The organism is Bifidobacterium dolichotidis (assembly GCF_003951975.1).
Classification (GTDB): Bacteria; Actinomycetota; Actinomycetes; order Actinomycetales; family Bifidobacteriaceae; genus Bifidobacterium; species Bifidobacterium dolichotidis.
This window is the reverse complement of the sequence record NZ_QXGM01000002.1, coordinates 1-57,671: the sequence shown is the minus strand read 5'-3', so window position 1 is coordinate 57,671 and position 57,671 is coordinate 1. Positions and strand designations below refer to the sequence as shown.

The 57,671-nt window shown below is 50.9% G+C and carries 43 protein-coding genes (1 of these 43 running past the window's edge); 24 read left to right on the top strand and 19 right to left on the bottom strand.

The features are described 5' to 3' along the window. The 3 genes from ilvD to rpoZ all read right to left on the bottom strand — a co-directional run. Nucleotides 1-394, bottom strand: partial view of a dihydroxy-acid dehydratase gene (gene ilvD / locus D2E26_RS04150; protein ID WP_125963460.1) — the beginning only. The gene continues 1,466 nt to the left of window position 1, outside the view; 394 of the gene's 1,860 nt are visible here — the first part of the coding sequence; it begins with the start codon at nt 392-394; the stop codon falls past the left edge of the window. 133 nt (nt 395-527) lie between these two features. After that, nucleotides 528-1,775, bottom strand: coding sequence for a methionine adenosyltransferase (metK, locus tag D2E26_RS04145; protein ID WP_125963459.1), 1,248 nt, complete (start codon nt 1,773-1,775; stop codon nt 528-530). Between the two features lie 162 nt (nt 1,776-1,937). Next, nucleotides 1,938-2,222 (bottom strand): DNA-directed RNA polymerase subunit omega, encoded by a 285-nt coding sequence (rpoZ, locus tag D2E26_RS04140; protein ID WP_125963458.1) that lies wholly within the window; start codon nt 2,220-2,222, stop codon nt 1,938-1,940. A 125-nt stretch (nt 2,223-2,347) separates the two neighbouring features. Between rpoZ and D2E26_RS04135 the strand changes: the two genes are divergently transcribed. Together D2E26_RS04135 and fmt are read left to right on the top strand one after the other, a co-directional pair. Continuing rightward, a complete protein-coding gene (locus D2E26_RS04135; RefSeq protein WP_125963457.1) occupies nt 2,348-4,741 on the top strand; it encodes a primosomal protein N' family DNA-binding protein in 2,394 nt (797 codons plus the stop codon). 136 nt (nt 4,742-4,877) lie between these two features. Further along, on the top strand, nt 4,878-5,861 hold the full coding sequence (gene fmt, locus D2E26_RS04130; RefSeq protein WP_125963903.1) for a methionyl-tRNA formyltransferase: 984 nt from the start codon (nt 4,878-4,880) through the stop codon (nt 5,859-5,861). Between the two features lie 102 nt (nt 5,862-5,963). Here the strand turns inward: fmt and serB are convergent, their stop codons facing one another. Then, entirely contained in the window at nt 5,964-6,638 is a 675-nt protein-coding gene (gene serB, locus D2E26_RS04125; protein ID WP_164515870.1) for a phosphoserine phosphatase SerB, read from the bottom strand. A gap of 63 nt (nt 6,639-6,701) precedes the next feature. Between serB and D2E26_RS04120 the strand changes: the two genes are divergently transcribed. The 7 genes from D2E26_RS04120 (at nt 6,702) to D2E26_RS04090 (ending at nt 14,769) form a co-directional block, all read left to right on the top strand. After that, entirely contained in the window at nt 6,702-7,430 is a 729-nt protein-coding gene (locus D2E26_RS04120) for a DedA family protein (protein ID WP_164515869.1), read from the top strand. Between the two features lie 86 nt (nt 7,431-7,516). Beyond that, complete coding sequence (gene arc / locus D2E26_RS04115) at nt 7,517-9,085, top strand: proteasome ATPase (protein ID WP_125963454.1); 1,569 nt, start codon at nt 7,517-7,519, stop codon at nt 9,083-9,085. Next, on the top strand, nt 9,082-10,716 hold the full coding sequence (dop, locus tag D2E26_RS04110; protein ID WP_125963453.1) for a depupylase/deamidase Dop: 1,635 nt from the start codon (nt 9,082-9,084) through the stop codon (nt 10,714-10,716). Before arc ends, dop begins: the two co-directional genes overlap by 4 nt. A gap of 194 nt (nt 10,717-10,910) precedes the next feature. Beyond that, nucleotides 10,911-11,750 carry an inositol monophosphatase family protein gene (locus D2E26_RS04105; RefSeq protein ID WP_125963452.1) on the top strand — a complete coding sequence of 280 codons (840 nt, stop codon included), beginning with the start codon at nt 10,911-10,913 and terminating at the stop codon, nt 11,748-11,750. A gap of 268 nt (nt 11,751-12,018) precedes the next feature. Next, entirely contained in the window at nt 12,019-12,228 is a 210-nt protein-coding gene (locus D2E26_RS04100) for a ubiquitin-like protein Pup (RefSeq protein WP_125963451.1), read from the top strand. 3 nt (nt 12,229-12,231) lie between these two features. Then, the gene (locus D2E26_RS04095; protein ID WP_125963450.1) at nt 12,232-13,857 is read left to right on the top strand and encodes a proteasome accessory factor PafA2 family protein; all 1,626 of its coding nucleotides are present in this window, start codon (nt 12,232-12,234) and stop codon (nt 13,855-13,857) included. A gap of 222 nt (nt 13,858-14,079) precedes the next feature. Continuing rightward, the gene (locus tag D2E26_RS04090; RefSeq protein WP_125963449.1) at nt 14,080-14,769 is read left to right on the top strand and encodes a hypothetical protein; all 690 of its coding nucleotides are present in this window, start codon (nt 14,080-14,082) and stop codon (nt 14,767-14,769) included. A gap of 165 nt (nt 14,770-14,934) precedes the next feature. On the opposite strand, the gene D2E26_RS04085 is transcribed toward D2E26_RS04090, so the two are convergent. From D2E26_RS04085 to D2E26_RS04030, 12 genes are all read right to left on the bottom strand, one after another. Further along, nucleotides 14,935-15,216, bottom strand: coding sequence for an HU family DNA-binding protein (locus tag D2E26_RS04085; protein ID WP_125963448.1), 282 nt, complete (start codon nt 15,214-15,216; stop codon nt 14,935-14,937). A 304-nt stretch (nt 15,217-15,520) separates the two neighbouring features. After that, complete coding sequence (locus tag D2E26_RS04080; protein WP_241218896.1) at nt 15,521-17,950, bottom strand: lysylphosphatidylglycerol synthase transmembrane domain-containing protein; 2,430 nt, start codon at nt 17,948-17,950, stop codon at nt 15,521-15,523. 312 nt (nt 17,951-18,262) lie between these two features. Beyond that, the gene (gene purB / locus D2E26_RS04075; protein WP_125963447.1) at nt 18,263-19,705 is read right to left on the bottom strand and encodes an adenylosuccinate lyase; all 1,443 of its coding nucleotides are present in this window, start codon (nt 19,703-19,705) and stop codon (nt 18,263-18,265) included. Between the two features lie 115 nt (nt 19,706-19,820). Beyond that, a complete protein-coding gene (locus tag D2E26_RS04070) occupies nt 19,821-21,392 on the bottom strand; it encodes an alpha/beta fold hydrolase (protein WP_125963446.1) in 1,572 nt (523 codons plus the stop codon). A gap of 152 nt (nt 21,393-21,544) precedes the next feature. Further along, entirely contained in the window at nt 21,545-21,850 is a 306-nt protein-coding gene (locus tag D2E26_RS04065; protein WP_125963445.1) for a hypothetical protein, read from the bottom strand. 279 nt (nt 21,851-22,129) lie between these two features. Continuing rightward, nucleotides 22,130-22,759 carry a DUF6466 family protein gene (locus D2E26_RS04060; RefSeq protein ID WP_125963444.1) on the bottom strand — a complete coding sequence of 210 codons (630 nt, stop codon included), beginning with the start codon at nt 22,757-22,759 and terminating at the stop codon, nt 22,130-22,132. Beyond that, nucleotides 22,756-23,766: a vWA domain-containing protein gene (locus D2E26_RS04055; RefSeq protein ID WP_125963443.1), complete on the bottom strand. Its 1,011-nt coding sequence runs from the start codon at nt 23,764-23,766 to the stop codon at nt 22,756-22,758. The genes D2E26_RS04060 and D2E26_RS04055 overlap by 4 nt, the downstream gene beginning before the upstream one ends. Further along, the gene (locus tag D2E26_RS04050; protein ID WP_125963442.1) at nt 23,763-24,818 is read right to left on the bottom strand and encodes a vWA domain-containing protein; all 1,056 of its coding nucleotides are present in this window, start codon (nt 24,816-24,818) and stop codon (nt 23,763-23,765) included. The genes D2E26_RS04055 and D2E26_RS04050 overlap by 4 nt, the downstream gene beginning before the upstream one ends. A 1-nt stretch (nt 24,819) precedes the next feature. Next, entirely contained in the window at nt 24,820-25,308 is a 489-nt protein-coding gene (locus tag D2E26_RS04045; protein ID WP_125963441.1) for a hypothetical protein, read from the bottom strand. After that, nucleotides 25,305-26,369 carry a DUF58 domain-containing protein gene (locus tag D2E26_RS04040; RefSeq protein ID WP_125963440.1) on the bottom strand — a complete coding sequence of 355 codons (1,065 nt, stop codon included), beginning with the start codon at nt 26,367-26,369 and terminating at the stop codon, nt 25,305-25,307. The genes D2E26_RS04045 and D2E26_RS04040 overlap by 4 nt, the downstream gene beginning before the upstream one ends. Continuing rightward, entirely contained in the window at nt 26,366-27,526 is a 1,161-nt protein-coding gene (locus D2E26_RS04035) for an AAA family ATPase (protein ID WP_420897203.1), read from the bottom strand. Before D2E26_RS04035 ends, D2E26_RS04040 begins: the two co-directional genes overlap by 4 nt. 132 nt (nt 27,527-27,658) lie before the next feature. Further along, nucleotides 27,659-28,378: a uracil-DNA glycosylase gene (locus tag D2E26_RS04030; protein WP_125963439.1), complete on the bottom strand. Its 720-nt coding sequence runs from the start codon at nt 28,376-28,378 to the stop codon at nt 27,659-27,661. A gap of 107 nt (nt 28,379-28,485) precedes the next feature. On the opposite strand from D2E26_RS04030, the gene D2E26_RS04025 reads away from it, so the two are divergent. Both D2E26_RS04025 and groL read left to right on the top strand, forming a co-directional pair. After that, nucleotides 28,486-29,124, top strand: coding sequence for a LytR C-terminal domain-containing protein (locus tag D2E26_RS04025; protein WP_125963438.1), 639 nt, complete (start codon nt 28,486-28,488; stop codon nt 29,122-29,124). Nucleotides 29,125-29,470: 346 nt separating this feature from the next. Beyond that, on the top strand, nt 29,471-31,081 hold the full coding sequence (gene groL, locus D2E26_RS04020; protein WP_125963437.1) for a chaperonin GroEL: 1,611 nt from the start codon (nt 29,471-29,473) through the stop codon (nt 31,079-31,081). 126 nt (nt 31,082-31,207) lie between these two features. On the opposite strand, the gene D2E26_RS04015 is transcribed toward groL, so the two are convergent. Continuing rightward, complete coding sequence (locus D2E26_RS04015) at nt 31,208-31,498, bottom strand: WXG100 family type VII secretion target (protein ID WP_125963436.1); 291 nt, start codon at nt 31,496-31,498, stop codon at nt 31,208-31,210. Nucleotides 31,499-31,579: 81 nt separating this feature from the next. Between D2E26_RS04015 and D2E26_RS04010 the strand changes: the two genes are divergently transcribed. The 10 genes from D2E26_RS04010 to D2E26_RS03965 all read left to right on the top strand — a co-directional run bounded on the left by D2E26_RS04010 (nt 31,580) and on the right by D2E26_RS03965 (nt 47,022). Further along, nucleotides 31,580-32,593 carry a TPM domain-containing protein gene (locus D2E26_RS04010; protein WP_125963435.1) on the top strand — a complete coding sequence of 338 codons (1,014 nt, stop codon included), beginning with the start codon at nt 31,580-31,582 and terminating at the stop codon, nt 32,591-32,593. Nucleotides 32,594-32,663: 70 nt separating this feature from the next. Beyond that, nucleotides 32,664-33,398 (top strand): response regulator transcription factor, encoded by a 735-nt coding sequence (locus tag D2E26_RS04005; protein ID WP_125963434.1) that lies wholly within the window; start codon nt 32,664-32,666, stop codon nt 33,396-33,398. Nucleotides 33,399-33,598: 200 nt separating this feature from the next. After that, nucleotides 33,599-35,485, top strand: a complete 1,887-nt coding sequence (locus D2E26_RS04000; protein ID WP_241218867.1) for a sensor histidine kinase — start codon at nt 33,599-33,601, stop codon at nt 35,483-35,485. A 145-nt stretch (nt 35,486-35,630) separates the two neighbouring features. Then, nucleotides 35,631-36,020, top strand: a complete 390-nt coding sequence (locus D2E26_RS03995) for a cold-shock protein (protein WP_125963432.1) — start codon at nt 35,631-35,633, stop codon at nt 36,018-36,020. A 5-nt stretch (nt 36,021-36,025) separates the two neighbouring features. Continuing rightward, complete coding sequence (locus D2E26_RS03990) at nt 36,026-37,453, top strand: DUF3027 domain-containing protein (RefSeq protein WP_125963431.1); 1,428 nt, start codon at nt 36,026-36,028, stop codon at nt 37,451-37,453. Between the two features lie 272 nt (nt 37,454-37,725). Further along, on the top strand, nt 37,726-39,330 hold the full coding sequence (locus D2E26_RS03985; protein WP_125963430.1) for a leucine-rich repeat domain-containing protein: 1,605 nt from the start codon (nt 37,726-37,728) through the stop codon (nt 39,328-39,330). A gap of 268 nt (nt 39,331-39,598) precedes the next feature. Further along, complete coding sequence (locus tag D2E26_RS03980; protein ID WP_125963429.1) at nt 39,599-40,795, top strand: leucine-rich repeat domain-containing protein; 1,197 nt, start codon at nt 39,599-39,601, stop codon at nt 40,793-40,795. 220 nt (nt 40,796-41,015) lie between these two features. Continuing rightward, complete coding sequence (locus D2E26_RS07555; protein ID WP_241218866.1) at nt 41,016-43,796, top strand: S-layer homology domain-containing protein; 2,781 nt, start codon at nt 41,016-41,018, stop codon at nt 43,794-43,796. A 241-nt stretch (nt 43,797-44,037) separates the two neighbouring features. Then, nucleotides 44,038-46,590 carry an S-layer homology domain-containing protein gene (locus tag D2E26_RS03970; RefSeq protein WP_125963427.1) on the top strand — a complete coding sequence of 851 codons (2,553 nt, stop codon included), beginning with the start codon at nt 44,038-44,040 and terminating at the stop codon, nt 46,588-46,590. A 249-nt stretch (nt 46,591-46,839) separates the two neighbouring features. Beyond that, on the top strand, nt 46,840-47,022 hold the full coding sequence (locus D2E26_RS03965; protein WP_125963426.1) for a hypothetical protein: 183 nt from the start codon (nt 46,840-46,842) through the stop codon (nt 47,020-47,022). A 63-nt stretch (nt 47,023-47,085) separates the two neighbouring features. On the opposite strand, the gene D2E26_RS03960 is transcribed toward D2E26_RS03965, so the two are convergent. After that, the gene (locus D2E26_RS03960; RefSeq protein WP_241218865.1) at nt 47,086-48,153 is read right to left on the bottom strand and encodes a universal stress protein; all 1,068 of its coding nucleotides are present in this window, start codon (nt 48,151-48,153) and stop codon (nt 47,086-47,088) included. A 151-nt stretch (nt 48,154-48,304) separates the two neighbouring features. On the opposite strand from D2E26_RS03960, the gene D2E26_RS03955 reads away from it, so the two are divergent. Continuing rightward, on the top strand, nt 48,305-50,917 hold the full coding sequence (locus tag D2E26_RS03955) for an ATP-dependent Clp protease ATP-binding subunit (protein WP_125963425.1): 2,613 nt from the start codon (nt 48,305-48,307) through the stop codon (nt 50,915-50,917). 880 nt (nt 50,918-51,797) lie between these two features. Here the strand turns inward: D2E26_RS03955 and D2E26_RS03950 are convergent. Beyond that, on the bottom strand, nt 51,798-53,186 hold the full coding sequence (locus D2E26_RS03950; RefSeq protein WP_125963424.1) for a DUF349 domain-containing protein: 1,389 nt from the start codon (nt 53,184-53,186) through the stop codon (nt 51,798-51,800). Nucleotides 53,187-53,488: 302 nt separating this feature from the next. Between D2E26_RS03950 and hisS the strand changes: the two genes are divergently transcribed. Beyond that, nucleotides 53,489-54,913 (top strand): histidine--tRNA ligase, encoded by a 1,425-nt coding sequence (gene hisS, locus D2E26_RS03945; protein ID WP_125963423.1) that lies wholly within the window; start codon nt 53,489-53,491, stop codon nt 54,911-54,913. A gap of 266 nt (nt 54,914-55,179) precedes the next feature. Then, entirely contained in the window at nt 55,180-56,976 is a 1,797-nt protein-coding gene (gene aspS, locus D2E26_RS03940; protein ID WP_125963422.1) for an aspartate--tRNA ligase, read from the top strand. The last annotated feature ends 695 nt before the right edge of the window (nt 56,977-57,671 follow it).

Here is a 57,671-nt window from a genome sequence, read left to right as displayed (position 1 = left end):
CAGCCATGAGCATGCCTGGCGTGATTTTGTCGCAATTAGAAATGCAAATGAGCGCATCAGCACAATGCGCATTGACCTGATATTCCACAGTATCGGCAATGATTTCACGGCTTGGCAGCGAGTAGAGCATACCCGTGTGACCCATGGCAATGCCATCGTCAACAGCCATCGTATTGAACTCGCGAGGAATACCGCCAGCTTGCTTAATGGCATCAGAAACCAAGCGACCAACTTTATTCAGATGCACGTGTCCTGGCACGAATTCATCAAACGAGTTGGCAACAGCAATAATTGGCTTACCGAAGTCTTTACCATCAACGCCAGCTGCACGATACAGTGCACGAGCACCAGCAAAGATTCGTCCGTTCATAATTGTGGCAGATCGCATTTTCATAGTGTTCATTCAACCCAATAATGGGGGTATTTCATAGAGCAGCGGCCACAATATGGAAAATCCCCACGTAAACGACTTACGTGGGGATTCATCAGTACAAATTCGTAGCCCTCACAAGAGACTGCGGAAAAGCTCAGCTCATGAGCACCGTGGTCAGACCCTTTACCTGATCAATGGCCTGCTGCAGTTCGCGCACGCGATCGGTGTGCTCCCAAGTCAGCTCTGGCAGATCACGGCCAAAGTGACCATAAGCAGCAGTCTTGGCATAAATAGGACGCAGCAGATCAAGCTCATCCACAATGGCAGCTGGACGCAAATCGAACACCTTGCGCACAGCAGCCTGAATCTGCTCACGTGTCAGTCCTGGCATCTCAGTGCCGAACGTATCAACGTTAATGCTGACAGGATCAGCCACACCAATAGCGTATGCCACCTGCACTTCGCAACGGTGGGCGAGGCCAGCAGCCACAATATTCTTAGCAACCCAGCGAGCAGCATAAGCAGCCGAACGGTCAACCTTGCTTGGATCCTTACCCGAGAAAGCGCCACCGCCATGGTGAGCAGCGCCACCATAGGTATCGACGATAATCTTGCGGCCAGTCAGACCTGCATCAGCAGCAGGGCCACCAAGCACGAACGAACCAGTTGGGTTCACGAGCAGGCGGTAATCAGACGTATCAACCGAATCTGGCAGCACTTCAGCGAGCACAGGCTTGACCACGTTCTCGTTGAGCTCGGTACGCAGCCAGTCCTGATCCACCTCTGGATCATGCTGCGTAGAAACGAGCACCGTATCCAAGCGAATAGCATTGCCAGCATCGTCATATTCAATCGTGACCTGCGTCTTGCCGTCTGGGCGCAGATGATCCACAATGCCCTCATGACGCACCAGTGCCAGGCGAGCAGCCAAACGATGTGCCAAGTGCACAGGCAATGGCATATATGCATCGGTCTCATCGCTAGCGTAACCAAACATCACGCCCTGATCGCCAGCGCCCTGAGCTTCGTAGCGCTGTTCACGAGAAGCAGCGGATTCGGCTTCACCCGTAAGTCTCGATACGCCTTGGTTAATCTCAGGGGACTGTTCACTGAGCGACACAACGACACCACAGGAATCAGCATCCAAACCAATATCAGAACTCGTGTAACCAATAGAACGCACGACGTTACGCACGATCGTCTGAATATCGGAGTAACCCTCGCTCGTTACCTCACCAAAAATAAAGAACTGACCCTTAGTTGCGGCCGTCTCAACAGCAACATGAGAGTGTGGATCTTGACTGAGCAGATCGTCAAGAATAGCGTCAGAAATTTGATCGCAAACCTTATCTGGATGGCCTTCGGTGACGGATTCAGCCGAGATGAGCGTGCGTTCAGCCATGGCATCCCTTTCTTGAAAACTTATGAGCGTAGTGGGGGTTACTTCAGGGGGTTCAAGTCGCGCCAAATACATGGCAAAGCCCCAGATCTGAAAGGGGTTATTCAGATCCGGGGCTCAAGAGCAGCGTCACGAAATCAGTTGCGACTTCGAGGCGCTATTCGATCAGTTGCCTTCAGTCAAATCGTCTTCGCCGAGCGTCTCTTCAAGCAGACCCTCGTTGATTTCACGGAACGCAATGGACAAAGGCTTCTCTTGGTTCTGATACTCCACGAGTGGGCCAACGTTCTGCAGCAGACCCTCGTTCAGCTGCGTGAAATACGAATTGATTTGGCGGGCACGCTTAGCAGCGAAAATAGCAAGTGCATACTTGGAGTCTGCGTGCTCCATGAGGTCGTCGATGGGTGGATCCGCAAGGCCGGTTGGAGTCGGTTCGGTACCGAATGCCATGGTTAAGCTCCCAATCATTGAAATCAAACTGTTTGCAAACACCCAATTGTACGGTCAACTCTTGACTTGGTCTAGAGTAAGTTGAAGAACAGCTTTGAGAATTCAACGATGCGTAAGGAGAGGTAATGAGTCAGCTAGAACAACCTGCATTGCCGGGACTTGCGCCTCGTAAGCGCCGCAGCCGCGCTCGTCAACGTGTCGCCGCCGAGCATTTGCCAATCGCTCGTGTGGTACTTGACGTACAGGCCACGCAATTAGGTCAGCTATTTGACTATCTCGTCGAGGAACGTTTTGCTGAGGCCGCGCAGCCAGGTACGCTCGTTCGTGTGCGATTCGGCGGTCAGCTGGTGAACGCTGTGGTTTGGGAGCGAACCCAGACGAGTCAAACAGATTTCACGTCGCTTCGATTTATTGAACGCGTGTTGAGCAGCGCGGTGCTTGTGCCCGCTCAGATGCGCCGCGATATTAACGCTATTGCCGACGCGTTTGGTGGTACGTGCGCCAATATTGTGCGCGTAGCCGTCGCCCCACGTGTGGCTTGGGTTGAGCAGCGTCTCGGTCCACTGATTCAGCGTTTGTCTCGTTTTGAGCAAGTTCACTCTTCTGATTTCTCGGATACTGCAGTAGCCGCTGCATCGTCGCTTGGTCCACGCGTCGCTACGGTACGCCGTGCAATAACAGCCTATGAAGAGCATCGTGAAGGTCGTTTCGACCATATGGACGAGCTCATGCACGTGCTTGCACATCCAGAAGAAGCGGCAGCAGAGCCGCACGAACATGCTTATATTGTTGACTGCGCTCCAGGACCATTTAATTGGGCGCAAGATATTGCCTCAATGGTGGCTCAGGCATGGCAAGCGGGCCGATCTGTTGTTGTGGTATTGCCAGGGCAGCGTGAAACCTTTGATGTGCTGCATGCCTGCGAACAATTCGGTTTGCAACCATTTACGCCTGATGCATTAATGCAACAAACGCCAGCAACCGAGCAAACAAGCGAACTCGATGATGCTGCAGCAGACGAAGCAGAAGCCGACGGAAGCACCGAGGCACAATCGAGTATTGCCTGTGTGGGTGAACTCGGCGATGTAGCCATGCTGACGGGTACTTTGTCGCCAGCACAACGATTTGCCTCATATCTTGCAGTTGCTTCAGGATTAACGCGTATTGCTATTGGTACGCGTGGCGCCATGTATGCGCCAGTTGCCGATGATGCGTTGTTCATTATGGTCGACGATATTGCCTATCAGAACGCTGATGGCTTTATGCCGTATGCCAATGCCCGTGGTGTACTACGTTTGCGTGCACATGAACATCATGGCGTATTCGTATGCGTGGCCATGGCTCGTAGTGCACTGAGCCAATATGAAACGACGGCCGATCATGCTGTTGCCGCAGGAGTTAGTGGTTTCTCGGAACCAATACATCCAACAGAACAAGCACGAGCTTTGGCACCACGCGTACATTGGCTGAGCCGTGAAGAATTAACCAAACTTGGCGATCCAAGTATTGGCGCTCGCGTGCCATATACGGCCATTGAAGTACTGCGCAAAGCTTTGGAAACCGGTCCAGTATTACTGTCAATTCCTCATGATGAGCTCACGGACACGTTGAGCTGCGCCACCTGTTTGCGTCAAGCTCGATGCAACCGTTGCCAAGGTCCGCTCGAAGCAGTACGCAATGAAGCACCACGATGCCGTTGGTGCGGTGAACCAGCATCAAATTGGCAATGCCCAGAATGCCATGGCACAAGGTTACGTGTGATTCGCGTTGGAGCAGCTGGCACCGTACAACAACTGCAAGGCCTGTTCCCAGGCGTGCCATTATTCGTATCCAATGCCAAAGCGCCACAAGGTGCTCTGCAATGGGTTGATAATGTGCCAGCAATTATTGTGGCCACCGTTGGATCCGAACCAATGGTACGAGGATCCCGATTAAGCCCCGGAACCTATGCGGCATCAGCAGTTTTAGATGCATGGACGAGCTTGTACAAGCTTGGTATTGATGCACGTATTGAAGTGCTTGGTCAATGGATGCGCGTGGCCTCATTAACCGCACCAGCCTCACAAGGCGGCACCATGTTTGTTATCGGTCAAACCGATGAAACAATTGCTGAGTCGCTTGAACACTGGGACTCAAGCCTGCTAGCCGCTGCAGAATGCGAGGAGCGCTCGCAAGCAATGCTGCCACCGGCAATTAGTGCAGCAACAGTATGGGGTAGGCGCGATGCCGTGCGTACCTGCTTAAGCAATATTGGCGTATTAACAGGGGATTGGTCAGTAATTCAATCTGCAGAAGGTGATATTCCTGCAGTGCTTGGCCCTGTTGGTATTGCGCCAGAACAAACAGTGAATGCGCGAGAACTCGAGAACATGGGAGACCGCGTTAAAGCTGTGGTGCGTGTGAGCCACGAACATCGTGCTGAACTCGCTATACGACTGCGTCAAGAAGTTGCAAGGCATATGGCTCGACGAGAACCAGGGGAGCTGCGCTTCCAGCTCGATCCTAAGGATCTGATCTAGTCGTTCACTATGCCTCGTGTGGTCATGCAGAAATAAATTCTTAACCGTAACGTTCGTTGGTCAGCTGAACCGCAGTAGGCAGTGGTATCAATGAGCGTAGAAATAACAATTGAACAAGCAAAGGAAGGTGACTGCCTTGCTCAAGATTCTGTTTGCTGGAACTCCAGAGACGGCCGTACCATCGCTGCGCAAGCTGGCGCAAGATAAGGAACATTTCGAGGTCGTGGCTGTGCTGACGCGACCAGACGCACCTACGGGTCGCGGTCGTAAGTTGCAGCCAAGCGCCGTTAAGCGTGCGGCACTGGAGCTGGGCCTGCCAGTCATCGAGTCGAATCCTAGGGAAGAGACGTTCGTCACTGAACTTGCCGCTACGGGTGCACAAATTGGTGTTGTGGTGGCCTACGGCAATATTCTGCGTCAAAACGTGCTCGACGCACTGCCAATGGGCTGGGTGAACCTGCACTTCTCACTGCTGCCAGAATGGCGAGGCGCTGCCCCTGTGCAGCGTGCTATTTGGGCTGGTGATAGCGTGACGGGAACGACGGTGTTCCAGCTGACGCGCGGTATGGATGAAGGCCCAATTCTGGCCCAGTCCACCGAAGAAATCGGCGCACACGAGACCTCAGGCGAGCTGCTGTCTCGTCTGGCTGATGATGGTTCGATGCTGCTGGCTGCAGCTTTGGAAGCACTGGCAGAAGGTCGTCTTTCTCCAGTTGAGCAGCCACAGGGCACGTTTAATATTGCACGCAAGATTACGACTGAAGATGCAGCAGTGCGCTTCGATGCTCCTGTGTTTGCTGTGGATCGTCAGATTCGTGCATGCACGCCAAACCCAGGCGCTTGGGCCATGCTCCACAACACGAGCGGTGAAGGCGACGATACTGAAGACAAGTCTGCTGTGCTGCACATTTTGAAGGCAGCTCCAGCAGATACTGAGGATACGCATGTGCCAAGCGATTTGAAGCCTGGTGAGCTTGCTGTTTCGAAGCATCACATTTGGGTTGGCACCATGACAAGTGCACTCGAATTGCTCGAAGTTAAGGCTCAGGGCAAGAAGGCTATGGTCGCTGCTGATTGGGCACGTGGTGCTCATTTAAGCGAAACGGCTCATCTCGGCTGAGTAATGCCTTTGACTGGGTCTTGCCTCAGATAGGTGCTCCTCAGAGAGGTGATGCCTCAGCTGAGATGCGGCTCGCCTGAGTGCTGCAAGACCCAAATTGAATTAGTCCAAAAAGTCGAGCACACGCATCAAATTGCGTTCTTCTATGCGATGTGGTGCTTGTGCTCGTACTGTTGGCTTCGCACAGAATGCAATGCCGCATCCTGCTGCATGAATCATTGGCAAATCATTGGCACCATCACCAACAGCAACAGTCTGCTGCATAGGAACACCACATTCCTGAGCCCATTCATGTAGGGAATTGAGTTTAATCTGCTTCGTTACAACTGGGCCTGTGGTTCGGCCAGTGAGCACGCCGTGCTCCTGCTCTAAACGATTCGCTAACGCAAAATCAAGGTGTGCATCGGCCACAAGCAGATCAACGACTTCGTGGAATCCGCCAGACACTACGCCAACTTTCCACCCATGCTCGTGCAGTGTTTGAATCAGCTCAAGTGCGCCATTCGTAAAATGCACGGATTGATGCACTTGATCGAAAATCGAAACGGGCAAACCTTTCAGCAGCGCTACGCGCTCAGCGAGAGCTTGTGCAAAATCAAGTTCACCATTCATGGCCTTGGCTGTGACTTCAGCAATACGCTGGCCAACACCTGCAGCAGTACCGAGCTCGTCAATAACTTCTTCATTAATTAGCGTGGAATCAACGTCCATAACGAGTAAACCCGGCTGCTTCAGCGTGGTCATACAGTCATCCTTCCAGAATGTGAGAAATGTCATGACTATGCAAAAATTTGTCGTACATGGTTTCGATTGTCAAAAAAGATTGCAACAATAACAGCCATGCCTATCTCGATGATACTTGCAGATGCATCAACTCAAATCCAATGTTCCACCGGATCTGACGGACTTATTGGAACTATGACCATGTGGCTTGTTTCTATGATGGAACATGTCGGTGCTGTGGGTGTGGCACTTGCCATTATGTTTGAGTCGGTGTTCCCACCAATTCCTAGCGAAATTGTGCTGCCGCTTGCAGGCTTCACCGCAGCTCATGGTGAACTTTCTTTGGTCGCTGCCATTATTTGGGCTTCGATTGGTTCTCTTGTTGGTGCTTGGGTGCTGTACGGCATTGCACGCTGGTTCGGCATTCACCGCATTCTGAAAGTTGCTGATCGCATGCCAGGCGTCGCTCGCGACGATGTGCACAAGGCTGACCGCTGGTTCTCTAAGTACGGCAAGTGGTCAGTGATGATCGGTCGACTGATTCCAGTAGTGCGTTCGCTGATTTCCATTCCTGCAGGCTTCAACCGCATGAACTTCATTACGTTCTCGGTGTTCACGTTTATCGGTTCTGCAGTCTGGAACACGATTCTTGTTGGCGCAGGTTACTTCCTCGGTGACGAATGGTGCTCGATTCTCGGTGTACTTAACGTCTTCGAAGATGTCATTATTGCTGTTTTCGCCATTGTGCTCATCATTGCAGTAACGCGTTGGATTCGTCGCATGGTTATTGCTCGAAAAATGAATGAATCGGACGATGATACGAAAACGTCTGAAATAATGGACTGACTAGGGTAACTCAATGATGCGATACCTGTAGTAGCGAAATCGTAGTGCCGTTGTGCACTACGATGGTCCAACGACGGGAGGTTTAGATGGCAGAAGCGCAACAAGCACAACAAGCCGTCACCGAACAGCAGTTGGCTGAACAGAATGACGCACTACAGCAGCGCAATCATGCTTTAGCTCAAGCATTAACACGTGCAACACAGGAGCTTTCCAAGGCCAAGGCGCAGATGGAAGTGTTCGCACAGGCTCCATTGACGTACGCCACAATGGTGCGTTTGATTTCCGATGTAACTGATCGAAATGGTGTACAGCATGCAACTGCCGAAGTTATTTTCGGCGGTCGCACGATGATTGTGGCCGTGGCTCCTCATGTGCAAGCAAGCCGTTTGCGCATGGGATCCACGGTTGTGCTTAATGAAACGATGGTAATCGTTGACCAGCGCACGGCTCCTGTGCATGGTGTGGTGCGCACCGTTATGCAAGTGCTTGACGATGGACGCTTACTTGTTCATGACGGTTCGGGGTCACTACTGGTTGTTGAACGTGCAGGCGAATTGATTCGCCGTACGATTCGTACCGAAGACCGCGTCATGCTTGATGCTTCGCAACGCTTTGCATTAGAACTCGTGCCTCATGAAGACGATGCTTCACTCGTGCTCGAAGAGATTCCTGATGTGTCGTTTAGCGACATTGGTGGTTTAGCCGAGCAAATTACGCGCGTTCGTGATGCTGTGGAGCTGCCATTTTTGCATCGTGAACTGTTCGATGCAGTGCATCTGCAGGCGCCAAAGGGCGTACTGCTCTATGGTCCTCCAGGCAATGGCAAAACGATGATTGCTAAGGCTGTGGCACGTGCGCTGTCGACACAGGCTGATCGGCCTGGTGTGTTCTTGTCAGTTAAGGGCCCTGAACTACTCAATAAGTATGTGGGTGAGTCCGAGCGCATGATTCGCATGATTTTCGATCGTGCACGCGAACGTGCTGCCGCCGGTAATGCCGTAGTCGTGTTTATTGACGAAATGGATTCGCTGCTGCGTACGCGTGGTTCAGGTGTTTCCTCTGATGTGGAAACGACGATTGTTCCACAATTCCTTACCGAGCTTGATGGTATGGAAGCACTTGATAATGTGTTAGTTATTGGTGCATCGAATCGTATTGACATGATTGATCCTGCTGTATTGCGACCGGGCAGGCTCGATGTGAAGATCCGTATTGATAGGCCACAGCAAGATGCTGCGTGCGCTATTGTGCGGCAGTATTTGACGGATGATTTACCACTTGATGAAAATACGACTGCTGAGCAATTAGCAGCCCTGTTGGTGGAGCAGGTCTATGCCACCGACGCGCATCGTCTGTTGGCTCGTTATATTGATGAACGTGGTATGTGGATACCGCTATATATGGCTGATGTGACTTCAGGTGCAAGCTTGAAGAATATTGTGGACCGTGCAAAGACGAAAGCCGTGAAGCAGGCCATAGCAACACAAACAGACGCACGCATTACTAGCGATATGCTGCTGGAAGCAGTGAATGACGAATGCCATGATTTGGCGAGAACATTGGCCGATGTAGACGCAGAACAGTGGGCTCGAACGAATGGTATTGGTGTCGGCACAGTATCGCGCATTCGTATGGTTCAGGAGGCGCAACAATGAGTGTGCAACGCGTAATGGGCACCGAAACTGAATATGGTGTTTTTGACGCTGATGCAGAGCATTACAACCCAATCGAATTGTCCTTCGATGTGGTAGATGCTGCTGCAGCAGATGAACGACGTCATATTCATTGGGATTATCGTCGCGAAGATCCAGTTAATGACGCCCGTGGTATGCGTATGCCTCGCGCATCTGCGCCAGCCGACATGTTAACTGATGCTCCGCAAACAACGGTGTTGAATACGATTGTGCGCAATGGTGGCCGTGTGTATGTGGATCATGCGCATCCTGAGTATTCGTCGCCAGAAACCACGAATCCATTTGATGCGGTGACTTACGCTCGCGCAGGCGATGAGATTATGAAGCGTGCTGCTTATACGGCATCGACGGAACACAATAAGCACATTGTGTTGATGCGCAGCAATGTGGATGGCAAGGGTGCAAGCTGGGGCATGCACGAAAGCTATGTTATGGACCGCAATGTGCCATTCGCTGTGGTTGCACAACTGTGTGCAACGCATTTCGTAACGCGTCAGATTTATACAGGTTCTGGCCGTGTTGGACTCGGGGAGAATAGTGAACGCCCTGGCTACCAGCTGAGTCAGCGTTCTGATTACTTCCATATGTTCCAAGCGCTACAGACCACATTTGATCGTCCAATTATTAATACGCGTGATGAGTCGCATGCTATGCGTGATCAGCGCCGTCTTCACGTTATTATTGGCGATGCCAATCGTATGGATGTGCCACGCGTGCTGCAGTTGGGCACAACGAGCATGCTGTTGTGGGTACTGGAAATGGATGTGCAACATCCAGAACTGGGTATTGGTGAACAGCTCGCATCGTTCGAACTGACTGATGCCGTGCATTCGCTGCATGTGGTCTCGCATGATTTGACGCTGCTTGAACCATTGCTGTTACGTTCCGGCCAGCAGCAGACGGCTTGGAATATTCAGGTGCGCCTGTATTCGCTTGTGTACGAAGTGGCTGCAGCTATTTATGATGTCACGTCAAATGGTGAGCCACTGTGGCCTGATCCAGAAACCCGTTCGGTTATGGTCATGTGGAGGCAGGCTCTGCTCGATACTGGTGCGATTATGCATGCTCGTACAGAACGTGAACGTATGAATCTGCATAATGAGGCTTCTCGCGTGGAGTGGCTGCTCAAGTGGCAGCTCGTGCGCAAGATGTGCAAGCGTGTAGATCCAGAAGGTGTGCTCGGCAATGATGTGTATGCCGATGCTCGTGTGCGTGCTATTGATCTGCAGTGGGCGCAGCTTGATGTGATGCAACCATCACTGTTCGACACGCTGAATGATCAAGGCATGCTTGAGCGTGTGTGCTCGAAATCCGATATTGAGCATGCAATGAGTTCGGCTCCTGCAGATACGCGCGCATGGGTGCGTGAAGAGTTCCTCCGTCGATTCGCAGATCAGATTATTGCAGTGTCGTGGACGCAAATTACGGCGCGTGATATTCAGGATTATGACCAAAATGTGGGGCGAATGATGACACTCACGATGGATAACCCTAGGATGTTTACGCAGGCTGAAGCCGGGCCAATTATGGCTCATGCAACATCGGCACCTGATGCAATTGCTGCGCTACTTGAGCAACAAGCTAGGGACTGAATGCTGTATTTGGTATCAGACCTACGTACACACAACTATGCCAAGAGACCGTATGAAGGGGGTTTCTGTTAGGTATACCAACTAAATTTAGTGGTATATCAATGAATCATCGAGTAGTGTGGGATACCTACTAAGGTGATGAACAGAAACATCGTTGACTACGGTTATCTCGGATAAGTCTCAAGGAGCATTACATGAGCGATCTGCGCGACTTAGCAATGCAGGCTGCCCAAATTGCACAAGACGCCGGTCGTCACGCACTGGCAGATCAGGTGACACCACGTAGTCTTTTGGTCGTTGACCCAAACCAGCACAACTATGACGAAGGTCTTGAGGTTGAGCAGCGCGTTCAGCACTATATGGGTACGCGACTGTGCGAAATTGCCCCGTTCAATGGTTTATGGGATGAACGTGCAGAAAATTGCCATCCGGGAGATCGTTTCTGGTGCCCAGGTGGTATTGACGGCATTATTAATTACTCCCGCTCTATGGCTGAGTGGACAGTAACGATTTCGCTGTTTGAGTTTAATGAGCATCTGAGTGCTCAGCCAATTATTGGCGTTGTTCATGCACCTGCATTGAATCTGACCTATGTTGCTGCTCGTCAGTCTGGTGCTATTCGTATTCGTAAAACGCCACTTGGTGAAAAGCGTGAGAAGACTGTTCCTTCCACAACGCCGCATATTGATGGTTCCGTTGTGAGTTTTGGTATGTCGCATAAGTCTGAAGAGTCCAAGCGTGCGCTCGACGTTGTGGCCGATATTGCAGGTCGTCCTGCAGATATTAAGCGTATGGGCCCAGCTTCATTGGATTTGTGCAAGGTTGCTGATGGCACGTATGACGCATACTTTGAGCCACATCTGCACACGTGGGATGTTCCTGCAGTGTCTGCTGGCGCAATTGTGATTTGGGAATCGCAAGGCCGTATCCGTAACTGGGGCGGCGATCCAATTCACTGGCGTAGCAATAATGATGTGGTCGCAACCAACGGCATTATTAACGAAGAGCTGCGTCCAATTTTGCTCAGGCATTAAGCCTTCTTCGCTGTTTGTTGTTTTCAGCTTGCGCAGTTCGACTGTATTAGGTCATATCAAGATGTTTTCAGCTTGCGTCGTTTGGCCGTATTAGGTCATGTCAAGTTGTATTCATCTGCATATAGTTGTGTGCTTCTGCATATAGCTGCATGCATCTGCATTAACCCGCGCTCTGCTCCATATTATTTTGAGCAGAAGCGCGGCAAAGCCTACTCCGTCGCGTACAGTGTGCAACAGAAACGCACATGGTGTGCAAGGAGGTTGACTGATGCCACAACAACGCATGCATGCTGCTTCGCAATCGAGCGATTCTCAGCAGAACCAAGAACAGCCACAAGCACAGGTATCGCAACAGCAGCAGAACACAACTGCTGAACAGGTTGATGCGCTTGACGCTATTCTTGACGATATTTCGACGGTACTCGAAACGAATGCACAAGAGTACGTTGATAGCTTCGTTCAGAAGGGCGGCCAGTGATCGATGCCGCAGCTGCATGATTCTACGAGTCGGTCCAACACCGATGCGCAACTTTCAGCGCATGAATATAGTTTCGATCGTATTTTTGGTCTCGAAACGGAATATGGCTTAAGCGTTACTGGCACTGACCATGCAATTGAAGCTGGTGCTGTTGCCGTAACGATGTTCCGCCCAGTCGTAGAGCATGCACGCAGCACCAATACCTATGAGCCCAACGGTGCGCGACTCTACCTTGATGTTGGCTCACATCCTGAGTATGCAACAGCCGAAGCTCGGTCACCGTTCGACGCGCTCGTCAACGACGCCGCAGGCGAGCAAATTATGCGTTCGATGGCGTTGACTGCTCAGCAGCAATTGCGTAAGCAAGAGCAACGTCACCAGGCGTCTACAGCACAGACGAACTCGAGCCAAGCGTTGATCCATTTGTTTAAAAACAATGCCGACAGTGCCGGCCACTCGTTTGGTTGCCATGAGAATTATTTGATTCGTCGCTTCGTACATTTGCAAGACATTACGAATCAGCTGCTGCCATTTTTGATTACGCGCCAAATTATGACTGGTGCAGGCCGTTTTGCCGATGGCCACTTCCGTATTACGCAGCGCGCCACATTCGTCGATGAGACGGTGTCAAGCGCAACCACGCGCAGCCGTCCTATGGTCAATACGCGTGACGAGCCACACGCTAATCCTGAGCAGTTCCGCCGTTTGCACGTTATTATTGGCGACTCGAATCGTTCGCAGTGGGCAACGCGCATGAAGCTCGCGATGACGCATCTTGTGCTTTGCGTGATCGAGCACTATGCGCGTCTCGAGCAGCAGCCTGCGTCTCCTACGTTTATTGAGTCGCAGCCGTCTTCGACGTCGCCGTTCGCTTCGTTCGCTCTTGCCGATCCAGTGGCCGCAAATCATGCGATTGATGAGTTCGGTGCACATGCCGTTATTACGCTCGCAACAGGGGAGCAGTTGACGGCGCTTGAGCTGCAGCAGCGCTACTTGGCTGGCTGCCAGCAGTTCCTTACCGAGTTCAGCACGCACGTTGACCGTTCGCTTGGTGAAGCTGGTGCAGCCCAGCACATTGCTGACGAATGGCAATCCTCGCTCGAGCTTCTCTCTCGTGATGATTTCGAGTCACTTGCGCATACGATGGATTGGGCTGCTAAGTTGCAGCTGTACAGCCGTCTGGTGTCGCGCATGCTGCAGATCAACCTTGAACAGGCTCAGCAGATGCTGCTCGGCCGAGAGAACGCCCAGCAGTTGCCGAATGCAGTATCAGCACGTCTGGCGCAGCTTGATCTTGACTACCACGATATTGCGAATGGCCAAGTATTCGAGTCACTCGTCCGTCACGGTTACGTGCGTCAAGAGGTGACGCAGCAGCAGGCTGAGCAGGCTGTGAGTACGCCGCCGTCTCATACGCGTGCGGTGTTGCGTGGCCAGTTTATTCAGGCTGCTGAGCAGGCGGGTGTGCGCTTTACGTGTGATTGGACGTCGCTGGAAGTGCTTGAGCCGCACAAGGTTTCGATTCAGCTGCTCGACCCATTCGTCTCGTCGGCTGCTGAAGTGCCGCAGCTCACGCAAGTGCTCGACGATTTGGTGCAGCGTGCCACGCAATTTCGAGCGTCTCACTAACGAGAGCTAGCTTGTTCATATTTTGATTTCTGTGATTGCCTCAGAGAGACCATAGCCAGCAATTGGCATGGTCTCTCTGTTTTTCTGTATGGATGGTGCTTCTCTGACTCAGCTGCAACGCATTACACTGATGTATACAGCTTCAAACTATGAAGACTGCAAACATGCTCGTTGAGGTACTCAGCATTGACGATGAGACCAGTCAGGAAGAAAGGGGATACCATGCGATCCCACACAGCCCGTGCTGCATTAGCTGTTGGTGTTGCGCTTATGTGCTTATTCGGAACTATTGCTGCTCCAGCACAAGCTGCAGATGCGGTGACGCAAAGCACATCGAATGGCGGAGAGTTTTTCGGAGATCCCGATGGTTGCGGCAAAAAGATCATATCCGAAACTGCTACGCCGAATATGAACCGTACGATTAATATCGACGAACCGTTCGGTAGATGGCAAGGTCAGTTGCGTACATGTATCGCTATAGGAACGCAGCGAGATACCACGCAATCGGTCTACGCCATTGATGCTGGGGCACAATTCACCGGATCTACTGCAGTGAAATCGTGGACGGCTACCGTCACGTATGAGACTCGGTTAGCGTCATATCTTTCGAATACGCAGGTCACAACGTTCTATGCCGACGCTGTGCCATGGAGCACACAAACCGGAGTGCGAACGAGCGGCTGCGAGCAGTGCAGAGTGTTTAAGGCGCAGAAATACGAATTCAAGCGTACCGACGTAGGGAATGCATTGCGATTGCCAGGTTCAATATCGTATGGAGTAACGCAGTTCCCTGAGTCAGTGCAATCGGTGCTGGGTAAAGGCATATTCCGGTTCACCGTCACCATGGAAATGCAGGACGGCAGAACAGTGTCCCAAACGCTTGATGCTGCTATTACGAATGAAGAAGAGTGATACGAGAAGAAGGGAAGGAGAAGGGAAGGATACGAGAAGAAGGAAGGGAAGGATACGGGAAGAAGGAAGGGAAGGATACGGGAAGAAGCAAGTGATACGATTCCCTATGCAAAAGCCCCAGCCATCGTCGGCCGGGGCTTTTGTTGTAAATGCATTACAATGCAATCACTCGGTGACAGCCTTCTTGAGCAGGGAGCCAGCGGAGATGCGCACACCGTAGGTTGCAGGGATCTGGATGGTCTCACCCGTACGTGGGTTGCGGCCCGTGCGAGCAGCACGCTTCACACGCTCAGCGGAGAACAGACCCGTAAGCTTGAGGCCCTCACCGGACTTCATTGCTTCGACGAACACTTCCTGGAAAGCGTTGACAGCAGCCTCAGCCTGTGCCTTGGTGAGGTTCGACTTCTGAGCGATCTTCGAAACGAGATCGGACTTGTTGTATGCCATACAATCATCCTTCTATGTAGGGGACGTCCCTTAACGGATCGTCCACTTGACAATGGCAATCATAGCGCACGATTCCGTCAAATGCCGCATTTTGTAAGGTTTTTCGTAGGATATTGACATTTTGTTCATGAATTACCCCTAAATTACCCGTCAAAATGCGACATATTTGCGCAAAAACCTAGTTTTTGAACGGCTTCGCCTTCAGCTGCAGCGAAAACTTACACCTGTTTGTGCAGAAATCAAATCTATTTCAACAAAACAGAAGCCGGTGCTGAAGTGTGATTCACCACGGGTAAGAAATGGGTTAAATCATGTCGTGACGATCGAGCCAGCGCATAGCCAGCGCACCCACAGGAATGCGCAGCCAGTAGAACGCAACTCGGTAGACGATGGTGGCCGAAAGTGCGATAGGGGATGGCACACCCACTGCAGTGAACGCGACGGACAGTGCAGCTTCAACAGCACCCAAGCCACCTGGCGTTGGTACAGCCGAGCCGAGCGTATTTGCAAGCAGGAAGATGAACGTCGTCTCAATTGGGTTCATATTGAAACCAAATGCACACAATGCTGCCCAGAATCCGAAACCAGTGGCCAAGTTGAGCACCACAGCGCCAATAACGCCGAGCGTGAGCTCCTTAGGCTGGGTCAACGTTTCAATCAGGCTACGTGCGTACGACTTGAGCAGTGGCAGATACTTCTGTGTGACCTTGCGACGAATTGGCGGAATAGCCATGGCGATGCAGACGATCAGCGACACAATGGCGATTGCAATAATCAGCGTATTCGTTGGTACCATGCCCGAAAGTGTGTTACGACCAGTGAAGATGCCGATAATAATCAGCAGTACCACGGTTGTGGCGGCCTGAACGGCCCACACGGCACTCATAATGGCTGTTGCAACCGTATTGCGGTAGCCATTCTTACGCAGGAACTGCAAGTTCACGAATGCTGGGCCAATACCCGCTGGCATCGAAACAGCCGTGAAACCAGCGGCCATCTGTGAACACATTAAGCCGATTGGATTGACCTTCTCGCGGTTCATAAAGCCGCCGAGCGTAATCGCAGAGCCGACCCAAGCGAGCAGGCTAAACAGAATAACCACAAGAGCCAGCCACAGGTTAGCGTGCGTGACTGCGTTGATCATCTCTTCTGGCTTGAGCTGCGTCACAATAACAGCCATAGCCACAACGAGCAGTGCGAAGCCAATAAACGAGCGGACCGAGAAACGAGATAGCGTTACCTGCTCAAGGTTCTCGGAAACCTCTTCAGGAGCAAGCTGGCTAATAGCTTTACGCAGATCCGACAGCAGATTCTTGTTCCAGCCTTCAAGCGAACGCGTCGAAGGAGCAACGGCCGCACGCTGGATAAATGGAATCAGCGAAATAAGCGTATCGACGTCCCAGACGCGGCGGGCAACACGAATTGTGCGCTCAATGCCGAATAATGCAGCGTAAAGGGCAAGAATCTGGACGTTATCGAGTTCCTCGTTCGTGAAGCTACTTGCAGCATCACCATTCTGCCAACCCGCAATAAACATACGTGGCGTGGAATTACCCGAATCATCACGCAGCTGAGCGAGCGTATCGAGCGTAATACGACGATGCGTGTAACCGCGATCGTGAGCATGCTGCACATACTGCAGCAGTTCTACGAGCTGATCATCACTGAGCTTTCGTGGATCGCAAGCGGTTGGCGTAGCCGTGCTGTGGAACACGAGCATTGAGGATTCACCATAATCAGCAACACCATATGGCTCGAGCGTCGTCAAACCAAGCTGGCGCAAACCGAGCAGCATCGACAGATGATGATGCATAGCGCTAATTGCTGAACGATCCTTACGTACAGCCACACTCTTGAGCTTGATAAGCTGCCAGATCTGGCTTAAATAGCCTGCGTAACGCAACTGGTTATCGAGCACCGACACAATGTAGTGCTGACCAGCGCGGTCGTACATATCGTAAATACGTGAGTTCTCAACGAGATCATCGTCAAGAGCTGTAAGCAGCACACCAGACTCAGTGTTGAGTCCCGCACGCCTTTCCAGACCAACAGGATGCAGACCAATAGAACGCAGTGCTGAAATAATCTGTGGGCCCCAAGCACCCGTGTTAATCGTGCCGAAAATGAAGCGAATCAAGAGACCCACGAAACGGCCAAGCAGAATCGAAACAATAACGCCAGTAACTGAGCTCCACGAAGTAATGACGAAAATAATTGCGGTGGCGATCAGAATCGACCAGCCCCATTTCACCGTGGTGCGTGCACGGCTTGGGCCAGCAACGGTCAGGAATGCACCAAGCGCTGCATAGAAGTCGGGGAGCAGTGTGGTGCCCACAATCGTGCCAGCAGACAGCAGCGTATTAATCAGCGTGGTATCGCCCCATGTGGTGAGTGCTGCTGAAGTACCCCAGGCGGCTGCAAAACCAAGCAGCAACGAGCCCACAGCAATTGCCGATTGATACCATTCGCGTTGCGTAATCGACTGGATGAGCACACTGACGACAATGTAAATAATAACGAGCTGACGCAGCAGCGAAGCTGGCACATCAAGCAGCCAATCTACGGACTTACCAACGTTCTGTGCATCAGCAGCAACGCCCATAGTCACACCGCGCAAATAGACGGCGAACAGCAGCATTAATGCTGCAATAATCAGGCAGGCGCCGGCATTGACGAGATCGCCGAACACGTGGGAGCGCTTTGGCTCAATATCGTCAATGTGCACATCGTGCATAGCATTGTTATCGGTTACCACAGCAGATGAAGAAACAGGCTTATCTTGGGTTGACCCGTCCGTATGCGGCTGCTGCGCCTGCATATTGGTGGACTTGTCGTGTTCTGATTGCCTGTTGGTCATCAGCACCTCGTCTAATACGTCAAAAAGTTATTGGAACACCTATGTGAGCAACGCTCAAATGGATGAGTGGGTTGGGTACACATAGCACAAAACGCCCACCGAAGTGAGCGTTTCGATTGTACTAGCTACCCTACATGAGTTCACGCGCAGCACACGGAATGTGTTGAAATATCAACACAACTCGGATGATTAGCGCATGTATTGCAGCAGCTGGGCAGCAATACCCACATACGTTGCAGGCGTTAGTACCTTCAAACGCGTTGCCGTCTGCTCATCGAAGTTCAACGAATCAATGAAGCGTTCCACATCGTCTTGGCTAATACGATGACCGCGCATCAGATCCTTGACCTTCTCGTATGGATGTTCCATACCTTCAACACCAGCCAATTCGCAAGCACGCATAACCGTTTGAATAGGTTCGCCGAGCACTTCCCAGTTCTCATCAAGCTCTGCGCGCATAGCAGCCTCATTTGGATGAATCGACTGCAAACCACCATGCAAGTTATTCAATGCCAGCAGTGAGTAGCCCAACGCCGAACCAGCATTACGCTGCGTCGTGGAATCAGTCAGATCACGCTGCCAACGCGACTCTACAAGCGTTGCTGACAACGAATCCAACAATGCGCACGACAATTCGAAATTCGCCTCAGCATTTTCAAAACGAATTGGATTGACCTTATGTGGCATTGTAGAAGAACCAGTAGCGCCCTTTACTGGCACCTGAGCAAAGACACCGCGCGAAATATACATCCATACATCCACGCACAGGTTATGCAAAATACGATTCGTATGGGCAACCGCGCCATACAGCTCAGCCTGCCAATCATGCGACTCAATTTGCGTCGTCAATGGATTCCACGTTAAGCCCATACGATTCTCAACGAATTCACGAGACACAGCCAACCAGTCGATGTGAGGGAATGCCGCTAAATGTGCGCCAAACGTACCCGTAGCACCATTAATCTTACCCAAATATTCCTGAGCTTCAATGTGGCGAAGCTGACGATTAATGCGATACACATAGACGGCAAACTCCTTGCCTAACGTTGTTGGAGTTGCCGGCTGGCCATGCGTCAGCGACAGCAATGGCAACGTCGCATAAGCCTCAGCCTTCTGCACTAAATGATCAGTGATTTCATGAACCGTAGGAAGCCACACCTGCTCCATAGCATTCTTAATGCAACGAGCATACGAGAGATTGTTAATGTCTTCCGACGTGCACGCAAAATGCACAAGCGTCTTCAACTTGCTGAGCTGCGTTTCATGGCCCAAAACTTCAGCAGCACAATCCAGCTCATCATCAATGTAATATTCAACGGCTTTCACATCATGATGTGTAATAGCCTCATGAGCGGCATGATGCTTAATACCTTCATCATCAAACGTCTCAGGAATAGCACGCAAATAGGCTTGCTCTTCTTCAGTTAATGGTTCAACACCATCAACAATTGGCTGGAAGCCATTGCCTTCAAAACCATTAGCAAGCAGAATCATCCATTCTACTTCAACACGCATGCGCTCGCGATTAAGTGCTGGCTCGCTCAAATACTCAACAAGAGGAGCCGTCTGCGACTTATAGCGACCGTCGAGTGGAGTTAATGCTGGAATAGGAGAGATATCAGTAAGCCTCATGGTTTCAACCCTACGTGAGATGGCAAACCAACGTTGGTTCTATCCATATTTTGTACGGAATTTCAACTGTTTTTGGCCGTTGTATAGTTCAACGTTTTGATGAAGTCAGCCATGGTTATTTCTGGACGCGACCTTGCCAATAGGTGGTTCCTTGATATTCGCCTTGTATTGTTTGCTGGAAATGTTGTTCATGGGCCTGTAATTCAGGGGAGCCTAAAGCGCTTGCATGCTCATAAGCCGCTTCATGATATTTGAGCCAGTGTGTTATTTCATAGGTATTTGGATCGCGATCAACGGGCACACCAGCACAGGGATCATCAGCATAAGGAATATCAGCACAAGACACATCAGCATATGGCATATCAACGCCAGGATCATCCGTACTTGTGGTGCGTTGTTCATTCAGTGAGCCTCGCACTGTGAGCCACTGTTCATTAGTAGGATTAGCCGCACCATCAAGCGCAGCAACTACTTCATCATCCATTTCAATGGCGGTAACCCAAGTTTGATTACCAACAGGATGCTGTGCAATAGGAGAACCAGCCGTCACAATATGCTCAATCGAAAATTCATCAGTGCAATCCGAGGCAATAGTGGCTGCCACAATGCCTCCTTGTGAGTGCCCAACAAGAGCCACAGGATCATTTGGCTGAATACCAGCTTCACGCATAGCTTGCTCAACCATGCGAGCACTTTCTGCCTGCATACGATGTTCAGCATCGTCGCTCATCAGTTCCACATTTTGCGGCCAAGCAAATGGAGAATCTGATTCACCATCAGTACCCGGAATCGTAACAAGCCAAGCAGTAGATCCATCAGCACGCTTATATTGCGAAATCGCTATGGTTGCATAGCTCAGTTCATCGGCTGTTCCCGAACGCAAACCTTGAGTACGTGTTTCGCCAAGCTGTCGCAAATCAGTTAATGCGCCACCCACGGATGACACTTCACCAACGGCTTGCACATGCTGACCGACTTGGCGCACCTCCACATCAGAACCTTGCATCCAATTATGCAAAGGCTGCCAAGCCCACGCTAAACCTGCAGCACCATGCTCAACGGTGCTACTGGTATCTCTTGCCACATGCAGTGTTTTCGTAGGATTCAACACGGCTGTGCCCGCCATAATCCAAGGACCGAGTCCGCGAAGCATGCCTTCTTGCATCCATGTTGTGCCATTGACCGTATGCATGACGCTGAATTTATGTTCCTTCGCAAAGCCATAGGCCATACCACCTGCAGCACTCGCACCCAGTGCTACTGCAGCTAATGGCGGTGACACGGAAGTCATCACTTGTAATGCAGTTATACCTGCACGGCGCGCACTCGATTCAGCATCGGCATAGAGGTTATAAGCGTGAGACAGCAGTGTAGCCAGGTTCTCACATTGCACAGCTATACGCTGCACCCGCGCAGCAGCATCATTGGCCTGAGCAAGTAGCGATGTAGTAGTAACAAACGGCTCATGAGGTTGCGCACACCATTGCAATTGCTGTGCAGCACCAGACGTATGCAAAGCAAGATTCGAACAAGCGGTAGCAACTTGATTCAGTGATGATCGTGCCTGCTGTAATCCGTTCACGACACGTTGCGCTTCATGATGCTCAGCAGTACGTGTTACACCGCCATACACACGCGACTGCACACAGACTTGACGACTGTCAGAGACAGAGGACTGTATCTGCATAATGCCTCCTCATGCTGTGTATGTATCTATCAAAACCAATCTGAAATGTTCTGTACCGAAGCACCCGTGCCAAATCGTTTCAAACCAAGGCGTCCCATACTGAGACGTCCTGAACTACAGAGTTAAGTACTGGAACGTTAAGCATTCGAATGTTATTGGAATGCCGCACGCATTTGTTCAACCCGCGTCATTACCGATTGAACATCACGTCGTATTACTGAACAACGATCGCGAAAAGCAGTTGCTGCAGAACTTTGCCAATCAGGAAGCACACCTGCAGGAATTGCGCGTGCCACATCATCGAGCGCACGCTTCATGTGCGTAATAGCTACGTTGACCTCGTCACGCAGCTGATTCGCAGTTTGCCTACATTGACAGTTCCCAGCACCAAACGGAGAAGCATCGCCAAACCTAGGGGAGCCTGATCCTCCGACTCCATCAAAACTTGTTGTATTCATAGCTCCATTGCACGGCACAGCATGTCATCGTGTCGAGCGCAATAGGACAATGTGGTGAAATGCTGGCTCGGGGCAAGTGAATGTGGATAGATCAAGCCAAAGTAGATTACAGCATTAGACCACAGCAATAGATCAAACAACTCGAGCAAGCAAAGCGACCAAACAATACATACCGAAAAACAGCAGCCACCACATATACAAACAAGGGACCGCGCTCGCCGAAGCGAATCACAGTCCCTTGTAGTGTAGGTAAGTTAACAGCTCAGTAGCAGTTAGCTATTACCATGGCTTGATCTCGTGGTTGGAATTCGTATTCTTGCCACTATCATTCGAAGAATTGCCACGATTCTGGTCTTGCGAACCATTGTTCTTGAGCATGTCTTCAATCTGCTTGCGCTGCTCATCAGTCAAAGCTGAATTCGTCTTGTTATCAGCATCGCCATCGGCAGCATCCTCATTAGCCTTTGCTGCAGCGTCAGCTGCGTGCTGCTGGTCAGCCAGAGCCTTCGAAATACGATCAGTGAGCTGTTCAGAAATCGCAGCATTCGCATGAATCGCATCTTTGACATTGTTGAACAGCACACCAGCATTGGCCTGAGCATCGCTGAACCTTGCATCAGTCTGTTCCTGACTGACCTTCAGCGCCTTCAAATCAGCCGACGCATTTGTAGCCTCTTTGAGATTCTGATTCAGCGTAGCCGTCGCCTGATTGTATTCAGTAATTGCCGCCACATTCATACCAGCGACCACAGTTGCTGCCGCAAACACAACAGCACCCGCAATACCAGCAATACGAACAGCAAGTGGAACACGATGCACACGCGTTTTCGCCGTACCTGCATCGTCAAGCGACTCCCATGTTACAGCAGGAGTCTGCTCAGTTGTGTTCTGCTGAACTTCATCACTCATAGCAGCCTCCTCGACGTCACGATCCAACTTGCAGCTTCCCAAACGAGCAGCACTGCCAACGCAATGGCAAATGGCCAGGTAATTGGCGAAATGCGCATCCTATCGTGCTCAGTTTCGGTTACGCGCCACTTATTGGCCTGCTGAGCAATCTGCGAGTTCGCAACTGTCGTCTGAGCGTTCAGGAACAGTGGTGAGCCGCTTAACTCATCAGCTAGTTCAGTGATCTGCGCTTTATCCATCTTGGAAATACCCGGTTCACCAGTGCTTGGGTCAATGACCCACTGATCAGCCGAAGTTGCGTTTGGCTGTGGAACCTTGCCGCCTTCTTCACTGCCAACGCCAATCACGCACGCATCGTTCACGTACTGCCTCAACGAAGAGAATGTACGTCGCGTTTGCGGCGTGGTCTGCTCACCATCCGTAATGATGTACAGCAACAGCTGATCTTCTGGATGTTGTTCATGAATTGATTTCAGCGTAACCAACAGTCGGTCAAGAGCCGTATCCAGTGAAGAACCGGCCGAACTGGACGTTTCCTCCGGATGCAGCGTACGAGCCCATTCATTTACAGACTGCGTATCTGGCGTCAGCGGCAAATCCAGTGTGCCCGTTGCACCAAAGCTCAATGCAGCAAAGCTTGAGTTTGGATACTGCTCAGTGATGTCATGAATTGCATTCTTTGCAGCATCAATACGGCTCATCTGAATGTCATTGCCGTACTTGGCATCATGCACGCCCATCGAACCAGTGACATCAGTTGCAATAACAACGTCCGTAGCGCTAATAGCACGGCTTGTTGTTGCCGTAGCAATCGATGGAGTTAACGCCACAATGGCCAACAGCACGCAAATAGCAGTGCGACGAATGCACGATGCCAACGTTTGATCGCTATCAGCACGGTTCCGGCGATACAACACTACTGATGCCACAGCGAAGCCGAGCATAAGTACAGCCAAAATAATGCCGACCGGCCAACCCAGAGAAGGGGAGAAGGTGAACTTACTCATCGCTTCAACCTCCAAGCCACAAGTAACCACGCACCAACAAGCATAACGAGCGCTAACGTCCACCAGCCAGGTGCGTCAACAACAGCGGCCTGAGCCTTGCGCTCTTCTTCGTGCATCTGCTGATCGTTAATACGACGGACGAGTGCATCAACAGAAGCGCCATCGGACTGCGCTAAGAACGTGCCACCGTGGTGCTCAATAAGCTCTTCCATCTGCTTTGTTGTTTCATTGTGCTCAGTGGATTGAGAACCCGAGTACAGGCCTTCCACAGCAATATCAGCCTGAGACGTCAGATCCAATGCCTGAGCCAGCGAATAGGTAGGCGTACCCGAAACGATGTTATCGGTGGCCAACACAATAGAAGCCTCACGCTGCTGACGCTGAGCGTGCGATGCGTCGTAGGTGAAACCTGGCAGCATAGCTGCGCAAGACACGAGGCCATCGCCGATCAGACTCGTAGCATTCGTTTTGTTCTGCGTGCCATCGAGCCAATCAGAAACATCCTGATACTGCTGATCAGACATAGCATCAATTGACTTCTGCGATTCCACGCGCTTCAAAATATTGCTGGCATGCTCAAGCTGCCGTTGCACCAGCTCGTAATCATCAGTCAATGGGAACACCGTGCGCGACGTCGAGTTGAAAATACTCATACCAATGCGCTCACCCTTGAAATGCTGCACCAGATCGCGATACGTATCAATAACTTCGTGATCGTAAGGCAGCGTTGAACCAGACACATCAAGGCACAGCACAATATCGCGGTTACCGTAGTGCTCATCAGCCTTATCAACCGTGCTAAAACGGCCCACAAACAGGCATGCCACAACGAGTAGCAGAGCCATAAGTGCCACAGCCACGCGATTCCACGTACGCCACGTGCGCATAGCATGTGAGGCCTGCTCACCATGCAAATCACTTTGTACGTCGTAGGCCACAGCAGCCTGCTGTGTATCGGCCTTACGTGCGGAGAGTACCCACACGAGGATTAAAACTGCGATAGTAACAACAGCAGCAATAAGAATGGCCCAAGGCCAGCGCCAACTGAACATTTCAGCGCCACCTTTCCACAAGACGAGCCACCCAAGCTGCAGCGTCATCAACAGTCACACCTTGTGGCTGCTCAGCGAACTCAGGAGGATACATACCGGCAATCGTTTGACGCAGCAAATTCCAGTTCGAGTCACCCGAGCGGCGATCATTCGAAAGATCAGCAAGCGTCTTCGAAGCCAACGAACGGCCCGAACTCTGAGCGGCGAAACTACGAGCGATCTGAGCCAGACGAGCAAACGCCTGATCCTCAGTAATTGTGCCCGCATGGAAACGCTCCACAACTTCAGAAATACGACGCTGCCAAATCTGCTTCGCACCTGCCGAATGTGAGCCAGTCTGCTGTTCGACAACGCGCACCACGCGCGGACGCCAGAACTTAATAACGAGCACGACCAAAACAACAGCAATAATCGCGCACACGCCACACGTAATGGCGAAACCCGTGCTGCTTAATGCACCCTGAGGATGTAAATCCTGCACAGAAATCAACGAGACACCCCCTGCTGCATACGGCTCACCGATGAACGTAGCATCGATGGATTCATGGCGGCATGCGACATTTGAGCACGAGCAATCATCGACACAAGCGTATGGAACATGCCCTCGCTCGAAGCACTATGCACGAGCGTGGCACCATACGACGTCAGCTGACGCTGCAATTCCTGCAACATAAACGTGCGATGCGTATGCACTTCCTTAGCAAGAGCCGCATTACGCAAAAATGCAGGAATACGACGACCTGTTATGCCATCGCGCACACCCACATCAGGGCGGCTTGGCACAGGATGTACATCAAACGGATTCACCGTGCCAACGCTGACAATAAACAGTGGATGCGTGCGTGCGATCGTACGCATAGTAGCAAGCTGCTGTTCAGTCAACGCATGATCATCAGTGGCCAACACAATCAGACAATTGCGATCGCGCAAACGCTTGGCATAATCAAGGAGCGCATCAATATTGCGACCATGCGACCAATCGCGGTCGAGTGCTTCATCAAGCGTGCGCTCGAACTGGGGAAGACCACCATGGAATGGCATACGCGTAATCGACTGTGCATCACCAAATACGAGCGACACCTCATCAGAACGACGCAACGACAGCGCAGCAATCATGCACAGGGCGTTAGCAGCAACTTCGTACGCAGGCTCGCCAGACGGGCAAGTAGCGCTCATAGGCTGACCAACATCCAACAGCAGTACGGCCTTGCCACTGACATTGCGCTCACGCTGCACGATCATAGGGCGGCCAGAACGCGCACTGATTTTCCAATCAATACTGCGTGCTTCGTCGCCAGCCTCATAGGCGCGCACATCCATAAGCTCATCAGTGCCACCGCGGCGCTGAGACAAATGCTCACCCTCAATAACGCCGAGCGCCTTACGCACTGTTGGCAAGCTCAGCGAAGAGCTCATCAACTCAATACGGCGTCGCACCTCTTGAGCGGTAACCTCAGCAGGAGTAAGCGCTACAGAATGCGGTGACTGATTGGCGCCGGCATCTGCAGTAGCTGTCTGCTCTGCTGAATGGAAGAACGGAAATTTGATCATGGAACAGGCACCACTTGCACAATCTGATCAATAATCTGATCGGTATCAATGCCATCGGCCATTGCCTCGAACGTCAGCAGAATACGGTGACGCAGCACTTCGTGAGCAAATTCCTTAATATCCTCAGGAATCACATAGTCACGGCCAGCCATCAGAGCAGCTGCCTGACCAATACGAATAAATGCAATAGAAGCACGAGGTGAAGCGCCCAGCCGCACGCGAGCAGCCAAGCCCTTAATTGGCTTAGGACCAGCACCACGTGTTGTCTCAACGAGATCAACGGCGTACTGCATAATCGCGTCCGAAACATGCACGCGCTTAGCAGCATTAATCAAGAAGCTGACGTCGCGAATAGAAATAACGTCTTCAGCATCCATTGTTGGATCCATAACATCGGAGCCGCGGCGAGCCAGCATCTGCAGCATAGCCACTTCCTGCTTCGACGTTGGATACGTCATAACAGCCTTCATCATGAAACGATCCATCTGAGCTTCGGGCAGCATAAACGTGCCCTCTTCCTCAATTGGATTCTGCGTTGCAATAACCATGAATGGCTTAGGGCAAGAAATACGCTCGCCACCAATAGTCGTAGCGCCTTCAGCCATAGCTTCAAGCATGGCCGACTGCGTCTTAGCGTTAGCGCGGTTGATCTCATCAAGCAGCACGAAGTTAGCGTGAATAGGACCAATCTGCGTTGTGAAACGCTGCGACGAGAAATCAAAGACCTGCGTACCAACGAGATCAGAAGGCATCAGATCAGGCGTGCACTGCACACGGCGGAACGAGCCAGAAACACTCGTAGCCAGCGTCTGAGCAGCAGTCGTCTTAGCCAAACCTGGCACCGACTCAATAAGAATGTGACCGCCAGCAACCATCGTCGTAATCAGCGATTCACGCAGCTCTTCCTGACCAATCAGAGCATGAGCAAAGCGGTTGCGAATACGCTCAGTCAGCTGACGAGCACGGACCAAGTCCTGCTGGGAGAGTGCGTTTGGGTTGGTGTTTGCATTTGGAGTGGCGTTTGGGCTCATGCCTGGCATTGAGGCGGTTGCGCCTGCAGCGGTTGCAGCAAGTGGTGATGCGGCTGGATTTGCAGGATCAACTGGGGGATTCTGAGAACCTGGGCGCAATGGATTAACGGGTGGAAACAGTGACATGCTGATTATCCTCGATGTTCATAGCTAATAACTGTGCAACCGGTATGGCACACAATTGCTGGTGTTCTAAGGCTAGGTGACTATCGGATTGCCGCCCATGCAGTCACAGCATTGTACTGGGCGGCGCTTAAATCACAGATTGGTTGGGTGCTCAAGGCGCCAATCAACAGGGGTTGCACCCATTTCAATGAGTGCTTCGTTCGTACGAGAGAACGGACGTGATCCAAAGAAGCCTCGCGATGCAGACAATGGTGACGGATGTGGTGACGCAATAATTTTGGCATTCGTCAGTAGCGGTGCCAAGGTCTGCGCGTTACGTCCCCACAAAATCGCAACAAGTGGCAGAGGCTTACCCTGAGCGTCAGTGCGAGCATTCAGTGCACGAATTGCAGCTTCAGTAATTGGCTCCCAGCCCTTGCCCTTATGACTATTCGTGACGCCAGACTGCACAGAAAGGCTTCTGTTGAGCAGCATGACGCCCTGCTTCGTCCAAGGTGTTAAATCACCCGTCTGTGCAGGTGGAATACCAAGGTCGGTTTGCATTTCTTTGTAAATATTGATCAGGCTCTTTGGCAAAGGCCTCACATTTGGTGCAACAGAAAACGCCAGTCCAATTGCGTGACCGGGTGTTGGATAAGGGTCTTGACCAACGATCAATACTTTGACAGATTCAAAAGGCGTAGAAAACGCACGTAAAAGATTTGGTGCTGCAGGCAGAAAATGACGTCCGTGTGCGACTTCTGAGCGCAAGAAATCACCCATCTTGTGCAGTTGTGGCTCAACAGGCGCTAAGGCTCGAGCCCAACCGGGATCTATGAGTTCGCTCATTGGTTTCACTGTGGAATAGCTCATGGCACAGTACTGTAGAACATGTCAAAGGCATCGACGATAGCGTAGTCTGGTGAATGGCCGCGCTACACTCGTGAAAGTATTCTGTACAGGCTCTATGGAGGAAAAGCATGGCACGTGGCGATAAGAATACCTACGACTCGTATGCGAAGGATGATTTCGATAATCCTCCAGCAGGTCCTGTAGGTGCGCATCGTGGCCAGCGTTCGTTCGCTTCGCGCTGGTTGCCATTTATTATCGTTATTGTCGCTGCAATTGCCGCAGCACTGGTGTTCTGGTCCATGTACTCGGGTGCATTCGAGATGCACAAGCCTGGCGTAGTTTCTAGCGAGACGACGTCGCAGGCTACAACCGAGCCAAAGCACGAAGAAACGCAGTCGGCTTCTCCAAGCACCACGGAGTCGGCATCGCCATCCGCTTCGCCATCAGAAACGCAGAGCGAATCGCCAAGCCCATCGCCATCGGAGTCCACGGATGCAGTGAACTACAACACTGGCGTTCGCGTAATTAACGGTACGGGCGTGACTGGTTACGCCGCAAACAGCGCATCGAAGCTCAACAACGCAGGCTTCACGAACGTTGCTGCTGCAAATCCAAACGCAGGTTCGATGCCAGCACAGTCGGTTGTGTGGTATCAGACCGAGGCTGATCTGGCAACGGCAAAGCAGGTTGCTTCCACGCTCGGCATCTCCAACGTGCAGCAAGTGAACGATATTGCTGCTCCAGTTGTTGCCGTGCTCATGCAGTGAGTCGCGTTAGTTAACTTTTGTTTGGTGGTCATCTCACGTGAGGTGGCCACCAATTTTTTATTCTTCTGGCCACCATTTTTCTGCCGTTCATCTTCTGTAGTTCCGTTGCAATGATTTGTATTTCTGTACACAGCAGCAGTGGCTTTTATGCCTTTGAAGGTTATTCCAAGCTTTAGCTATTACCAATATTTCTCGATTGGCTCATAAGTGTTTTGGCACTCGACCAAGGAGAGTGCTAATCTCACGAATTAGCACTCGGGACTTGAGAGTGATAAATCGGCAGCTGACGGCCGACATCAATCCAATCCCAAGTGGAACCTATCCGTGAAGCCAGTGTGGAGGAACAATGGCAAAGATCATTGAATATGACGAGGAAGCCCGCCAGGGTATGCTCGCCGGTCTGGATAAGCTCGCCGACACCGTCAAGGTCACGCTCGGACCTAAGGGCCGCAACGTAGTGCTCGACAAGACTTACGGCGCTCCAACCATCACGAACGATGGCGTGTCCATCGCAAAGGAAATCGACCTCGAAGATCCATTCGAGCGTATCGGTGCAGAGCTCGTCAAGGAAGTTGCTAAGAAGACGGACGACGTCGCAGGTGACGGCACCACGACCGCAACCGTGCTTGCTCAGGCTCTCGTGCACGAAGGCCTCAAGAACGTTGTCGCAGGTTCGAACCCAATCGCTCTGCGTCGCGGTATTGAGAAGGCTTCGGAAGCTATCGTCAACCAGCTTATCAAGTCCGCAAAGCCAGTCGAGACCAAGGAGCAGATCGCTGCTACGGCAACGATTTCCGCTGCTGATCCAGAGGTCGGCGAGAAGATCGCTGAGGCTCTCGACAAGGTTGGCCAGGACGGCGTTGTGACCGTTGAGGACAACAACCGCTTCGGCCTTGACCTCGAGTTCACCGAGGGTATGCGCTTCGATAAGGGCTACATTTCCCCTTACTTCGTGACGAACGCTGAGGATCAGACGGCTTCGCTCGACGATCCATACATTCTGCTGACCTCGAGCAAGGTCTCCTCGCAGCAGGACATCGTTCACATTGCTGAGCTCGTCATGAAGACGGGTAAGCCACTGCTGATCATCGCTGAGGACGTCGATGGCGAGGCTCTGCCTACGCTGATCCTCAACAACATCCGCGGCACGTTCAAGTCCTGCGCAGTCAAGGCTCCTGGCTTTGGCGATCGTCGTAAGGCAATGCTGCAGGATATGGCAGTGCTGACGGGCGCTCAGGTTGTGTCTGAGGAGCTGGGCCTCAAGCTCGACTCCATCGACCTGTCCGTGCTCGGCTCCGCTAAGAAGGTCATCGTTTCTAAGGATGAGACGACGATCGTGTCCGGCGCAGGCTCCGCTGAGGACGTGGCTGCTCGCGTTGCTCAGATCCGTGCTGAGCTCGAGAACACCGATTCCGATTACGATCGCGAGAAGCTCCAGGAGCGTCTTGCAAAGCTCGCCGGTGGCGTTGCTGTGATCAAGGTTGGCGCTGCAACTGAAGTTGAGGCTAAGGAACGTAAGCACCGCATTGAGGATGCTGTGCGTAACGCTAAGGCTGCAATTGAGGAAGGCCTCGTGCCAGGCGGCGGTGTTGCACTCGTGCAGGCAGCTGCTGAGGTCGAGAAGGACGTCAAGCTTGAGGGCGACGAAGCAACGGGCGCTGCAATTGTGTTCCGCGGCATCGGTGCTCCAATCAAGCAGATTGCTGACAACGCTGGTCTGTCCGGCGACGTGGTGATCGACAAGGTTCGTTCGCTGCCAGAAGGCCAGGGCCTCAACGCAGCAACCGATACCTACGAAGACCTCATGAAGGCCGGCGTCACCGATCCAGTCAAGGTTACGCGTTCCGCTCTGCAGAATGCTGCCTCGATCGCAGGTCTGTTCCTGACGACTGAAGCTGTTGTGGCTAACAAGCCAGAGCCACCAGCAGCTGCTCCAGCTCAGGACATGGGTTACTGATAGATAACCCAATCCATGGCTCACTGAACCACTTGCCAAATCGGTGAGCTTTGGAATTTCTTGCAACTCATGCATAGCCGTCATTGCACTTACGCAATGGCGGCTTTTGCATAGGTGAGCAAACACTCATGAGCTAAAGAGGCGAGCGGCTTGGCTTTCTGCATCGGCATAAACAATTGATGCTTGCGACAGTGACTGTTGAATCGCTTCCAAAGATTGCTCCATCTGTTGCTGAGCAGCTCTCCATTGCGACACAACAGAAGCAAACTGTGTAGAAGCGGCACCGCGCCATACATCTTGCAAAGCATTGAGATTCGTGACCATACCTTGTACGGCCTGTCGGATCTGACTTACCGAGGAATTGACTGCGGCGCTTGAGGATTGCATACGTTCGGAATCGACTTGAAACTGAGCCATGATGAGTACCACCTTGTACAACTAGAAACGGCATATACGTATGAACGGCGTAATCCCGCACCGTCCATTACTCTAGAAGGTATGGCATTGATCGCGCGCATTCCAGCTCAGCAGGCCAATGTGGTTAACTGCTCAGGTCGTCCACAAGGACATTTGTATAGTCGTCAACATTCTCTCGTTTTCAATGGTGCACACATGCTTCGTAATAGTTATGTTGTTCGTAAATGCATTGCTGTAGTGCTCAGCGTTGTGCTGTCACTTGCAATGATGATCGGCGCTTCGCTGATTCCTAGCAGCTCCAGTGCTGCATTCGCCGATGATCCACAGCCAGCACAGTCAAGCCAACCAGCACAGTCGGATCAGCCAGCACCAGCCAATGATCCAACGGCAACGCCTTCGCCACAGACCAATACCCACGAAGAGCAGAGCACAGCAAGCTACATCACCGATACGAACAATTTGTTAGGTGACCACTTAGGCGAAGTTTCCGATGCCATCGCCAAAACCAAGCAGAAGACCGGTGTTACGGTTCGCCTGCTGTACTTGGATTCGTTCAATACCAAGGACAGTCCAGAAAAGTGGGCTTCCATACTGCTTGCATCACTGAAGCCAGCACCAAACACGGTTATGCTGGCCGTGGCGGCAAACGACGGCAACCTCGTTGTTGTGGTTTCGCCAAACTCCGACGAATGGCTCCGTAGCCAGAAAACAGTCGACAAGCTTTCTGATGCTGCACTGAACCCAATTGTGGATGCCGATTCCAAGAATGGTCCTGACTGGGCCAAGTCTGCAATTGACATGATGGATGCCATTCAAACAGCAAAAGAGACGTCCACCGCACATAAGTCTGTTTCCGCCGGCATCATTGTGCTCATCGTCATTATTGTGCTGCTCATCGCGCTAGCCGTGGGCATGATTGTGTGGCGAAAGCACCATAAGCCGCGCCGCAGGAGTCGTCATTCTGCGAAGGCAGCAGAAGAACGCTGGTACCAGAGCGTTGCTGAATCAAAGAAGAAGGCTCACGCACACCGTGCGCGTCGTAAGAAGAAGGCCGAGCAGGAAGAAACTTCCGAAACACCTGTGAAACACGCCTAAAACCACGGGAATTCCGCCAATACAGCTGACTCTCAGGAAACATTCAGATAAGGCGACCAAACTGAGAACCATGAGCAAACCAATTGAAGCTACGATCGTCGTTGTAGACGACGAACCGTCCATCCGCGAACTGCTGGTCGCCTCTCTGCACTTCGCAGGTTATGAAGTAGAGACGGCAGGCTCTGGTTCTGAAGCTATTGAGGTTATTGAGCGCACGCAGCCAGACCTCATCATTCTTGACGTTATGCTGCCAGATATTGACGGCTTTACTGTGACGCGTCGTATTCGCCAGGAAGGCATTGATGCACCAGTGCTGTTCCTGACGGCTCGCGACGATACGCAAGACAAGGTCATGGGCCTGACCGTCGGCGGAGACGATTACGTGACGAAGCCATTCAGCCTTGAAGAGGTTGTGGCACGTATTCGCGCAATCCTGCGCCGTACGCGTGAACAGGTCGAAGACGATCCAATTATTCGTGTTGGTGACCTTGAGATTAACGAAGATTCGCACGATGTAACTCGCGCTGGCAAGTCGATTGACCTGAGCCCAACCGAGTACAAGCTGCTGTGCTACCTCATGGATAACGAGGGTCGTGTGCTGTCGAAGGCTCAGATTCTTGACCACGTGTGGCAGTACGACTGGGGCGGCGACGCAGCAATCGTCGAATCGTACATCTCGTACCTGCGTAAGAAGGTCGACGACATCACGGTTGAAGACGAGGACGGCACGAAGCACAAGGTGCAGCCTCTGATCGAGACGAAGCGTGGTATTGGCTACATGATTCGTGCACCAAAGGAAGCATGATTCAACGCTTAGTAGCAAGCTACGCAGCATCTGCTATCGATAGCTTTTCAACACACAACGCTCGCAAAATATTGGGCAGAATGTGACACAAAATCGCGGCGGGATGGTGAGTTTTCACTGTCCGGCCGCGCTCGTGTACGTACCGGTATGTTCGTGTGCGTACTGGCATGTACAACTCACCAAGGAGCTTGAACAGACGTATGGTCAACGCCAATGACCGCGGTTCACAGTCGGACCAGCATGAGTCTCCGCAACCAGCTTCCGTAACTGCAACAACTGCAGCCGCATCCGTTGCTGATGCCGCAGGTGCATCAACCGGTGCAGGCGCCACAAATGCATCAGCATCAGCCACAGCTGCATCGACTTCGCCAGCTATGCCTCTTACGCCAAGGAAGCGTTTAAAGAAGCTCGACAACTTCTCCCTGAATACGAAGCTGGTGTCGATTATTATTGTGCTGCTGACGATTGGCACCATTGGTATTACGGTGTCGCTGCGTCAGCTGCTGAGCAACTATCTGCTCGACAAAACGGATTCGCAGCTGCTGCAACAGTCGGAGCTCGTGTTCAAGAACACCGACATGATGAACAGCGACCTTAACTCGCACAATGGTTTAACCACGTATTACGTTGAGTCGTACAACAAGCTCGACAATACGTCGACGGTTCAGCTACAGCCTGTTTATAAGGGCGGCGTGGTGTCGCAGCCTGAAATTCCTGCCGATGGCGGTACCGATGGCCATAAGCTTGGCCAGCCTTGGACCGCTAAGGCTAAGGTCATGATGCAGAATCCAGTGAGCCAGCCGGATCATGCAACGCTCAAAATGGCAGAGGCACCATGGCGCGTTGTGGCTATGCGCTGGATGAATAAGACGAGTTCCGGTGCACTGCAAGATGTTGGTGTGGTGTACATCGCTCTGTCGCTGAGCTCGCAAATCGACATGGTTGATACGCTGACGAAGTTCTGCGTGCTCGTTGGCATTGCAGTCGTGCTGCTTGGCGGCGTGGTCAGTGCTTTGGCTGTGCAGCGTACGCTTGACCCAATTAAGCGCATTGAAAAGAAGGCTGCTCTGATTGCAGCTGGTGATTTAACGCAGCGTATTGCCTATGCTCCAACGAATACTGAAATCGGTTCGCTGTCTCGTTCGCTGAACATCATGCTGATGAAGGTGGAACGAGCGTTCATCCAACAGCAGCAAACGACTGAGAAGATGAAGCGCTTCGTTTCTGATGCAAGCCACGAGTTGCGTACGCCTTTGGCCGCAATTCATGGTTATGCAGAGCTTTACATGATGCAGCGCAATATGCCAGACGCTATTGAGCGTGCCGATATGGCAATTGATCATATTGAGAAGTCGTCGTCGCGTATGACTGTGCTCGTTGAAGATCTGCTGTCGTTGGCTCGTCTTGATGAAGGCCGCGGTATTTCGGTTGACGGCCAGGTCAAGCTGTCGAGCGTGCTGCATGATTCGCTTGACGATCTGCACGCGCTTGATCCTGAGCGCAAGGTCAGCACGGGCTTGCTGGAGCTCGGTCCTGTGACTGAAGATGGTCAGCTGCCTCAGATTGTTGAGCAGCGTGAAGATCTGCCAGACATGACGATTACGGGTGATCAGAACCGTCTGCGTCAGGTGATTACGAACATAGTTGGTAACATTCACCGTTACACGCCATCTGATTCGCCAGTTGAGTTCGCGCTGGGCACGATCGGCCTTGACATGAGCCCTAAGGAGCTCGTTAAGTTGCCGAATGAGCCTGCTTCTGTGGCTAAGGTGATGGAAGCTGCCGCTCAGTATCGTAACGATCACTTGGGTGTGCCATATGTGTTCGTGCGTATCAGCGATCACGGCCCGGGTGTGCCAGAGGAGTTGCAGCCGAAGATCTTCGAGCGCTTCTACACGGCCGATCCGTCGCGCGCTCGTCAGAAGGGCGGCACCGGTTTGGGTATGGCAATCGCTTACTCGGTTGTTCAAGCTCACTCTGGTTTCATCACCGCTCAGACGACGCCTGGTGGCGGCTTGACGTTCCTCATAATTTTGCCGGTTTCGCAAACGTTCCGTGAGGAGAACGCAGAAGATATTATGATTTAATTTCTGCTTCGCTGTACACGGACCATAATGAAATGACTCCGTGTACAGTGTTGCTGTGTATGTGTTGCTTCGGACTCGGTTCGAGTGATAGTTATGATGAGTTCGAGCAGTTGAAGATTGTGTAGAAAGTTAGGTGAAAACAATAATGCCAAGTGGAAAGGTCCGTTGGTTCGACCAGTCAAAGGGCTATGGCTTTATTGAAAACGAAGAGGGTAGGGATGTGTTCATGCCTGCCGCTGCGTTGCCTCTTGGCCATAAGACGCTGCGCAAGGGCACGAAGGTTGAATACTCGTTAATTGAAGGTCGTAGGGGACCACAGGCCATGAACGTTGAGATCCATGCGTCGGCCCCTTCGCTCGTGAAGGCTACGCGTCCAAAGCCAGATGATATGGCTGCTATTGTTGAGGACCTGATTAAGCTGTTGGATACTGCAGGTAATGGTTTAAGGCGTCACCATTATCCTTCTGCTGCAGAGAGCAGGAAGCTTGCCACGTTGCTGCGTGCCGTGGCTGACAATTTTGATGTACAGGAATGAGTACTATGGCAAATTCCGATCTTGATCCACAGTCTCTTGCAAAGGCTATGGCCATTGAGGCTGCGCAAAACCCTGATGAGGTCGGCGATTTTGTAACTAGCGCACAAGAGGGTCCTGTTACGGACTTCCGTTTTGTGTCGCTTGTTCCAGGTTACGAGGGCTGGCAGTGGTCGGTCACGATGTTCCATGACGAGGAACTCGATACATGGACTGTTGACGAATCCACGATGATTCCAACTGAGCAGGCTTTGCTGCCTCCTAAGTGGATTCCATGGAAGGACCGTCTCAAGCCAAGCGACCTGTCGGTTACCGATGCCATTGGTACTGAAGCTGATGATGAGCGTCTCGAAGCAGGCATGCCAGAGTCTGAAGTGCAGAAGGCTGAGCAGCAGGCAGAAGCCGAAGCTGATGTTGCCTCTAATGCGGCTGCAGTTCAAGATGCTGAGCAGTCTGAAAAGTCTGAGCAAGCCGAGCAGGCCGAAACCAATGATCAGGCTGAGGTTGACAAGCATGCTGCATCAGATCAACAGGACGAAGCATCCGAGCAAACTGCAACGGATGACCAGACTGAGATTTCTGATCAGACTCAGGATGAATCGGCCGAAGAAGCTGAAGCTTCGAAGAACTCTGCTGAAGATATTGCCGATGCTGTGCGCGAGTTCGATCTGTCACGTCGTCGCGTGATGAGCGAACGCGGTCGTTCGGAAACAGCAAAGCGTTGGTACGAAGGCCCGCATGGTCCTAAGTCGCTTTCGACGAAGACCGCTGAAGGCAATACGTGCTCTACGTGTGGCTTCTTCATTCCTTTGCAGGGTGAGCTCAATACGATGTTTGGCGTGTGCGCCAACCGTTGGAGCCCTGACGATGGTCGTGTAGTTTCGCTGGATCATGGTTGTGGCGAGCATTCCGAAATCGAGCCACCAGAGCCAAGCCGTTTGTGGATTCAGACGAAGCCAGCACTTGACGATTACCACATCGATATCATCACACCTAATCCACGTGATGAGCATGGTGAAGTTGAGCTGCTTGAAGGTTTAGCTGAGCGCACGGTTGACGACGCTGAACAAGCATCCAAGGATTCGCAGAAGTCAAAGAAAGAATCTCAGGAAGCTGTAGAAGAAGATCTCAAGGACATCGCACGTACGGCTGAAGAAGCAGTGCACGGTGCGGAAGAAGCTGAAGAGTCGGCGGAAGAGCTGGCCGAGCAGCAGGTTGAGATCGTGGCTGAGGAAGCCAAGGAAGCCGTCGAGCGCGCAGAAGAAGCTGCAAACGAAGCCAAGGAACTCGCAGCAGAAGTAGAAGAAACCGAAGCAGAAGCTGAGGAATCGGAAGCTACGACTGAGACAAAGACTGAGGAAGCTGAACCTGCTGAACAGTCTGCTGACGAAGATCAGGCCAATGATCAGGATGCTAAGGAGCAGTCCGAAAACTAGTGAAATCGCGTGAATGCGCGACATAGGAACCCGTAACTCGAACGTGAGTTGCGGGTTCTTTTTGTATTACGGGCCTTGCTGAGATGGATTCTAGGCAAAGGTAGTGGCCACGATTGCGCAGAGGCTCGAAGGTAAACAGTCAACTGAACTTTGCACGGACAGTCAGATGAGATCCGATTGAATGGTGAACGTTTCGTGAAGTATTCTTGAATAAGGTTCTTCATATTATCAGATGAAATTTCTCCCTACATTTTGAGGGAAGGTGACTTCATATGAAATGGAATAAGGCTGCTATTACGTGGACTGTTGCGCTGGCTGCTGCAATTATGCCGTTTGGTGCAGGAAATGCTGTGGCAGATACGGGTGCGTACCGTCCTAATGAGGATATTGTTATTGACTCGCACAGTTTTCCTGATCCAGCGTTTAGGGAGTATATAGCAACGCATTGGGATACGGATAAAGATGGAATCCTTAGTTGGCAAGAACGGCTTGATGCCAAAGAATTGCGGCATACACCGAGCTTTGGAATAGAGCAAATAAAAGATCTATCAGGTATTGAGTATTTCCCTAATGTGGAGACTATTGCTATTCGCGGTAATAAGTTTTATCGAGATGATGCCTGGATTCGTGATGATGGAAGATTCGATATTTCACAGCTGCATCATGTGAAGAATCTCGACGTGGCTTATACCGGATTGTTCGAATTACATTTGCAATCGGCATCTCAACTGCAGAGTTTGCACGATGAAGGTAATAATCTGCAGTCCATCGATTTGTCTCAGAATGCCCAGCTAACTTCGGTAAATCTTTCGAATAATCATCTCACTTCGCTTACATTGCCGAATCAATCACAACTGCAGGAACTGAATGCTGCGAATAATGCGATTGAACAATTGGAATTATCACCGTCCAGTACTATGCGGGAGATCTCGATTCAGAACAATAAGGTGTCCTCGCTTGATGTGACTTCATTGCCACAATTGGAACGCCTTAACGTCACGAATAATGCACTGACTTCGCTTAGTGTTAGTAAGAATCCTCGATTGCAGATGCTCAGTGCTGGCGGCAACCAGCTTGCTACTCTTGACGTCTCGAACAATACCGATTTGGAAACGTTGGATCTTACAGAAAATCAGTTAGCTGCTGTGGATTTATCGCACAATGCAGCATTGACGTATGTATCCCTTGCCAATAATCAGTTAGCTACTCTTGATTTGACAAACAATACCTTGCTGCAAAATGTCTATCTTTCTAATAATCAATTAACAGGACTTGATCTATCAAAGAATACAAACTTAGAGCGGCTCATAGCTGAGCACAATCGCATTGGTAAAGATGACATCAGGGTCAAATGGGATATTTCAGCAAATACGAAGTTAAAGGAGCTCAATGTCGCAGACAATGGGCTGTGGGGTGTGGACCTGTCTACGCTTACCAATCTCACTCAGGTCAATATCAGTAATAATCATCTCGATAAAGTAGGTATTGAGCATCTGACTAATCTGCAAAGTCTCGATCTCAGATATAACCGATTCAGGTATCTTAACCTTCCTTATCAGGGCTCAGACGGGCGGGGAATGCGAGAGCTACGAATAGCAAATAATCCATTACTCGCTGTTGATATTGCGGCAATACCTGAACGATACGATTTTGGCGGATGGGAAGACGAAGGACGCTTCTACCCAGCGGGTGATCTCACCATTAATCTCAGTACCGAGGCAAAAGGTATTGATCTTGACAAAATACATGATGTGCAGGGAGCAAGGCTTAAAGGGCGATATTTAACAGCTATCTGTGCACCGAGTAAAGCAAGCTATGAGTACGATATGGGTGCTGGCATGAAATGGCATGCAAGTATTAGATATCTTGGTGGATGAGCATCTATTGCTTTGCAGGAAGAGTACCTATTGCACTTATTTCTTAGGTGTTTACGTACTCTCTACTCAGGCGTTTGCGTACTGACTTGATGAGAAGAAGTGCGTCTAATCCTGGTCTCATTACGCACTGGTTCTTGTGAGACGATTTTCCTTTGTGTGCATTTTGTGAAGTACTGTTAAAGGAGGTCTGTTCAACAGACGAGATGAAGAAGATTGTCCTCCCAACCGCTGAGGGAAAGTTCCCTACATACGAGTGAAGGTGAATCTGTTGAAGAAAACGTGGAAAAACAAATTAGTGGCATGCTCGGCTGCATTGGTCACATTATTGGCTCCATTTGCTGCAGGATCTGCTGTTGCCAATGCCTATGACGGTGATATTCCAATTAACAAAGAGACATTCCCTTGTGATGCATTCCAGGAGTATGTCAAAGCAAAATGGGACACGGATAAAAACGGTATATTATCAGTTCATGAACGAATGACCGTAGGTATGATTCACTTTAATCTTTGGACCAACGAGCCAGAAGAATTAACTTCCTTTAAGGGCATTGAATATGCTCCCAATATCGGTATGATTATTGCCAGAAATGGGTCATTAGTATCGCTAGATATTTCTAAGAATCCTAATCTGCATACGCTTGATGTTACGAATAACCAGATTGATGCATTAGATATTTCGCATAATCCGAATCTTCGTGAAATTCACATTGGTCACAATAATGTGAAGCAACTTGATGTTAAAAACCATAAGTACCTAGAAAAACTGAATGCTGGTGACAATGAGTTGTCGTCAATTGATGTGACGCAGAATGCAGAATTAGATACGCTCGATGTGGCTCGTAATCATATTGCATCAGTTGATGTAACTAACAATAAGAAACTCTGGAGCCTTGATGTTTCAGGAAACGGATTGAGCGACGTCGATGTTCAACAGAATAAGGAATTGGGGAGGTTGTATGCATCCGACAATAACCTCACCAGTCTGGACTTGTCCCAGAACGAAGAGCTTCTAGCATTACAAGTGAGTAACAACCAACTGCCTAATATCGATCTGAGCAACAATCAGAAGATCGATCAGTTTGATGTATCACATAACAGGCTCAACTATGTGCGTTTGACACATGAGCGCGATATGCGTGGGGACATCCCTTATCTTTTCAACGTGGAAGTTCACGATAATCCGTTACTCGGTGCAGACATTGAAGGCCGATTAATTGGATTTGATACGCGCGCTCAAGATGAGCAGCAGCAAACATATGTGACTAAGGAACGGTCTCTTGATCTTCTTCAAATAAATAAATATTTGACTACTAAAAAGATAACGAAGATTGAAGGTGGCACCATAAAGAATGGTGTGATCGTTCCTAATACCTACCCAGGCACAGTGAAGTATGACTATTACGCAGGACACCTTGATTCTGATTGGGGAGTGACCTGGAAGACAACAGTCCGCTTCGAAAAGTAAATCTCATACACAAAAATCCGTAACCCAATGAGTACGTTGAATTGAACGGCTCATTCCAGTTACGGATTTTTGTTTTTATGAAGGCAACAACAGACCTCAGAAATGAGATTCTGTTATTTATCGCATGTGAAGGGGGTATGTTGTCCAATAAGTCTTCCTGCAGCGATCACAGTGCAGAGGACGAGAATTCTCCCGTTTAATGAGAGAAAGAGAGTGTCCAATGAAGGGCAAATTCAAAAAAATTGTAATTGCAGCATCGGCTGCTTTAGCAACGTCAGTTGTTCCATTAACTACTGGAACTGCGTTTGCTGTAGTTGTAGATGAAGAAAAGATTGCAATTAACGAAACCAATTTCCCTGATGCAGCGTTCCGTAGCTATGTAGAAACGTATTGGGATACCGAAAAAGATGGTTTGCTATCACGAAGCGAACTTGATGCAGTAACCGAAGTGAAATATAACGCCGCAAGCGTTGCAACGCCGCCATTCACATCTCTTAAAGGCATTGAATACGCTACAAATCTGCGCTACTTGGGCGTAGAAAATAATCAACTTGCAAGTCTTGACGTTTCCAAGAATACGCAATTGACTTCATTGCAGGCGCCTGACAACGCAATTGATTCTCTGGATTTGTCAAACAATCCAAATTTGACTGATGTCAATGTTGGTTCGAATAAATTGTCGTCGTTGAATGTCAAGGGTAATGCAGAGCTGCAGAACCTCATCGTCGATAACAATACGATTGACGTATTGGACGTGACAGCTAATCCAAAGTTGGAGTCACTGTCTGCTGTAAAAACCGAGATTCATGGCCTTGACGTGACGCAGAACCCAGAGTTGCAAACTTTAGTCGTTGATGAGCTGAAGCTCGGCGAATTGGATGTGACCTCGAATCCGAAGCTTTCATCATTGTCCGCCAACAATGTTGGGATCACGGCATTAGATGTGACTAAGAATCCAGAACTGCGATCGCTGAATGTTCCTCAGAATGAGTTGACATCGCTTGATTTGACGAACAATACTAATCTTGAGCGTCTTGATGCTTCCAACAATAATTTAGGAAGTTTGGATTTGAAAAACAATCCGAAACTGGACTCGGTAAAAGTCAATGAGAATGGTATTACCGAACTTGATGTGACGCAGAATCCAGATCTGCGTACGTTAATTGTCCAAGCCAATCCATTGGCATCGCTTGATGTGACGCAGAACCAGAAGCTGTTCTCGCTCAATGCTGCTATGACGCCAATCAAGTCTATTGATGTGACGCAGAATACGGAATTAGATACTCTGACACTTGCTGGGGAAGAGTTGGAACCAGTTGATCTGACTAAGAACTCCGCACTGCGTGAACTCGTTATGCTGTCGGACGTTATGCCGTCGATTGATGTGACGAAGAATGCTGAACTCTCTACCTTGCAAATCGGTGGACTTACAGCACTGAACTGGGATCTGACCTCGGTTGATGTTTCTCAGAATACAGAGCTGGATAGTCTCACCATTGCAGGTACTGGTTTGTCTTCGCTTGATGTGTCGCACAATACGGCAATGAGGACATTACAAATCAATCGAGCTCCTCTGCTTGCGCTTGATGTGACAAAGAATCAGGCTTTGGAAACACTGACCGTTTCTCATACCGATTTGTGGAGGCTTGATGTTTCTCAGAATTCACGCCTTAGTGCGCTTGATGTTTCGAGTAACAATCTGACTTCGATTGATGTTACGAACCAGCCGCTGCTGAAGAGTCTAGTTGTCGATGAGAATGAAATAGCGGCTCTGGATGTTACAAAGAATGAGTCTTTGCTCGCATTAACAGCTAGTCGTAATACTTTGTCTTCTCTGGATCTGACGAAAAATGAGAAGCTGACTAAGCTGATGCTTCGAGACAATAAGATCAGTACGTTGGACTTGTCTCATAACACGCTTTTGGAAGGTCTCAACCTTAACCACAATACGCTTACCTCGCTTGATGTATCGCATCTTTCTAATCTGAAAGAGCTGTTAGTTGAACATAATCTGTTGGCATCCCTTGATGTACCGCAAACCTATGCTTCGTCGGACAATAGCGAAAATGCAGTACAGGGTCTTGATGTACTCTCCGTAGGCCAAAATCCTTTGTTCGGTATTAACGTTGCGGCGACTCCAGTAGAGTATGACGCTGGTTCACCTGATGACCCAGAGCGTATGAACTATATTTCTGGTCGATCTATTGATTTAGCACAGGCCGCACCTACAGTCGATCCTTCGAAGATCAGCGATGTGCAGGGTGGCAAGTTGAGTGGTACGGTGCTGACTCCTGATGAGTATCCAGGCACAGTGACCTATAAGTATGATATGGGCGCTGGTTTGACTTGGGATGCTCAGGTTACGTTTATAACTCAGCCTGCGTTGCCATTCACTGATGCTGATGAATCGACGCCGCATTATGACGATATTACTTGGCTTGCTTCGAATAAGATTTCGGAGGGCTATAGCAATGGCGATGGTACGTATCGTTTTGAGCCAATGACTGCTGTATATCGTCAGGATATGGCAGCATTCTTGCGTCGTATTGCGATTAAGAATGGTATTGGCGATGCTGCATCGTGGAAGCCTTCTGATGCAGATTGGAAGCGTTTTACTGATGTGAATAAGAAGACGCCTCATGCTGAGGATATTCTATGGCTGGCTCATGCTGAGATTTCGACTGGCTATAAGAATACTGATCATAAGACGTATCGTTTTGAGCCGATGACTCCTGTATATCGTCAGGATATGGCTGCGTTCCTGCATCGTTTGGCTGGTAAGGCCAATATGTTGACGTTGGTCGACAAGCGTGAGTTCTCTGATGTGACTAATAAGACGCCTCATGCTGATGATATTCGTTGGTTGGGTACTGTTGGCATTGCTGAAGGTTACGATAACGGCGATGGTACGTGGCGATTTGAAGGTATGACGAGGACGTATCGTCAGGATATGGCTGCGTTCCTGCATCGTTTTGATGAATTCATTAATGCTCGTGGGTAAGAGCATGGTGTTGTAATGCACATGCTCAATACCGAACGAGGGAATTCGATAGATAAATAAAGAATAATACGGGTCCGTAACTCCTTACAAAACAGGAGATACGGACCCTTTTTATATTTCGGAATTGAAGCCGTACAGAATATGAAATTATTGTGAATTCAATGTTCTCGTTGAATAGTCTGAAGCTGGGTATTTAAACCCAATAAAAGTTTCTCCCGTTATATGAGAGAAAGAGAGTTCAATGAAGAACAATATGAAAAAAGTTGCAATTGCAGCATCTACTGCGCTCGCAACCGTAATAATTCCATTTTCAGTAGGTAGCGCTGTGGCTGAGACAGTTGATGGCAATATCCCTATTAATGAAACGACATTCCCTGATGAGGTTTTCCGTGAATACGTAGCAGGGGTATGGGATCTTGATGAAGATGGTTCATTGAGTGATGAAGAACGTTTGCAGGTTGGTGCAGTCGTCTGTAATTTCGGTGATTTTTCATGGGATCAAATACAATCCTTGCAAGGTATCGAGTATGCACCGAATCTTGAGATGATTACTGCAGTTGGTAATGCAATTTCATCAATAGATATCTCAAAAAATTTGAATCTTGAGTATCTGAGTTTAGATGAAAATCCGATTACGTCTATTGATATTTCTCAGAACCCTAATTTGAGTGGATTGCATATCAGTAGGAGCAATCTCAATGAGATAAATACGTCGCAGAACCCTGATCTTACCTTCTTAGATGTTTCTAATACCAATATCTCTTCTATTGATGTTGGTTCGAATAAGAATCTTCAAGGTCTGTATGTCTCCGGTAACCAAATCTCATCGATTAATACGTCGCAGAACCCTGAATTAACTGTTCTGGATGCCAGCGATTGCGATTTGTCTGATCTTGACGTGTCAGCAAATCCATTGTTAGAGAGTCTATTTGTTGCGGATAATAATCTCACTGCGCTGGATATTGCCGCTAATACAAAGCTCACTAAGATTAATGCAAGTTCCAATAACTTGAATGAGTTAGCTGTTTCGCAGGCTCCGGAACTCGTGACGATTCAGGTTAATGGCAATAATATTGTTGATCTTGATGTGACGAAGAACCCAGATCTCTTTGTTCTCGAGGCTGCGGGAAATCAGCTATCAAGTCTTGATATATCGGAGAATAAACAACTCGACAGCTTGGTAGTCAACTTTAATAACATTGCAGCTCTTGATATGACGAATAACGAACATTTGCGTCATGTTAATGTGAGCACCAATCAGCTGTCCCAGTTGGATGTTTCCAAGAACACGGCATTGCAAACGTTGAATGCGAGTGAGAATGTATTAGCGTCAATCGATGTTGCCAATAATACGGAATTACTTTCTCTTGAACTCGGCGGTAATGTTCTGGAAACCATCGATGTATCGCAGAACTCGAATCTGTCAAAGCTGTATGTAGATGGTAATAATTTGTCTTCGATTGATGTGTCTCACAATGCTGAGCTCAATGCGCTTTCGGTTAGTGGAATGAAGCTTGAGCCAATTGATGTGACGCAGAATACAAAGTTAGAAACTCTCAATGCTAACGGAACTGGCAATGCTTCGTTTGATACATCGAAGAATCCATCGCTGAAGCAGCTGTATGTGGACTACAACAAGCTGCCAAATCTTGATGTTTCTAGTAACCCGGAGCTTGAGGTATTGTCTGCAATGGGTAACGAACTAGAGGCAGTTGAATTTGCCAACAATCCAGAGTTGAACACTATTAATCTCGCTGGCAATAAACTCTCATCGCTGGATCTTTACCAAACTCCAAAACTTCAATCGTTGAATGTGTCGGAGAATAGGATTCGATTCCTTGATGTTCCACAGGAATTTGCCACTGAAGATGGTCCAAGGGGACTCAAGGAACTGCGCGTTGATAATAATGAGTTGCTCGGTCTCAACATAGTGGTTGCACCAACTGTGTTCTCGTATGGGGAGAACATTTCTTACACGATTAACCACGAATTTGATGTAGCTCAAGTTGCACCAATAGTTAAGCCGGAAAACATTACGAGCGTTCAGGGTGGCGTTTTGGATGGATCCGTAATAAAGCCAGATGCATACCCTAGCGATGTGATCTATACCTACCAAACTGGTATCGGCGAGATTGCTTTGATGATTAAGTTTGGCGAAGTCCGGCCAGGCGAATTGCAGTTCACTGATGTGGATGAAACCACGCCACATGCTGCTGAAATTGATTGGCTTGCTAAGAACGGAATATCTGAAGGCTATAGGAATGAAGAAGGCACTCGACGTTTCGAGCCTATGACTTCTGTATATCGTCAGGATATGGCTGCATTCCTTCGTCGCGTTGCAGTAAAGAACATGGATCTTGCCGCAGCTACTTGGGAGCCTTCCGATGCCGATTGGGAACGTTTCACGGATGTGAACGAGCAGACTCCTCATGCCGAAGATATTCTGTGGTTGGCTCATGTTGGCATTTCCACGGGTTATAAGAATGCTGATGGTACGTTCCGATTCGAGCCGATGACTGTTGTGTATCGTCAGGATATGGCTGCGTTCTTGCATCGTTTTGCAACGAATCTTGGCAAGGGCGAAGGTGTTGAGCCGAAGGACTTCACCGATGTAACTGATAAGACGCCTCATGCGGATCATATTCGTTGGCTTGGTGGCACGAGTATCGCAAGAGGTTATGAGAATAGTGATGGTACCTACCGTTTCGAGGGTATGACGAATACCTATCGTCAGGATATGGCTGCATTCCTGAACCGTTTTGACGACTATGTCAATAAGGATGACTCTAGGTGAGATGCTGATTCGGAGTCATAAGCAATGGGGTACAACGTCCTATTGCAGTAATTGAGTAATACAAACTTAATATATAAGGAATCCGCAACTGGTGAGAACAGCAGTTGCGGATTCTTCTATATACTTTATTTCTACAAGAAGAACATGCTCTTGAAGGATAAGCGCCCTACCACATCGGAGGGAAAGCTGCTCGTTGAGGAAGGCTAAATAAGAAATGAAGCACATCAGCAATACACCAATAAAAAGGCCATGTCATGGTTGGCAATGATTGTGGCTGCTACAACTGTTTGTTCTGCAGGAACTGCAATGGCACAAGCCAGCGGAGCGGACAATGAATATCAACCTATTCCGGTTGATTGCGGAACCTTTCGTGATCCGCATGTTTTGAAGTATGCGCAGGATCATTGGGATACCGATGGTAAAGGTCCGTAACCCCTTACAAGAGGGGAGTTACGGACCTTATTGTTGTGCTACGAAATGTGGTAGCTGCGTAAGTTAGCGCACAATAGTGATATTGCACTCAGCTGAGTTGAGCACCTGATGCGAGACCGAACCGAGCAGCGTCGAATCGAGGCGGTTCAGGCCGCGGCGGCCAACAACCAAGTGACGGGCGTAACGGGAAGCGCTAACCATGCCCTTGCCAGGCATAATGTGGAACGCATTCGTCGTCACATCAATATTTGGCGGAAGCACAGTATTCTCAACGAATTCCTTGACACGCTGCTCAGCAGTCTTCTGAGCCACATCCATTGGAGGAACCGTGGTCTCGAAGCCCTCAACAAGGCCAAGATCCTTGAGCTGCCAGCAGTAAATTACGTGCAGTGGCGCATGGTGAATTGCAGCGAGCTGGGAAGCGAACTGCAGTGCGTCACGCGACGTTTCCGAACCATCAACGCCCACAACAATTGGACGAGACGTACGAGGCACGCTCGACTTTGGCGTCTCATAACGAACCGTCTGCTCACCAGGAGTGAGGGCAGTAGCGATCTCGTCCTGCACAGTGAAATCTTCATCCATGTGCGTTCGAATAATGGTCACTGGAACCTCAGCCTCTTCGATCAGCGAAGTCGAAAGCGAGCCAGCGAACCAACGAGCCAAGCGGCCCATTGTGCGGCGGCCAACTACGAGCTGCTGAGCGTTCTGGCTCATCTCGAGCAGGGCAGAGGAGCCGGAGCTGCGGAACGAGGTCAGCGTAATCTGCTCATCGGAAACATCAATATTTTCGCTGGCTTCTACAACCCAGTTGCGTAATTTTTCAGCAATCTGCAAACGAATACGGTGCAGATCTTCCTCGGACTCAGGCTCTGGACCCATGTCCCACGAGTAGGACCAGCCGTACACGCAGTTGACGTTTTGGCCAGTAATTGCGGCCTGACGCAGCGACCAGCGCAGTGCTGCGAACGATTCCTCGGAACCATCGACGCCTACAACAATATCGGAGTCAATCGATGGAACGTGCTGGAAATCCCCGTGAACTAGCGATTTCTCGAAATCAGCACGAGCGGCCAGGTCGTCATTGGCCATAGCGAATCCATGAGATTCACTTGCGGCTTTCTTGCTCATTCGAGCCTCCTTATAGTCATTTTCACTTCCTGTGATTAAGCATAGCGGTAAAGGGGGTTCGCTGTGGTGTAAAAATTGTTTCTTTTTGTGGGAACAAACGTCATTCCAAATTTGTAGAGTGATGTGGAGTTACATGAATGAAAGGACAAGCATGTTCGAACGGTTCACTGACCGGGCGCGGCGAGTCATCGTGTTGGCACAGGAAGAGGCTCGTTCTCTTCAGCACAACTACATCGGTACAGAGCATTTGCTGCTCGGCCTGATCCGCGAGGGAGAGGGCGTTGCCGCAAAGGCACTCGCCTCCATGGGCGTTACGCTGGACGATACGCGTAAGCAAGTTGAAGAAATGATTGGCAAGGGGACAGCTGCCCCTAGCGGTCACATTCCTTTCACGCCACATGCGAAGCAAGTTCTCGAACTTTCGCTGCGTGAAGCACTGCAGCTTGGTCACAGCTACATCGGCACTGAGCACATTCTGCTCGGCCTGATCCGCGAAGGCGAAGGCGTAGGCACTCAGGTACTGATCAAGATGGACGTCGACCTCGGCGAACTGCGCAGCACCACGATCGATATGATCCGTGGCAACGCTGGCAACGGTGAGGAAAAGGGCGATCTGGCAAACGCTGGTGGCGTTTCCGACAAGGGTCGTCAGACGGGTTCCGCAATCCTCGATCAGTTCGGTCGCAACCTGACCGCTGAGGCTAAGGAAGGCAAGCTCGATCCAGTTATCGGCCGTAGCTCGGAAATTGAACGCGTTATGGTCGTGCTCTCGAGGCGTACGAAGAACAACCCTGTGCTGATCGGCGAACCTGGCGTTGGTAAGACGGCAGTCGTTGAAGGCCTTGCTGAGAAGATCGTGTCTGGCGATGTTCCAGAGACGCTTAAGGATAAGCAGGTCTACTCGCTCGATCTGGGCTCGATGGTTGCAGGCTCTCGTTACCGCGGTGATTTCGAAGAGCGCCTCAAGAAGGTGCTGAAGGAAATCAAGACGCGCGGCGACATTGTGCTGTTCATCGATGAGATTCACACGATTGTTGGCGCTGGTTCGGCTGACGGTGCACTCGGTGCATCTGATATGTTGAAGCCAATGCTGGCTCGTGGTGAGCTCCAGACGATTGGTGCAACGACGACCGATGAGTACCGCAAGTACATTGAAAAGGATGCGGCACTTGAGCGACGTTTCCAGCCAATTCAGGTCAACGAGCCTTCGATCGCTGAAACGATTGAAATCTTGAAGGGTCTGCGTTCCCGCTACGAGAACCACCACCACGTGACGATTACCGATGGCGCTATTCAGGCTGCTGCCGAGCTGTCGTCTCGTTACATTCAGGATCGCAACCTGCCAGATAAGGCTATCGACTTGATCGATGAGGCTGGTGCACGTCTGCGCATTAAGCGTCTGACCGCTCCACCAGAGCTCAAGGAACTTGACGCTAAGGTCGCCAAGGTGGCTAAGGACAAGGACCAGGCCATTAAGGATCAGGAGTTCGAAAAGGCTGCTGAACTGCGCGATCGTCAGGAAAAGCTTGAAGAAGAGCTCAAGCAGAAGGAAGAGTCTTGGCGTGAAGGTGAGTCCGACGTCAAGATGGTCGTGGACGAAGATGTGATCGCTGAGGTCATTTCGCAGAGCACGGGCATTCCAGTGTTTAAGCTCACGCAGGCCGAATCGAAGAAGCTGCTCAGCATGGAGTCTGAGCTGCACAAGCGCATTATCGGTCAGGACGAGGCAGTGTCCGCACTGGCACGTTCGATCCGCCGTACGCGCGTTGGCTTGAAGGATCCAAAGCGTCCTGCAGGTTCATTCATCTTCGCAGGTCCAACTGGTGTTGGTAAGACCGAGCTGGCTAAGGCTCTAGCTCAGTTCCTGTTCGATGACGACGATGCTCTGATCCGCGTTGATATGTCGGAGTTCTCCGAGAAGTACGCTGCTTCGCGTCTGTTCGGTGCACCTCCAGGATACGTTGGCTACGAAGAGGGCGGCGAGCTCACCGAGAAGGTGCGTCGTAAGCCATTCTCCGTGGTGCTGTTCGATGAGATCGAAAAGGCTCACCCAGACATCTTCAACACGCTGTTGCAGGTGCTTGACGATGGCCACCTGACCGATGGCCAGGGCCGCAAGGTCGACTTCAAGAACACAATCATCATCCTGACGACGAACCTTGGTACGCGCGACATCGCAAAGGCTGCCAACACGGGCTTCAACCTGGGCACCAACACCGAGTCGAGCTACCAGCGCATGAAGGATCAGGTTTCGAACGAGCTCAAGCAGCAGTTCCGCCCTGAGTTCCTCAACCGTCTCGACGACATCATCGTGTTCCGTCAGCTGACTGAGGATCAGGTCCGTCAGATCGTTGATCTCGACGTCAAGCTTCTCAACGATCGCTTGTTCGATCGCCACATGGAGCTCGACCTGACCGACGCTGCAAAGGATCTGCTCGCACAGAAGGGCTTCGACCCACTGCTCGGTGCACGTCCACTGCGCCGCGTCATTCAGCGCGACATCGAAGACACGATCTCCGAGCGCATCCTTATGGGTGAGCTCGCTGACAACGAGCGTGTCATCGTCGATGCTGAGGGTGAGGGCATTCTTGGAACGTTCACGTTCAAGAGTGAGCCATTCGAGGTCGAGGCACCAAAGGATGAGGAATCCGCTGAGTCCGCTGAGGCTCCTGCTGAGACCTCTGCTGACTCCGCCGAAGTTGCTCCTTCCGAGGACGCTCCTTCCGAGTCCGCAGACACCGATTCCGAGGCATCTGCCGAGTGATCGCTGAGTATCCGTAGGATCTCACTAAACGTAAGACCAGTCGCTTTTGCGGCTGGTCTTTTGTTTTATTTCTGCGCTTCGCGCTGCGTCCTGATGTGCAATTTGCTCGGTTACCCGACGGATCTGCACGTAGAGGATATCTTCGTGTGCCATTTTGTCGGGTAGGTGATCAAATTGCACACGAAGCCTCAATGTGAGGCAATTTCACGTCTTTGCGTGCAATGCTGTCGGGTACCCGTGAATCTTGCACGTGAAGGGTACCTTTGAGTGCAGTTTCGTCAGGTAACCGGCGTGGATGCATTTAAAGGGCTAAAAATCTTGAATTTCCTTGCTTCAAGTGCCGATTCGTCGGATTAGCGAGAATTTTGCACTTGAAGAGTACCTTCGCGTGCACTTTTCTCGGGTAACCGTCGTAGTTGCACTTGAAGAGTGAATTCTCGGCTGATCTGTTGCTTCAAGTGCAATTTGCTCGGTTACCTGACAGATCTGCACGTAGAGGATATCTTCGTGTGCCATTTTGTCGGGTAGGTGATCAAACTGCACTCGAAGCCTCAATACGAGTCGATTCCACGTCTTTGCGTGCAATGCTGTCGGACACCCGTGAATCTTGCACACGAAGCCACCGTTCCGGTGCAGTTTCGTCAGGTAAGCGACAAAAGTGCACATGAAGATGTGTGACCTTTGCCTCAGAGTGAGGAATAGATAAGAAGCACATGCAGCTATCTGTTGCAACTAGGGAAATAAAAGAGAAATATAAATAAAAAAGAGCGACGCAACCGGATGGTCACGTCGCTCCTGAACGAATTAGCGAACGCTACGAGAGGGGAGTAGCAAACGGAACGGATCTACAAGTAACTGTTCCGGTAACTACTGGAGTTGCTCACTGAATGGCGTTGAGCCACTGCTCCTTCGTTGCCTTCTCAGCCTCAAGCTTGGCCTTCTTCTTAGGATCGGACTCGGCGGCAATCTGAGCGTCGAGGTCAGCGAGCTGAGCCTTAAGCTGATCGCCGAAGCTCGACTTACGAGCGTCAGCCTCAGGATCGGCCTGCTTCCAAGCAGCGTCCTCAACGGACTTGATCTGCTTGTCAACAGCGTCGAGGCGGCTCTCAATGCGGTGGACGTCCTCACGAGGGACGTAACCGATCTGATCCCACTGTTCCTGAATTGCGGCCAGAGCCTGACGAGCCTTCTTGGCGTCAGCCTCAGTCGTCACAGGAAGCAGAGCCTCAGCCTTCTTGAGAAGCTCTTCCTTCTTGACAAGGTTCTCAGCCTCAGCCGAGTGCATCTGATCGCGATCAGCCTGACGAGCGCCGAAGAACTTGTCAGCTGCAGCGCGGAAACGCTCCCACAGCTTGTCGTCCTCGTTGCGGCCAGCGCGACCTGCCTGCTTCCAGCGAGCCATGAGATCGTTGAACTTGCGCGAAGTCTCACCCCAAGCCGTCGAATCCTGCAGCGACTCTGCTTCAGCGATGATTTCTTCCTTAGCCTTACGAGCCTGCTCACGCTCAGCATCGCGAGCCTGAGCCCACTTGCGGCGAGCCTGGTTGAACTGCGTGCGAGCGGAGGAGAAGCGCTTCCACAGTGCGTCGGCCTCAGCCTTATCGATACGCACGGTCGTGCGCTGGTGCTGCTGCCACTGCTCGAACAGCGAGCGGAACTTATCAGCCGTCGAACGCCAGTTCGTGTTGTCCGAAAGGTTGGAAATCAGGGCCTCAGCCTGCTCAACAATTGCCGTACGCTCAGCCACAGCCTTAGCCACAGCCTTCTTACGGTTCTCTGCAATTTCCTGCTTACGTGCGGCTGCAGTCTTCTCAAGATCATTGAACTTCTGCTGCAACGCAGGAATGTTACCAACCACAGCTGGCTTATCTACGTCCTGCTTGAGCGTTGCCAGCGTCTCATCAATTTCACGAGTCTTAATTGAGTTGGACTTCAGGCGGTTAGCGAACAGATCAAGCTTTGCCTGAAGATCGAGATAACGACGAGCGTAGAGTGCCAGAGCTTCTTCCTGAGAAGCGTTCGGGAATTGACCGACCTCGCGCTCACCGTCGCCGTCCTTCACGAACACAGTGCCGTCTTCGGCAACGCGGCCAAACTGCTCCTGAGCCTTCAGATCAGCATCGGTGTGAGCAACCTCTACATGTGCAGCGGTGGCAGCAGTTTTATGTGGTTTCTTAGCAAATGCTGCTGGTGATGGTGCATGCGGCTTTGGTGCAGCTGCAGATTTTGGTGAGGTGGTTTCTTCTGGGGTGACAGTGTTGTCGGCCATGCTCAGCTCCTTAGCTTGTCGTGACAGGGAAGCGCGGTACGGCGTTGAACCGAATTTGTAGTACTTCCAAATCTTTAGTGTAGCAATGCCCCCTGCAGTATGGGAAAGCCTTTCACAACGTGTACGCAACGAATACCAAGCTTTTGCGAGGAATTTAGTCCTTTTCTGATGGCGCAAGAGGGTGAACACCTAGTGAATATCTTGATAAATACCTGATGAATACCTGACGAATATAAGGCATTCCTGCGTATTCCGACGCGCAAAGGGGGTTTGTTCCGCAACTCCTTTTACACTAGTGACCCGTGGCAAAAGGTTCATCAATTTCAGGTTTCCCGGAGTGGCTCCCATCCGAACGAGTAGTGGAGCAGCGTGTCATTGATACGCTCAGGCGCACGTTCGAGCTCAATGGCTTCATTGGCATTGAGACTCGTGCTGTTGAGCAGGGCGCAAGCCTGCTCAAGAAAGGTGAGACGAGCAAGGAGATTTATCTGCTCTCGCGTCTGCAAGACGTTGGCAATGAAGCAGATACTCCAGTTGCTGATCGCCTCGGCCTGCATTTCGATTTGACCGTGCCGCTGAGCCGTTATGTTGTTGAGCATTCTGGCCAGCTTGCATTCCCATTTAAGCGTTGGCAGATCCAGAAGGTGTGGCGTGGTGAGCGTCCACAGGAGGGTCGCTTCCGTGAGTTCGTCCAGGCAGATATCGATGTGGTTGGCAATGGTGATTTGCCAGAGCATTACGAAGTGGATCTGCCGCTCGTTATGGTCAGCGCTCTTGAGCAGCTGCGCGAGTTCGGTCTGCCAAAGGCAACCGTGCACGCCAACAACCGTAAGCTTTCTGAAGGCTTCTACCGCGGTCTCGGCCTGACTGATATTGAAGGCGTTCTGCGTGAGATCGATAAGCTCGACAAGATCGGTGCTGAAGAAGTCGTTAAGCTGCTCGTCAGCGAATGCGGTGCATCCGAGGATCAGGCACGTGCTTGCCTCGAGCTCGCAGACCTGACTGCAGACAACGGTGCAGATCTGACTGCAAAGTTCAATGCACTGTGCGAGCTGCACCACGTGACCGAGAACGAAGAAGCATACGCTCTTGCTAAGCAGGGTCTTGATACGCTGGCCAACATCATTGATAAGGCTGCACGTATTCGCCCAGGCGCAGTTGTGGCAGATCTGAAGATCGCCCGCGGCCTCGATTACTACACGGGTTCCGTCTACGAGACGTTCCTTGAGGGTGCTGCTTCGCTCGGCTCGATCTGCTCTGGTGGTCGTTACGACAACCTCGCATCGCAGGGCTCGAAGCGTTACCCAGGCGTTGGCCTCTCGATTGGTCTGTCCCGCTTGGTCTCCTACATGCTGCACACGGCAAAGGCAACCGCAACGCGCGTTTCGCCAGCAGTGGTGCTTGTGGCTGTGTGGAACGAGAACGATCGTGCAATTTCCGACGACATCGCAGCACGTCTGCGCGCTCGCGGCATTGCAGCTGACGTGGCTCCAACCGCCGCCAAGCTCGGCAAGCAGATTAAGTACGCCGATAAGCTGGGTATCCCTTACGTGTGGTTCCCAGCAGATACGCTCGAAACCGAAGCTGCTCCAGACGGCACTGAGGCTGATCAGGCAACGCATGATGAAGTCAAGAACATCATCACGGGTGACCAGCAGCCAGCAAATGCTGACACTTGGGAGCCAGATTCGGCTTTGGCTGAGCAGGGCGTCAAGCTCGAGAGCTGAAACTTAATAAACCCAATACTGCAGTATTTACTGCAGTAGACGAATGCTTATGCAGCTGCCCATCGCGGTTTGAGATCAGCGTATGAAACCCATCTCAGCATTCAGATGCGTCTCACCATTCAAATCGCGAGGGCTGGTTTGCATGGCTAACGTCGAACCCCATAACCATTCTTAGATACTGATACTGAACCATTCTGAGAAAAGACATTCTTAAGAATCCAACATTCTTAGAACACTGAATGCTACAAAGAAGGAATAGAGGAAGCATGAGCCAGACGGCTTATCGTACACATCATGCCACCGAAGTGACTGAGGACCTCGTCGGTCAAGAAGTCACGCTTGCCGGTTGGGTTGATCGTCGCCGTGATCACGGTGGCGTTGCGTTCATCGATTTGAGGGACTCTTCGGGCGTTGTGCAGGCCGTCATCGACGATGAAGAGATGGCTCGCCCTCTGCGCAGCGAGTTCGTTGTGGAGCTGACGGGTAAGGTCCGTCTGCGTCCAGATGGCAACGCTAACGAGCACATGGAGACCGGCAAGGTCGAGGTTGAGGTCAAGGACCTGAAGATCCTCGCTAAGTCCGATGCTCTGCCATTCCAGGTTTCTACGGTTCTCGCAAACGAGACCGAAGGCAAGCTGCCAAGCGAAGAGGTGCGTCTCAAGTACCGTTACCTCGATCTGCGCCGCCCATCGATGGCTCGCAACATCAAGCTGCGTTCCAACATGATGAAGGCTGCTCGCAACGTGCTTGACGAGATGGGCTTCACTGAGGTTGAGACCCCAACGATGATCAAGTCGACGCCAGAAGGCGCTCGCGACTTCCTCGTCCCAGCACGTCTGGTGCCAGGTTCTTGGTACGCACTGCCACAGTCTCCTCAGCTGCTCAAGCAGCTGCTCATGGTTTCGGGCGTGGAGCGCTACTACCAGTTCGCTCGCTGCTACCGTGATGAGGACTTCCGCGCTGATCGTCAGCCAGAGTTCACGCAGCTCGATATGGAGATGTCGTTCGTTGATCAGGAAGACGTTATGGCTATGACCGAGCGTCTTGTGCAGGCAATTTGGAAGTCTGCTGGTCACGACGTGCAGCTGCCTCTGCCTCGCATTACGTGGCAGGAAGCAATGGACAAGTACGGTTCCGATAAGCCAGATCTGCGCTTCGGCAACCCACTGGTCGAGCTCACTGATTACTTCAAGAACACGCCATTCCGCGTCTTCCAGGCTCCATACGTTGGTGCAGTCCTGTTCAAGGGCGGCGCTTCGACGCCTCGTCGTCAGTTCGATGCATGGCAGGATTGGGCTAAGCAGCACGGCGCTAAGGGCTTGGCTTACATTCAGTTCACTGCTGATGGCGAGATCAAGGGCCCTGTCGCTAAGAACATTTCCGAGGAAGAGCGCAACGGCCTCAAGGAAGCTGTTGGTGCAGAAGACGGCGATGCAGTGTTCTTCGCTGCAGGTCCTCGTGAGGCTTCCCAGATGCTGCTCGGCGCTGTGCGTGTTGAGCTCGCTGAGCGTGCAGGCCTGCGCGACCCTAACAAGTTCGCCTTCACGTGGGTTGTTGACTTCCCACTGTTCAAGCGCGCTGATGATCCAGATGATGACGATGTTGCAGTCGGCCACTCCAAGTGGACGAGTATGCACCACCCATTCACTATGCCATCGAAGGATTGGATCGACAACTTCGATAAGGATCCTGAGCACGCAATGTCTGATTCTTACGACATCGTCTGCAACGGTAACGAGATGGGCGGCGGTTCCGTGCGTATCCACCGCGACGACATCCAGGACCGTGTGCTCGACGTGCTCGGCATCGGCGAGAAGGAAGCAGAAGACAAGTTCGGCTTCCTGCTTGAGGCCTTCAAGTACGGTGCACCACCTCACGCTGGTCTGGCTCTGGGCTGGGATCGTACGGCTGCAATTCTTGCTGGTTCCGACTCGATCCGCGACGTCATCGCCTTCCCTAAGGCTGGCGGCGGCCGCGATCCACTGACCGGCGCTCCTGCTCCAATTTCCGAAGAGCAGCGTGCAGAAACCGGCGTGGATTACGATCCAGAGGAAGATGACTGATCTTCCGTTCCGCTCGTTTTGAGTACTTTCATTTGGCGGCGATAAGCTTCGTTCTTATCGCCGCCTTTTGTTGTATTTACTGCTTTTATTTCTGCGCTTCGCGCTGCCTCGTGTGCAGCTGTGCCTCTTATGTGGCAGCAACGTATTCGAAGCACTTCTTACGTGCAGCTGTGCCGTTTATCTGGTGGGGTTGCACGGGAAGGGGCCTTTTACGTGCAACTCCACCAGGTACGTGGTAGTTCTGCATGCAAAGAGGCGAAAATAGCAAGAATTATGCATTGATGTGCAAACCCACCAGTTACGTGGTGGGTTTGCACTTTTAGATAGTCTTCGCGTGCAAGTGCACCACTTATCTGGCGAAATAGCATATGAAGCACCAAAAATAGGGGAAGTTTATGCTTTACGTGCGTTGTTGCCGGTTATGCGGCGGCACTGCATTCGAAGCACCTCTTCACGTGCACAATGGCCACCTATATGGTGGAGCTGCATAGGAATGAGTAATTCCAATAATGGGGAATCAGCCATAGATCCGTCTTCGTGTGCCGTTCTGTCGGCTACCTGACTTACTTGCACGTGAACAGTGTCTTTGTGTGCACTTTTCTCGGTTAACTGAGAAATCTGCATACGAAGCACTCGAAATCAAAGATTTTTGATGCTTACGTGCAAATACGTCGCATACCTGAGGATTATGCACG

Bases quoted from the DNA above. Each gene is read 5' to 3' on its own strand.
- metK (WP_125963459.1), bottom strand. From the start codon at position 1,775: ATGGCTGAACGCACGCTCATCTCGGCTGAATCCGTCACCGAAGGCCAT.
- rpoZ (WP_125963458.1), bottom strand. From the start codon at position 2,222: ATGGCATTCGGTACCGAACCGACTCCAACCGGCCTTGCGGATCCACCC.
- D2E26_RS04135 (WP_125963457.1), top strand. From the start codon at position 2,348: ATGAGTCAGCTAGAACAACCTGCATTGCCGGGACTTGCGCCTCGTAAG.
- serB (WP_164515870.1), bottom strand. From the start codon at position 6,638: ATGACATTTCTCACATTCTGGAAGGATGACTGTATGACCACGCTGAAG.
- D2E26_RS04120 (WP_164515869.1), top strand. From the start codon at position 6,702: ATGCCTATCTCGATGATACTTGCAGATGCATCAACTCAAATCCAATGT.
- arc (WP_125963454.1), top strand. From the start codon at position 7,517: ATGGCAGAAGCGCAACAAGCACAACAAGCCGTCACCGAACAGCAGTTG.
- dop (WP_125963453.1), top strand. From the start codon at position 9,082: ATGAGTGTGCAACGCGTAATGGGCACCGAAACTGAATATGGTGTTTTT.
- D2E26_RS04105 (WP_125963452.1), top strand. From the start codon at position 10,911: ATGAGCGATCTGCGCGACTTAGCAATGCAGGCTGCCCAAATTGCACAA.
- D2E26_RS04100 (WP_125963451.1), top strand. From the start codon at position 12,019: ATGCCACAACAACGCATGCATGCTGCTTCGCAATCGAGCGATTCTCAG.
- D2E26_RS04095 (WP_125963450.1), top strand. From the start codon at position 12,232: ATGCCGCAGCTGCATGATTCTACGAGTCGGTCCAACACCGATGCGCAA.
- D2E26_RS04090 (WP_125963449.1), top strand. From the start codon at position 14,080: ATGCGATCCCACACAGCCCGTGCTGCATTAGCTGTTGGTGTTGCGCTT.
- D2E26_RS04085 (WP_125963448.1), bottom strand. From the start codon at position 15,216: ATGGCATACAACAAGTCCGATCTCGTTTCGAAGATCGCTCAGAAGTCG.
- D2E26_RS04080 (WP_241218896.1), bottom strand. From the start codon at position 17,950: ATGCACGATGTGCACATTGACGATATTGAGCCAAAGCGCTCCCACGTG.
- purB (WP_125963447.1), bottom strand. From the start codon at position 19,705: ATGAGGCTTACTGATATCTCTCCTATTCCAGCATTAACTCCACTCGAC.
- D2E26_RS04070 (WP_125963446.1), bottom strand. From the start codon at position 21,392: ATGCAGATACAGTCCTCTGTCTCTGACAGTCGTCAAGTCTGTGTGCAG.
- D2E26_RS04065 (WP_125963445.1), bottom strand. From the start codon at position 21,850: ATGAATACAACAAGTTTTGATGGAGTCGGAGGATCAGGCTCCCCTAGG.
- D2E26_RS04060 (WP_125963444.1), bottom strand. From the start codon at position 22,759: ATGAGTGATGAAGTTCAGCAGAACACAACTGAGCAGACTCCTGCTGTA.
- D2E26_RS04055 (WP_125963443.1), bottom strand. From the start codon at position 23,766: ATGAGTAAGTTCACCTTCTCCCCTTCTCTGGGTTGGCCGGTCGGCATT.
- D2E26_RS04050 (WP_125963442.1), bottom strand. From the start codon at position 24,818: ATGTTCAGTTGGCGCTGGCCTTGGGCCATTCTTATTGCTGCTGTTGTT.
- D2E26_RS04040 (WP_125963440.1), bottom strand. From the start codon at position 26,369: ATGATCAAATTTCCGTTCTTCCATTCAGCAGAGCAGACAGCTACTGCA.
- D2E26_RS04035 (WP_420897203.1), bottom strand. From the start codon at position 27,526: ATGTCACTGTTTCCACCCGTTAATCCATTGCGCCCAGGTTCTCAGAAT.
- D2E26_RS04030 (WP_125963439.1), bottom strand. From the start codon at position 28,378: ATGAGCTATTCCACAGTGAAACCAATGAGCGAACTCATAGATCCCGGT.
- D2E26_RS04025 (WP_125963438.1), top strand. From the start codon at position 28,486: ATGGCACGTGGCGATAAGAATACCTACGACTCGTATGCGAAGGATGAT.
- groL (WP_125963437.1), top strand. From the start codon at position 29,471: ATGGCAAAGATCATTGAATATGACGAGGAAGCCCGCCAGGGTATGCTC.
- D2E26_RS04015 (WP_125963436.1), bottom strand. From the start codon at position 31,498: ATGGCTCAGTTTCAAGTCGATTCCGAACGTATGCAATCCTCAAGCGCC.
- D2E26_RS04010 (WP_125963435.1), top strand. From the start codon at position 31,580: ATGGCATTGATCGCGCGCATTCCAGCTCAGCAGGCCAATGTGGTTAAC.
- D2E26_RS04005 (WP_125963434.1), top strand. From the start codon at position 32,664: ATGAGCAAACCAATTGAAGCTACGATCGTCGTTGTAGACGACGAACCG.
- D2E26_RS04000 (WP_241218867.1), top strand. From the start codon at position 33,599: ATGGTCAACGCCAATGACCGCGGTTCACAGTCGGACCAGCATGAGTCT.
- D2E26_RS03995 (WP_125963432.1), top strand. From the start codon at position 35,631: ATGCCAAGTGGAAAGGTCCGTTGGTTCGACCAGTCAAAGGGCTATGGC.
- D2E26_RS03990 (WP_125963431.1), top strand. From the start codon at position 36,026: ATGGCAAATTCCGATCTTGATCCACAGTCTCTTGCAAAGGCTATGGCC.
- D2E26_RS03985 (WP_125963430.1), top strand. From the start codon at position 37,726: ATGAAATGGAATAAGGCTGCTATTACGTGGACTGTTGCGCTGGCTGCT.
- D2E26_RS07555 (WP_241218866.1), top strand. From the start codon at position 41,016: ATGAAGGGCAAATTCAAAAAAATTGTAATTGCAGCATCGGCTGCTTTA.
- D2E26_RS03970 (WP_125963427.1), top strand. From the start codon at position 44,038: ATGAAGAACAATATGAAAAAAGTTGCAATTGCAGCATCTACTGCGCTC.
- D2E26_RS03965 (WP_125963426.1), top strand. From the start codon at position 46,840: ATGTCATGGTTGGCAATGATTGTGGCTGCTACAACTGTTTGTTCTGCA.
- D2E26_RS03960 (WP_241218865.1), bottom strand. From the start codon at position 48,153: ATGAGCAAGAAAGCCGCAAGTGAATCTCATGGATTCGCTATGGCCAAT.
- D2E26_RS03955 (WP_125963425.1), top strand. From the start codon at position 48,305: ATGTTCGAACGGTTCACTGACCGGGCGCGGCGAGTCATCGTGTTGGCA.
- D2E26_RS03950 (WP_125963424.1), bottom strand. From the start codon at position 53,186: ATGGCCGACAACACTGTCACCCCAGAAGAAACCACCTCACCAAAATCT.
- aspS (WP_125963422.1), top strand. From the start codon at position 55,180: ATGAGCCAGACGGCTTATCGTACACATCATGCCACCGAAGTGACTGAG.